Raw genomic sequence first — 43,689 nt, 5'->3', positions numbered from 1 at the left:
GGGGGGGGGGGGGGTTGTGGTGCGCTGACCAAGTCTTCACACAAGCCCCACCCCCCCCCGGCGGGCCCCCCCCCGCCACGCGGGGGGGGGGGGCGGCCCCGCCCCCCGGCCACCGACCGGATCGTCTTCGGCGTCACCGCCGTGCTCACCCTGGCCTTCGTGGTCTGGGGATCCGTCGCCACCGACAACCTCGAGAGCGTCTCGACCCGGCTGCTCAACGGCCTGATCCACAACGGCGGCTGGGCGTTCATGCTCGCCGCGAGCGGCTTCGTCGTGTTCGCCCTGTGGCTCGCCATCAGCCGCTACGGCAAGATCCACCTCGGTGCCGAGGGGGAGGAGCCCGAGTTCCGCACGGTCTCCTGGGTCGCGATGATGTTCAGCGCCGGCATGGGCATCGGCCTCATGTTCTACGGCGTCAGCGAGCCGCTCGCGCACTTCACGACGCCGCCGCCGGGCACCGATCCGGCCGACGCCGCTCAGGCCATGGAGACGGCCATGGCGACCACCCTCTTCCACTGGACCCTGCACCCGTGGGCGATCTACGCGGTCGTCGGACTCGCCATCGCCTACAGCACCTTCCGCCGCCGCAGACGGCAGACGATCTCCTCCGTCTTCGTGCCGCTGATCGGCGAGTCGCGGGCCAACGGCTCCTGGGGCCGGGTCATCGACATCCTCGCCATCTTCGCCACCCTGTTCGGCTCCGCGGCCTCGCTCGGTCTCGGCGCCCTGCAGATCGGCTCCGGCTTCGAGGTCCTGAACTGGATGGACAAGGTCTCCACCGGTCTCCTCGTGGCCATCATCGCCGTGCTCACCGTCGCGTTCGTCGCCTCCGCCATCTCCGGTGTGGAGAAGGGCATCCAGTGGCTGTCGAACATCAACATGGTGCTCGCGCTCATCCTGGCCGTCTTCGTGTTCATCGCCGGGCCGACCATCATCGTGCTCGACCTGATCCCGACCTCGCTCGGCGCCTACCTCGGTGACCTGCCCCAGCTCGTCGGCCGCACCGAGGCCTCCAGCGGCAAGGGAGTCGCCGACTGGCTCGGCAGCTGGACGGTCTTCTACTGGGCCTGGTGGATCTCCTGGACGCCCTTCGTCGGCATGTTCATCGCCCGCATCAGCCGCGGCCGCACCATCCGCCAGTTCGTCGGCGGCGTCATCCTGGTCCCGTCCACGGTCAGCCTGATCTGGTTCGCGATCTTCGGCGGCACCTCGATGAAGCTGAAGGAGCGCGGCGAGCTCGGCGGCGCGGACACCCCGGAGGCCCAGCTGTTCGGCGTGCTCCACGAGTACCCGATCGCCACCGCCACGAGCCTGCTCGTGATGATTCTCGTCGGGATCTTCTTCGTCTCCGGCGCGGACGCCGCCTCCATCGTCATGGGCACGCTGTCGCAGAAGGGAGCCCTCGAACCAGGGCGCTTCGTCGTCATCTTCTGGGGCGTGGTCACCGGCGCCGTCGCCGCGGTCATGCTGCTGATCGGCAACGGCTCGGGCAACGCCCTGACCGGCCTGCAGAACCTCACGATCCTCGTCGCGGCCCCGTTCACCCTCGTCATGATCGGCATGTGCGTGTCCCTCATGCGCGACCTGCGCCAGGACCCGCTCATCGTCCGCGGCGACATGGGCATCGAGGTCGTCGAGGCCGCCGTCGTCGCCGGACACGAGAAGTACGGCGGCGAGTTCGAGATCCGGATCGGCCCCGGCGACAGCCTGGAGACCGCCGGCGACCCCATCGGCAAGCACCTCCACCGCGAACCGGGCGCCGAGCCGGACCCGGAGGAGGAGGGCGACACCCCGCTCGCCAAGGACTGACCCGCCCCGCGGGAGGCGGCGGGGCCCGTCAGGCGTCCGGCCCGGCCGGGCCCTCGACGAGCTCCGCCGCCTCCCGCGCACAGCCCCACGCCACCGTCACCCCGGCGCCCCCGTGCCCGTAGTTGTGCACCAGGACCCGACCCTCGCCGGTGACCTCCCGCTCGATGCGCACCGCCGGACGCGCCGGGCGCAGCCCCACCCGGTGACCGAGCACCCGCGCCCCGGCGATCTCCGGCCGCACGGCCGCGCACCGCCGGACGATCGCCGCCGCGACCGCCGGGTCGGGCTCCAGCGACCAGTCGTCCTCCTGCGCGGTGCCGCCCAGGATCAGCCCGCCCGGCTGCGGGAAGAAGTACGTCGTCGTCGCCGCGCCCTCGTCCGCCGCCGTGTACCAGTGCCGCACCCCCGGATTGCGTACGACGACCAGCTGCCCGCGCACCGGCCGCACCGACGGATCGGGCACCAGCTCCCGTGCCCCGAGCCCCGTGCAGTTCACGACCACCGGGGCCGCCGCGAGCGCCTCGTCGAGCGACGCCACCGTGCGCGTCTCCAGCACGACGCCGGCCCGCTCCGCGACATCCCACAGCCAGCGCAGATGCACCGGCATGTCGAGCAGCGGCAGCCGCGCCGCCAGACCCCGCGCCGAGTCCCGCAGCCCCGCCACCTCCGAGGCCCAGCCGCCGAGATCGGCGAGGCGGGTGCGCGCGTGGACGCCCTCGACCATCCGCACGCCCGTCTCGTCCGGCCGCCGGGCCCACTCCTCGTACCGGCGCAGCGACCGCAGCGACCACGGCCCCACCCGCTCCACCGGATCGATCCGGTACGGCCACCACAGAGCGCCCGCCACCGCCGAGGTGGTGCGGTCCACCGGGTCCCTGGACCACAGCCGCACCCGCCGCCCGCGCTCCGCCAGCGTCAGCGCGGTGGACATCCCGATCACACCGCCGCCGACCACGATCACTTCGCCGCTCACGTGACTGTTCACGCCGGGACCGTAGCGGAATGTGCCCTGCCGTGCTCACATCAGGCGTCAGGTGGGAATACTCACTGCATGTCTGCCGAGTACGCGACCTTCGGCCTGGCACCGGCGATGCGCGCCGGTGGAGTCCTCGCCAACGGTGACTACCAAGTCCACCGGGACTTCGTGGACTTCATCGTCGACGGACGCCCGCTGCTGTTCCAGCTCTCCGACCTCGACGCGGTCTCCCCGCTGGCCGCCGACATCCCGCCCGCCATCTTCACCGGCCACGTCAGGAGCCTGCTCCTGGAGGCCGAGGCCCCGCTCGCCGGGGGCCGCTACGTCATCTACGGCTGCCCCGAGTGCGAGGGCCTCGAGTGCGGCGCCGTCACCGCCGCCATCGAACCGGCCGGAGACGGCACCGACGACGTCGTCTGGCGCGACTTCGCCTGGCAGACCGACGAACGCGCCGACCTGGAGCTCAACGGGTACCACGGCATAGGGCCGTTCCGCTTCCGCGGCGCCGAGTACCGCGCCGCGCTCGGCCGGCTGCTCGCCGACGCCGCCGAACCGGCCGCCCGCCGCCGTGTCCTGCTCATCGGCGCCCGCGTCGCCGTCCTCGCCAGACTCGCCGCCGCCCTGCGCACCATCGGCATCGGCGCCGAGATCGTCCACGACGCCTCCGGCGTGCCCGCAGAGGAACTGCGCACCTACGGCGCCGTCGCGTTCGGCCGCGCCGTGGGCGAGACCCAGCGCACGGCCGTCCGGCGCCAGTTCGAGCGGGCCGGTGTCGACATCGCGTACGTGGACGGACTCGCGCCGATCATCCCGCTGCTCGTCGCCCAGATCGAGGCCGCGCTCGACCGCAGCCCCGAGACGCGGCGCCGGCTCACCGGACTCGTCGCCGCCGACGGCGCCGCGGGACTCGAGGTCACCTCCACCTGCCGGGTCCGGCTCACCGCCTACCGCCTCGACCGCCTGTACCGCACCCACACCCGCGACGTCTTCGACGACGTGCTCGGCCCCGGCCGGCACCGCATCCCGCTCGACGCCCGGGCGACCAAGGGAGAGTCCTTCCTCGTGGCCCGCACCACCGGCAGCGTCCTGGTGGCACCGATGGCACGCTGATCCGCCCAGGTGGGACAGGCCTTAGGATCGGCGGCCTGATGACTGCCACTCTCGTAGCCAAGAACCTCGCCGCCGGCCACGGTGACCGCTCCCTGTTCACCGGGCTCGACCTCGTCGTCGCCCCCGGCGACGTGATCGGCCTCGTCGGCGCCAACGGCGCGGGCAAGTCCACCCTGCTGCGCCTCCTCGCGGGCCTCGGCACCCCGGAGGAGGGCGAGCTGCGGCTCTCCCCGCCCGGCGCGACCGTCGGCCACCTGCCGCAGGAGCCGGAGCGCCGCCCCGGCGAGACGATCCGGGAGTTCCTCGCCCGCCGCACCGGCGTCGCCGAGGCCCAGCGCGTCATGGACGAGGCCACCCAGGCCCTGGTCGACGGCGCGCCCGGAGCCGACGACGCCTACGCGACGAGCCTGGAGCGCTGGCTGGACCTCGGCGGCGCCGACCTCGACGAGCGCGCCGAGGAGGTCGCCGGGCAGCTCGGCCTGACCATCGGCCTCGACCAGGCCATGACCTCGCTCTCCGGCGGTCAGGCCGCCCGCGCGGGCCTCGCCTCGCTGCTGCTCTCCCGCTACGACGTCTTCCTCCTGGACGAGCCGACCAACGACCTCGACCTCGACGGCCTGGAGCGCCTGGAGAGCTTCGTCCGGGGCCTGCGCGCCGGCACCGTCGTCGTCAGCCACGACCGCGAGTTCCTCACCCGCACCGTCACCAAGGTCCTCGAACTCGACCTCGCCCAGCAGCAGATCAACCTCTACGGGGGCGGCTACGAGGCCTACCTGGAGGAGCGCGACGTCGCCCGCCGGCACGCCCGCGACGAGTACGAGGAGTACGCCGACAAGAAGGCCGCCCTGGAGGGCCGGGCCCAGATGCAGCGCTCCTGGATGGACAAGGGCGTCAAGAACGCGCGGCGCAAGGCGAGCGACAACGACAAGATCGGCCGCAAGTTCCGCAGCGAGTCCAGCGAGAAGCAGGCCGCCAAGGCCCGCCAGACGCAGCGCATGATCGAGCGCCTCGACGTCGTCGAAGAGCCCCGCAAGGAGTGGGAGCTGCGCATGGAGATCGCGGCCGCCCCGCGCTCCGGCGCCGTCGTCGCCTCCCTGCGCGACGCCGAACTGGCCCGCGGCGACTTCCGCCTCGGCCCGGTGACCCTCCAGATCGACTGGGCCGACCGCGTCGCGATCACCGGGGCCAACGGCGCGGGCAAGTCGACCCTCCTCGCCGCCCTCCTGGGCCGCGCCCCGCTCGACTCCGGCCACGCCGCGCTGGGCCCCGGCGTCGTCGTCGGCGAGGTCGACCAGGCCCGCGCCCTGTTCCACGGCCCCGAGACCCTGCTCGACGCGTTCTGCGCGGCCGTGCCCGACACGGCTCCGGCCGATGTGCGCACCCTGCTCGCCAAGTTCGGTCTGAAGGCGGACCACGTGCTGCGCCCCGCCGAGACCCTCTCACCCGGCGAACGCACCCGCGCCGCCCTCGCCCTCCTCCAGGGCCGGGGCGTCAACCTCCTGGTCCTGGACGAGCCCACCAACCATCTCGACCTGCCGGCCATCGAGCAGCTCGAATCCGCTCTGGACTCCTACGAGGGAACCCTGCTCCTGGTCACCCACGACCGGCGCATGCTCGACGCGGTGCACGTCGGACGCCGCCTCGAGGTGGCCGACGGCAAGGTGACCGAGCGGTAGCGCGGGCGCCTCAGCCCTTCCTGCCGAGCAGCGCGCAGACGAAGTTCTCCTGCACGGCCCGCAGCCGCTTCAGCAGCTCCGGCTTCGAGCGCTGGTTGATCTGCGTGTTCACGGAGAAGGTCAGCGACTTGCGCCCGTCCGGCGTGGCCGCGATCAGCTGCGTGTAGCCCGCGGTGTTCCCGGTGTGCCCAAGCACGACCCCGCACCGGGTCGTGTACCGGAAGAGAGCGAGCCCGGCGTCGTTGCGCCCCGGGCCCGCGGGTTCGGACGCCCCGCCGGGCACCCAGCGCCGCTGCTCCCGCACGACGCCGCGCCCGGGACCGTACAGCCGGCCCCCGGCGTACGAGCCGATGAAGCGGCTCATGTCGGCGGGGGTGGAGACGATGCCGCCCGAGGCCCACACCCCGGACATCCCGATCAGCTCGCTCACGTCCTCCGTCGGCTCGGGCGGGCTGACGTCGTACCCGTGCAGATACGGCTCGGGCATCCGGAAGCCCTGCGGCAGGCTGGTCCGGTGCAGCCCGAGCGGCCCGTACACGATCTCCGCGAGCAGCTGCTCGTACGGGACGTGAGTGACCGCCTCCGCCATCAGCGCCACGGCGATGTTGTCCGAGTTGGAGTACTGGTACCGGGAGCCCGGCCGGAAGCGCAGCGGCTCGTCGGCGGCGTAGTCGAGCAGCCGGCGGGAGTCGAAGTGGTGATGGGGGTCGGCGCGCAGGGTGTCCGCGAACGCCTGGGTCTGCGAGTAGTCGGGCAGGCCGCTGGTGTGGTTCAGCAACTGCCGCAGCGTCACCTTCCCCCAGGCCCGGGGCAGCGCGGGCAGCCGCTCGCGCAGGGTGTCGTCGAGCTTCAGCAGGCGGTGCTCGACGAGGTACAGGGCGACGGCCCCGCTGAACGCCTTGGCCGTGCTCGCGATCCGCATGGCGTCGCCGGACCGCGGCGCGCGCCCGGTGTCCAGGTCCGCGACCCCGGCCCGCACGACCCGGCGCCGGTGCCCGTCGCCGAGCACGGCGATGATCCCGGGCGGCCCGCCGGGAGCCCGCACCAGCTCCTCCAGCTGCTGCCGCAGCGGATCGTGCGGGTGCCTCTCGCCCCGTCCGACGGCCTCGGCGGCCCCCGGAGCGAGCAGGGCGAGACAGGCGGCGACGACGGTGACGGCTCTGAGGGAACTGCGAGGTCGAGGGTGACGGGGCATCGGCTCTCCTGGAGACGGCGTGCACGAGACGTGCCTCCCAGCGTCCCGGCCACCACCCCGAGAGGCAGCCCGCACTACTGCACCCGGCGCATCGACACACGCCCTGACGGGGGCGCGAGGCCGTACCGTCCAGCGGCTCCACCCCGGCGCGCAACAGGCCCCGCGAGGCGTGCGGGGCTGTACCGTTCAGCGGCTTCGCCGCGGGGCGTGACCGGGCCCGGCCCGTGATACCGGCGATGGGTTCCGGGGCGGGTTCGGACCTGTCAGGGGTGTGGGGCTCTGGCGCCGGGCGCGGCAGGTGTCCCGTCAGGGGCGCGGGGAACTGCGCGGTCGGCCACCGACCGGCCCGCAGCTCCCCACCGGGATCGACCCCGACGGCGCCTAGGCCAGCCCAGCCTTCCGCAGGGCGTCGGCCATCGCCGAGTTCGACGGTGCCGGGGCGCCCCCCTGACGGCCCTTGCCGCTGCCACCGGAGCCACGGCCCCCCTGCCCCTGTCGGGACGACTGCCGCGGCGGCCGACGGTCCCCGCCGCGCTCACCGCGCCCCGAGCCACCGTTCCCGCCCCCGCCGGAGGCCTTCTCGTCGTCGAGCCGCAGGGTCAACGAGATCCGCTTGCGCGGCACGTCGACGTCGAGCACCTTCACCTTCACGATGTCCCCGGGCTTCACGACATCGCGCGGGTCCTTCACGAACGTCCGCGAGAGCGCCGAGACGTGCGCGAGCCCGTCCTGGTGCACACCGATGTCGATGAACGCCCCGAACGCCGCCACGTTCGTGACGACACCCTCGAGCACCATCCCCGGCTCCAGGTCGGAGATCTTCTCGACGCCCTCCTTGAAGGTGGCCGTCTTGAAGGCGGGCCGCGGGTCGCGCCCCGGCTTCTCCAGCTCCTTCAGGATGTCCGTCACGGTCGGCAGACCGAACGTGTCGTCCACGAAGTCCGCCGCCCGCAGCGAGCGCAGCGTCCCCGTGTCGCCGATCAGCGAACCGACCGCGCCCCCGGTCGACTTGGCCATCCGCCGCACCACCGGGTACGCCTCCGGGTGCACGGACGACGCGTCCAGCGGGTCGTCCCCGCCCCGGATCCGCAGGAAGCCCGCACACTGCTCGTACGCCTTCGGGCCGAGCCGGGCGACGTCCTTGAGGCCCTTGCGGCTGGTGAACGGCCCGTTGGCGTCGCGGTGCGCCACGATGTTCTCCGAGAGGCCGGCACTGATGCCGGACACGCGGGCGAGGAGCGGGGCCGACGCCGTGTTGACGTCGACGCCCACACCGTTCACACAGTCCTCGACCACCGCGTCCAGCGAGCGCGACAGCTTCACCTCGCTGAGGTCGTGCTGGTACTGGCCGACACCGATCGACTTCGGGTCGATCTTCACGAGTTCGGCCAGCGGGTCCTGGAGCCGGCGCGCGATCGAGACCGCGCCGCGCAGCGACACGTCCATGTCGGGCAGCTCCTGCGAGGCGAACGCGGAGGCCGAGTACACCGAGGCGCCCGCCTCGCTCACCATCACCTTGGTGAGCTTCAACTCGGGGTGCCTGGTGATGAGTTCACCGGCGAGCTTGTCGGTCTCGCGGGACGCCGTCCCGTTGCCGATCGCGATCAGGTCGACCGCGTGCTCCTTCGACAGCTTCGCCAGCCTGGCGATCGCCTCGTCCCACCGGTTCGCCGGGACGTGCGGGTGGATGACGTCCGTCGCGACGACCTTGCCGGTCGCGTCGACGACGGCCACCTTGACGCCCGTACGGAAACCGGGGTCGAGGCCCAGCGTCGCGCGCGTGCCGGCGGGGGCGGCGAGCAGCAGGTCCCGCAGGTTCGCCGCGAAGACCTTGACGGCCTCGTCCTCGGCGGCCGTGCGCAGCCGCAGCCGCAGGTCGATCCCGAGGTGCACCAGGATGCGCGTGCGCCAGGCCCAACGGACCGTGTCCGCCAGCCACTTGTCGCCGGGCCGCCCCTGGTTGCGGATCCCGAAGCGGTCGGCGACGATCGGCTCGTACGAGGAGGGCGCCCCGTCGGCGGCCGGCTCCTCCGGCTCCAGGACGAGTTCGAGCACGTCCTCCTTCTCGCCGCGCAGCATCGCCAGGACGCGGTGCGAGGGAAGCTCCTTGAAGGGCTCCGCGAAGTCGAAGTAGTCGGCGAACTTGGCGCCCGCCTCCTCCTTGCCCGACTTCACCTTCGCCGCGAGCCGGCCCCGCGTCCACATGCGCTCGCGCAGTTCACCGATCAGGTCGGCGTCCTCGGAGAAGCGCTCGGTGAGGATCGCGCGGGCACCGTCCAGCGCGGCCTGCGGATCGGTGACACCCTTGTCGGCGTCGACGAACGCGGCCGCGGCGGCGAGCGGGTCCACCGACGGGTCGCCCAGCAGGCCCTCCGCCAGCGGCTCGAGCCCGGCCTCGCGGGCGATCTGCGCCTTGGTGCGGCGCTTCGGCTTGAACGGGAGGTAGATGTCCTCCAGGCGCGCCTTGGTGTCGGCGGCGCGGATCCGCGCCTCCAGCTCCTCGGTCAGCTTGCCCTGCTCGCGCACGGAGTCGAGCACGGCGGTGCGGCGCTCCTCCAGCTCGCGCAGGTACCGCAGCCGCTCCTCCAGGGTGCGCAGCTGGGCGTCGTCGAGGGACTCCGTCGCCTCCTTGCGGTAGCGGGCGATGAAGGGCACCGTCGAACCGCCGTCAAGGAGGTCGACGGCAGCCTTCACCTGCCGCTCCCGTACGCCGAGTTCCTCGGCAATCCTGCCTTCGATGGACCCAACAGTGGGTGTCGCCACGATCCCGTACCGCCTATGTCGACTGACGTTGCGCCGCAATTGTGGCAGGTGGCACCGTCAGCGGAGGATCAGGGCGCGGCCCGGCCGGGTCGCACCGGGTGTCAGGCGGACTTGCCGATGAGGTCGGCGGGGAACGCGCCGTTGCCCAGCGCCGTCCCGGTGAAGCCGGACGCCAGCTCGGTCAGCCGGGCGACGCCCTCGGCGCCGAGGTGCTCGTAGGGCGCGCGGTCGAGCTGGTCGGTGCGGGCCTCGAGGTCGGCGCGCAGCGCGGTGCCGGCCTCGGTGAGGGTGAGCTCCGGGTCGTCGGTCAGCAGACCCCGCGCGCGCAGCCGGCCGGCCGCCGCGTCGAAGTCGTCGCGGCTCCACCCGCGCGTGACGAGCAGCCACTTGGGGGCCATGCCCTTGCCGGTGGCGACGTGGCTCACGAGTGCTTCCAGCGGGTCGAGATCCGCGCCGAGCAGGACCGCCAGGTGCCCGTCGCCGCGGTGCTCGCGCAGCAGCGTCGTCGCGTGCCAGTACGCCAGGTGCGGCGCGTCCGGCACCGGCAGGTCGGCGTGCGCCGCGTACAGGGGGCGGGCGTGCCGGGTGCAGGCCTCGGTGGCGCGCAGGGCCAGCTCGGCGGCCTCGGCCATCTCCGGGGAGGCGAGCACGTCCGCGCCGAGCAGCCGGCGCAGGGTCGAGTCGACGGCCCGCTCGCGCGCGGCGAGGACGGTCTCCGGCGAGGCGACGCTCCACACCGCGGGCAGGTGCCGGGCCACGAGCTCGTGGTTGAAGTTGTAGAAGGCGGCGGTCACGGCGCCGGGGCCGACGGCTCCCATGGCGGCGGAGCGGGCCGCGAAGTAGGTGGCCCCGCGGTCGGTGACGCCCACCGCGGCGAGCTCCTCGGCGAGGTCGGGCGAGAAGTAGTGCGTCGAGTGGAAGGGGTTCAGCACGTTGTGACAGCGGCGGGCGGCCCGCAGGGTCTCTTCGGAAGTCATGCCCGTACGTTACTGACCGGTCGGTACGTGAGGCCAGTGCGGGGCACGGAAACGATGGCCGGAAAGGTGGGCTGCTCGTCATTGCGGCCATGAGGGCCGCCCCCGAAGAATGACACGCATGCCCCCACGCCCCCAGGCCCCGGCGACGCGCACCGTCCTGGTCACGCTCTACGACCAGGTCCAGAGCCTCGACGTCACCGGCCCAATCGAGGTCTTCACCGGCGCGGGGGCCGGGTACCGCGTGCGCACCGCGTCGCCCGACGGGGCGCCCGTGCGCACCTCCAGCGGTCTGACCCTCGTGCCCGACCTCGCGCTCGACGGTGCGCCCGTCCCGCACACCCTGCTCGTCCCCGGCGGCCACGGCACCCGGCACCCCGACCCGCGGCTCGTCGGCTGGCTGCGCGAGCACGCCCCGCGCGCGGAGCGGATCGTCTCGGTCTGCACGGGCGCCCTCCTGCTCGCCGAGGCGGGCCTGCTCGACGGCCGCCGGGCCACCACGCACTGGGCGTACTGCGCCCGGCTCGCCCGCGAGCACCCCGCGGTCGAGGTCGACCCGGACCCCATCTACGTACGCGACGGCAAGGTGGCGACCTCCGCGGGAGTCACCGCCGGCATCGATCTCGCGCTCGCCCTCGTCGAGGAGGACCACGGCCGGGACACGGCGCTCGCGATCGCCCGGGCGCTCGTGGTGTTCCTGCGCCGCCCCGGCAACCAGGCCCAGTTCAGCGCCCAGCTCGCCGCCCAGACGGCCCGCCGCGAACCGCTGCGCGAGGTCCAGCAATGGGTCACCGAGCACCCGGAGGCGGACCTGTCCGTGGACGCCCTGGCCGCCCGCGCCCGCCTCTCGCCGCGCCACTTCGCGCGCGCCTTCCGTGCCGAGACCGGCCTGACGCCGGGCCGCTACGTGGAACGCGTCCGCGTCGAGCACGCCCGGCGTCTGCTGGAGGAGACCGCCGACGGCGTCGAGGAGATCTCCCGGGCCAGCGGCTACGGCACGCCCGAGGCCATGCGCCGCGCCTTCCTCAGAACCCTCGGCACCCCGCCCGCGGAGTACCGCCTCCGCTTCCGCACGCGGCCCTGAACCGCACCACCCGAAGCGAACCGAACCGAACCGACCCACGACGTAAGGAACCCGATGCAGATCGCCATCGCCCTCTACGAGCGCTTCACCGCCCTGGACGCCGTCGGCCCGTACCAGACCCTCGGCGGCCTGCCCGGCGCCGACGTCGTGTTCGTCGCCGAGCGGACCGGCCCGGTGCGCGACGACTCGGGGCGGCTCGCGCTCGTCGCCGACAAGACCTTCGACGAGGTACCCACCCCGGACATCGTCGTGGTGCCCGGCGGCCCGGTCGCGAGCGACCAGACGGAGAACGAGGCGCTGCTCGGCTGGCTGCGCGCCGCCGACGCGCACACCACCTGGACCACGTCCGTGTGCACGGGCTCCCTCGCGCTCGCCGCCGCCGGACTGATCGAGGGCCGCGAGGCCACCTCGCACTGGCTTGCCCTGGAGGAACTGGACAAGCTCGGCGCCCGCTCCACGGGCCGCCGCGTCGTCTTCGACGGCAAGTACGTCACCGCCGCGGGCGTCTCCTCCGGCATCGACATGGGCCTCGCCCTCGTCGGCCGGATCGCCGGCGACGAGACCGCGCAGGCCGTCCAGCTCATGACCGAGTACGACCCGCAGCCGCCGTACGACGCCGGATCCCCCGAGAAGGCCCCGGCGGACCTCGTCGCGCGGTTCCGCAGCACGCGGGCCTGACCTCGGGTCTAGGAGTTCACCGTCCACCCGAAGCGGGGCGGACGCCGTTCCAGGAACGCGGCGACACCCTCGGCGGTGTCGTCGCTGCCCCGCGCCTGCTCCGCCCAGTAGGGCTCGCGGTCGGCGCGGCCCGCCGCGAACTCCTTCGCCGCGGCCTGCGTCAGCTGGGAGCGCGAAGCCAGCACGCGCGTGAACTCGACGACCCGTTTGTCGAGTTCCTCCGGAGACCAGACCTCGTCGACGAGCCCGGTCCGCAGCGCCCGCTCGGTGCCGATCAACTCGCCCGAGAACAGCAGGTACTTCGCGCCCGCCGGACCGACCAGATCCGCGAGCCGCCGCGTCGAGGACGCCGGATAGACGATCCCCAGCTTGGCCGGTGTGACCCCGAACAGCGCGCCCTCGGCCGCGAACCGCAGATCGCAGGCCGCCGCCAACTGGCAGCCGCCGCCCACGCAGTACCCGCGCACCACGGCGAGCGTCGGCTTGGGGAACGCCGCGAGCGCGTCCTCCGCCGCCATCGCGAGCCCGGGCGCCGCGCCCCGCCCCAGCGTGGAGATGTCGGCGCCCGCACAGAACGTGTCACCGGCGCCGGTGAGCACCAGCGCCCGCACCGCCGGGTCCGCGGACAGTTCCGCGAGCAGCGGCGGCAGCGCCGCCCACATCGCGTCGGTCATGGCGTTGCGCTTGGCCGGGTGATCGATGACGACGGTCGCGACACCGTCCGTGACCTCGTGCGTGAGCCGCTGTACGGCCGGGGGAACCATGGCCGGATGCTATCCCCAGGCCGCGAACGTACGATCGAGGAGGGGTGCCGGGAGGAGGCGCCGATGGCCCGGAGCGACCATCACGACCGCGACCGTCACGACCGTCCGCAGACGGCGGACCCGCCCGCGCGGGAGGCGGCGGGCGAACGCAGAAAGCTGCGCCGGGGTCTCGGCGCCATCGCCGTCCTGGGCGGCCTGCTCGTCCTCGCGGGCCTCGTCGGCCTCGCCTACACGGCCTTCGCCACGCTCACCTCGATGCTGCTCTTCGGCTGGCTGCTGCTCATCGGCGGCGTCGTCGGCCTGCTGCACGCGGTCCAGGCCCGGGGCACCAACTACTTCTGGCTCGGCTGTGTCGTCGCCGCCCTCGACCTGGCGGCCGGCGTCGTCGTGATCCGGCACCCGGAGGGCACGGCCCAGGCGCTCACCATGTTCGCCGCGCTGCTCTTCCTCACCGGCGGTGTCTTCCGCCTGGTCGGCGGTCTCGTCGTGCGGGGGCCGCAGTTCGGCTGGACCCTCGTGCAGGGCGCCTTCGGCATCGTGCTCGGCGTCCTGGTCCTCGGCAACTGGCCCGAGTCCAGCCGCTACGTCCTCGGCTGCTTCTTCTCGCTCGCGCTGCTCTTCGACGGTCTCGGCCTGCTGGCGACGGGTCTGGGCGGCCGGCGCATCGTCACCCTCGTACAACAAGCTGAAGAGCCTCCGAAAGGCGAACAACCGGTACAGGACCGGTCGCAGGCCTGACCGGGGCATTCGCCGACGGTCAAATTCCGTCGATAGTCGCCGACTTATGGTCAGTCGAGGGGTACGGACCAGGGGATTCCCACACTCGAAGGGTGGTGACAATCGAGCGCAAGGGCGGCGACCGGACGATGAGCGACCAGGGGCGGGACTCCCGTCCAGGGTCTCAGGACAGCGGGGCAGCTCCGCCCGGACCCGCCCTGGAGGCCCCGCTGCCCTACGAAGGGGTCTGGCGGTTCACCGCGCAGGCGGTCGACGCCTCGGTGCCGCAGGCCCGGCGCGCCGTGCGCGAACTCCTCGCCCGGCAGGGCGTGCCCGCCTCCGACGACCTGGTCCACGGACTCCTCGTGATCGTCTCCGAGCTCGTCACGAACGCCGTGCGGCACGCCGCCCTGCTCTCGCCGATGCTCGCCGTCGAGGTCGCCGTCGGCGCCGAGTGGGTACGGGTCTCCGTCGAGGACGACCACCCGTACCGGCCCACCGCCCTGGAGGCCACCAGCGGCCAGACCGGCGGCCGCGGTCTGCTCCTCGTGCGGGAGATCACCGCCGAGGCGGGCGGCGTCTGCGACGTGGAGCACACCGCGAGCGGGGGCAAGGTCATCTGGGCCGCCCTGCCCCTCCAGCCGCCCGCGCGGTACTGAGCGCGGCTACCAGCCGGCCGACGGGCCCGTCAGCTCGCGCACCGCGGGCCGGGCCGCGTCGAGCACGGTCATGAACCACGCCGAGAACGGGTCCCGCGCATGCCGCTCGGCCAGCTCGGCGGCGGTCACGAACGCGGTGGCCCCGACCTCCTCCGGATCCGGGGCGAGCGGCGCCTGCACCATGCCGACGAACAGGTGGTTGAACTCCTGCTCCACCAGGCCCGACTCCGGGTCCGGGTGGGTGTAGCGCACCGTGCCGGCCTCCGCCATCAGCGACGGCGAGACGCCAAGCTCCTCGAACGTGCGCCGGGCCGCCGCCGCGAACGGCGCCTCGCCCGGGTACGGGTGCCCGCAGCACGTGTTCGACCACACGCCGGGGGAGTGGTACTTGCCCAGCGCGCGCTGCTGCAGCAGCAGCCGGCCCTGCTCGTCGAAGAGGAACACGGAGAACGCGCGGTGCAACTGACCCGGCGGCTGATGAGCCGCGAGCTTCTCCGCGGTGCCGATCGTCCTGCCGTCCTCGTCCACGAGTTCCAGCAAGATCGCTTCTCCGGTGCCGTTCGACGAACTGTGCGCCGCGGTGGCAGGTGTGATCGGCATACCCATCCTTCGCTTCGGTCCTCGAACCCCAAGTCTGCCGTACGGGACGAATAGTGCCCGCACACACAGACCCCCGCATGTCCCGCCCGGCCGTGACGGCCGGACAGGACACCGCATTCGGCGCGGATCAGACGCCGAACGCGGCCGGGTAGGTGATCGTGCCCCGCGGAATCGGCGCGGAATCGTCGCCACCGCCGAGGACGAGCGCCATCAGCGCCTCGTCCGGCACCTCGAAGGACACCCGGACACCGAACCCCGAAGCGGGCGTGAACCCGAACCTCGGGTAGTAGTTCGGATGCCCGAGCACCACCACGAGCCGCTCACCCCGCGCGCGGGCCGCGTCGAGCACCGCCCGGACCACGGCCGCCCCGGCCCCCGAGCGCTGGTGCTCCGGCCGCACGGCCACCGGCGCCAGCGCGGCGGCCGGCGCCCCGCCCACCGTGCAGCGGGTGATCAGCGCGTAGGCGGCGACGGAACCGTCCGGCGCCTCGGCGACGTACGAGAGCCCGTCCAGCCAGGCCGACGCGTCGGCGCGCAGCGCGTCCACGAGATCGGCCTCGGCGCGGGTGGGGAACGCCGCCGCGTTGACGCCGTGCACGGCCGCCCGGTCCGCGGAGGTCTCCGGCCGGGTCGGCCACGCGTCCACAGGGCGCAGCGCGTAGCCGGTGTACCCGTACTCGGCGCCGTGCTCGCGCCGCATCGCCAGCTCCGCGCGCGTGCCCGCCAGCGCCTCGGCCATCCCGGGGCGGGACGCGTCGGCGGCCTCGGCCCGCGCGGCGAGCGGGCCGTAGTACTCGTCCCAGTCGGACTCCGGCTGGTGGTGGACGCCGAGCACCGCGTACCCGGCCGCCGTGCACGCCCGCAGGTTCTCCTCGGTCGTACGCAGCTTGTAGTGCTCCTCCCAGAAGGCGCGCGCCTCGGGGGAGGGGGCGTCGGTGGTCCACTCGCACTCGGTGAGCGCGAGCGTGCCGCCCGGCGCGAGCAGCGGCCGCCACCGCGCGAGAGCGGTGTCGAATCCGATGCTGTACGCCGAGCTCTCGGCCCAGATCAGATCGAACGAGCCCGCCGGGTACGGCAGGTCGCCCATGTCGGCGGCCACCGCGTGCACCCGGTCGTCGAGCCCGCGCGCCCGGGCGGCCGCCCGCAGCTCGTCGAGGAACGGCTCGTGCAGGTCCACAGCGGTCACCTCGCCGCCGGTCTCGGCGGCGAGCAGCAGCGCGGAGTGGCCCGGACCGCAGCCCAGGTCGAGGATGCGCGGCCGTGCGGGCAGCGGGCCCGCGAAGGAGAGCAGCCGCCGGGTGGTGGCATCGGAGCCGGGGCCCTGCCGGGGCAGTCCGTGGTGCAGGGCGAAGAAGGAGTCGCGAACGGCGTTCGCGGCCTGGTCGTCGGTCAAGACGGAAACCTTTGTGAAGGGGCCCGGCCGACGGCGCGCGAGAGCGCGGAAAGGGTCAGCCGGTGGCCCGGAGAGTGGGGATGCACCTGTCGCTGCGCACGGCAGCGCTCACCGCGACGACAGTCATCAACCCACCTCCTTCGAGAACGCCCGCCAAGCTACCACGCCCCCGGCGGGTCAGTGGCAGAGTTTCGCCTCGTGCTCGGCGTGCCCCGTGGGCTCCAGCTGGAACGTGCAGTGCTCCACGTCGAAGTGGTCGCCGAGGCAGCCCTGGAGCTCGTGCAGCATCTTCTCGTTCCCGATCGTGCTCAGCACGTCCTGGCTGACCACGACGTGCGCGGAGAGCACCGGCATCCCCGAGGTGATGGTCCAGGCGTGCAGGTCGTGCACGTCCTCGACGCCGGGCAGGGCGAGGATGTGGGCCCGCACCTCCGCCATGTCGACACCCTTCGGCGCCGACTCCAGGAGCACGTTCAGCGTCTCGCGCAGCAGCTTCACCGTACGCGGGACGATCATGAGGCCGATGACCAGCGAGGCGATCGGGTCCGCGGCCTGCCAGCCGGTGGTCAGGATGATCGTGGCCGAGATCAGCACGGCGAGCGAGCCCAGCGCGTCGGCTGCGACCTCCAGGAAGGCGCCCCGCACGTTCAGGCTCTCCTGCTGGCCCTTGACCAGCAGCGACAGCGAGATCATGTTCGCCACCAGGCCGATGAGGCCGAACACGATGGTCAGCCCGCCCGCGGTGTCGGCCGGCTCGACGAACCGCTGGACCGCCTCGACCAGGACGTAACCGCCGACGCCGAGCAGCAGCAGACAGTTGGCGAGGGCGGCCAGGATCTCCGCGCGGGCGTAGCCGAACGTGCGCTGCTCGGTCGCCGGGCGGTTGGCGAAGTGGATGGCGAGCAGGGCCATCGCGAGGCCGAGCGCGTCTGTCGCCATGTGGGCCGCGTCCGCGACGAGGGCCAGCGAGTCGGCCACGATCCCGCCGACGATCTCGACCACCATCACGGTGAGCGTGATCCCGAGGGCGATCCGCAGCCGCCCCCGGTGCGCGGCCGCGGCCGTCCCCGTCGTCGGTCCGTGCCCGTGGTCGTGGCTGTGCCCGGCACCCATCGAAACCGCCCTCCGCTCGGCTCGCCCCACACCGCCCCGGAACGGGCCGGCGACCCCAGTCAACTACGGGGAGGGGGTATCCGCAAACATGGCGGTGAACACCGTTGTCATGTGCCCTGACCTGCGAAAACGCTGAACGGTATGTGTGCAGGTCAGGGCGTCGCGGCGATCATCGCGCTCAGTGCGCGGCGGCCTCGGGATGCCGCAGGCACCAGCCGGCCCAGGCCGACTCGATCATGTCGCGGACCGACCGCGAGGCCGTCCAGCCGAGCTCCTTCTCCGCCAGTTCGGTGGCGCCGACCGCGCGCGGAGCGTCCCCGGGGCGGCGCGGCTCGACGATCGCGGGCGTCCCGATCCCGGTGACCTCCCCGATGACGTCGATCAGCTCGCGCACCGAGGCGCCGTGCCCCGTGCCGATGTTCACCGTGAGATCGCCGCTCACACCGGGGCGGGCCAGCCGGCGCGCCGCCGTCAGATGCGCCTCGGCGAGGTCGGCGACGTGCACGTAGTCCCGGATGCAGGTGCCGTCCGGCGTCGGGTAGTCGTCGCCGAAGATCCGCGGGGCCTCGCCCCGCGTGAGCCGGTCGAAGACCATCGGGATCACGTTGAAGACCCCGGTGTCCGCGAGAGCGGGCTCGGCCGCGCCCGCCACGTTGAAGTAGCGCAGGCACGTCGTCGCCATGCCGTGCGCGCGCCCCGACGCCCGCACCAGCCACTCGCCCGCGAGCTTCGTCTCGCCGTAGGGGTTCACCGGCGCGCACGGCGTCGACTCGGGAATGACGCCGGTGTCCGGATTGCCGTACACGGCGGCCGACGAGGAGAACACGAAGCGGCGCACGCCCGCGTCCGCGACCGTCTCCAGGAGCGTCGCAAGACCGCCCAGGTTGTCCCGGTAGTACAGCTCGGGCCGCTCCACCGACTCGCCGACCTGCTTGTGCGCGGCCAGGTGCACGACACCGCTCACCGCGTGCTCGTCGCACACCCGGCGCACCAGCTCCGCGTCCAGGGCCGAGCCCCGGACCAGCGCGACGTCCGCGGGCAGCCGCTCGGGCATCCCCGACGTGACGTTGTCCACGACGACCACGCGCTCGCCGGCGGCTGTCATCGCCCGCGCCACGTGTGCCCCGATGTATCCGGCTCCGCCGGTGATCAGCCATGTCATGACGCACCACCCTAAGCCGGTCGCGGACCGGCGGGAGTTTGTGGCCCGGGGCCTTGATCGACAATGATGACCGCGCGGCCCGGGGCCCGCCGTGCGACGGCGGTGCCCGCGCGGACCGCAGGGGACAGAGGCTTGTCGGGCCGTAAACGGGCGGTGAACGTCCGCTTCCCGTCATCCGATAGCCTCTGCCGACATGCCGCCCGGCCGACCCTGCTGTGCAGGGGTCCAGGGCGCCCCCCTGATCGTGCGCGAGACCGGTGCGCCCGTGCGCCGGCACCGAGGAGTGAGTTCGTCTGTCGACCGCCATCGTCACCGGTCAGCCGGTGCCCGGCTCGTCCCTGGAGGGCGATCTGCGGGCCCTCGGCTTCGACGTGCGGCTCGCCCCGGACCCCGCGGACGCCGCAGCGGCGCTCGCCGGCGTCCCGGGCGACCAGCGCGTCGCGGTCGTCGACGCGGGCTTCGTGGGCCATGTCCACGCCCTGCGCCTCGGCCTCACCGACCCGCGCTTCTCCGCCTCCGCCATCCCCGGCGCCGTCACCGCGCAGGCCGCGGCCCGCCCGGCGCTCGAACGGGCCGCGAAGGAGACGGGCATCACGCCCGACGCCCTCGCGCACGGCATCGAGGCCGACGGCACCGATGTGCACCGGCCCGAGCTCGGTGAGCTCGTCGCCGCCGTGCCCGCCGACCCGCAGGCCCGGGGCGAGGTCCGCCGGGCCGTCGACGCCGTCGACGACGAGGCGATCCGGCTGCGCACCGCGGTCAAGGCCCGGGACGGCTTCTTCACCACGTACTGCATCAGCCCGTACTCCCGTTACATCGCGCGCTGGTGCGCCCGCCGCGGCCTGACCCCGAACCAGGTCACCACCGCGTCGCTGCTCACCGCGCTGATCGCGGCGGGCTGCGCGGCCACGGGCACCCGGCCCGGCTTCGTCGCCGCGGGCGTCCTGCTCCTCTTCTCCTTCGTCCTGGACTGCACCGACGGGCAGCTCGCCCGCTACTCCCTGCAGTACTCGACGCTGGGCGCCTGGCTCGACGCCACGTTCGACCGCGCCAAGGAGTACGCCTACTACGCGGGCCTCGCGCTCGGCGCGGCCAACGCGACCGGCGACGACGTGTGGGCCCTCGCGCTCGGCGCCATGGTCCTGCAGACCTGCCGGCACGTCGTCGACTTCTCCTTCAACGAGGCGAACCACGACGCCACCGCCAACACCAGCCCCACCGCCGCCCTCTCCGACAAGCTCGACAGCGTCGGCTGGACGGTCTGGGTGCGCCGCATGATCGTGCTGCCGATCGGCGAGCGCTGGGCCCTCATCGCCCTCTTCACCGCGCTCACCACCCCGCGCATCACCTTCTACGTGCTCCTGGTCGGCTGCGCCCTCGCCGCCTGCTACACCACCGCGGGCCGCGTCCTGCGCTCGCTGACCCGCCGGGCCCGCCGCACGGACCGGGCCGCCGAGGCCCTCGCCGACCTCGCCGACTCCGGCCCCCTCGCCGAGACCGTCGCCCGGATCGGCCGGAGCGCGGCCGCGCCCGTCGTCGCCGCGCTCGGCGGCGTGGCGGTCGTCACGGTGAGCGCCCTCACGGACTTCGGCAGCGCCTGGCCGGCGGTCGCCGCGGCCGTGTACTGCGTCACGTCCGGACTCGCCGTCGCCCGCCCCCTCAAGGGCGCCCTCGACTGGCTCGTCCCCCCGATTTTCCGGGCCTCCGAGTACCTCACGATCCTGGTCCTCGCGGCCCGTGCGGACGTGAACGGGGCCTTGCCCGCGGCTTTCGGACTGGTGGCGGCGGTCGCCTACCATCACTACGACACGGTGTACCGCATCCGCGGCGGCACCGGCGCGCCGCCCCGGTGGCTGGTCCGAACGATCGGCGGGCACGAAGGCCGGACCCTGGTGGTCGCCGTGCTGGCCGCGCTGCTCACCGCCACAGATTTCACCGTCGCGCTCACGGCCTGCGCCGTGTTCGTGGCACTCGTGGTGCTCGCCGAGAGCATCCGCTTCTGGGTCGCCTCCGCCCGCCGCGGGGCACCCGCCGTTCACGATGAAGGAGAACCCGCATGATCGGCCTCGTCCTGGCCGCCGGCGCCGGCAGCCGGCTCCGCCCCTACACCGAGACGCTCCCCAAGGCGCTGGTGCCCGTCGTGGGCGAGGGGACCGAGAACGAGCTCTCCGTCCTCGACCTCACGCTCAAGAACTTCGCCGAGATCGGCCTGACGGAGGTCGGCATCATCGTCGGCTACCGCAAGGAGGTCGTCTACGAGCGCCAGGCGGCGCTGGAGGCGAAGTACGGCCTGAAGCTGACGCTCATCGAGAACGACGTCGCCGAGAAGTGGAACAACGCCTACTCCCTGTGGTGCGGCCGTGACGCCATCAAGCACTCGGTGATCCTCGCCAACGGCGACACCGTGCACCCGGTCTCCGTCGAGAAGACCCTGCTCGCCGCCCGCGGCGACGGCAAGAAGATCATCCTCGCGCTCGACACGGTCAAGAACCTGGGCGACGAGGAGATGAAGGTCGTCGTGGACCCCGCCAAGGGCGTCCAGAAGATCACGAAGCTGATGGAGCCGGCCGAGGCCACGGGCGAGTACATCGGCGTCACCCTCATCGAGGGCGAGGCGGCCGACGAGCTCGCCGACGCCCTCAAGGCCACGTACGAGCGTGACCCGCAGCTGTACTACGAGGACGGCTACCAGGAGCTCGTGAACCGCGGCTTCAAGGTCGACGTCGCTCCGATCGGCGACGTCCCGTGGGTCGAGATCGACAACCACGAGGACCTCGCCAAGGCCCGGGAGATCGCGTGCCAGTACTGACGAGGCTCATTCCCTCGCCGGTCGTCGTCGACATCCGGCCGGGGGCGCTCAACGACCTCGCCGGTGTCCTCGCCGACCAGAGGATCTCGTCGTCCACGGGGCGCCTGGCCATCGCGATCAGCGGTGGCTCGGGCGCCGCCCTGCGCACCCGGCTGGCCCCGTCGCTGCCCAACGCCGACTGGTTCGAGGTCGACGGCGGCACGCTCGACGACGCCATCCAGCTCGCCGACGACGTGAAGAAGGCCGGCCGCTACGACGCGATCGTCGGACTCGGCGGCGGCAAGATCATCGACTGCGGCAAGTTCGCCGCGGCCCGGGTCGGTCTGCCGCTGGTCGCCGTCGCGACGAACCTGTCGCACGACGGCCTGTGCTCGCCCGTCGCGACCCTCGACAACGATGCGGGCCGCGGCAGCTACGGCGTGCCCAACCCGATCGCCGTCGTGATCGACCTCGACATCATCCGTGAGGCCCCGGTCCGCTTCGTGCGCTCCGGCATCGGCGACGCCCTGTCCAACATCTCCGCGGTCGCGGACTGGGAGCTGGCCGCCCGGGAGCGCGGCGAGGACATAGACGGCCTCGCGGCCGCCATGGCCCGCCAGGCCGGTGAGGCCGTCCTGCGCCACCCCGGTGGCGTCGGCGACGACGGCTTCCTGCAGGTGCTCGCCGAGGGTCTGGTCCTGACCGGTATCGCCATGTCGATCTCGGGCGACTCGCGGCCGGCGTCCGGCGCCTGCCACGAGATCAACCACGCCTTCGACCTCCTCTACCCCAAGCGCGCCGCCAGCCACGGCGAGCAGTGCGGCCTCGGCGCGGCCTTCGCGATGCACCTGCGCGGTGCCCGCGAGGAGTCCGCGTACATGGCCGAGGTGCTGCGCCGCCACGGCCTGCCCGTGCTGCCGGAGGAGATCGGCTTCACCGTGGACGAGTTCGTCAAGGTCGTGGAGTTCGCTCCGCAGACCCGGCCGGGCCGCTACACGATCCTCGAACACCTCGACCTGTCCACCGACCAGATCAGGGACGCCTACGCCGACTATGCAAAAACCATCGGTAGCTGAACTGCGCCCGGTCGTTCACCCGGCCGGGGTGAAGGACCGGCGCAGCGGTGAGCACTGGATGGGCCGGCTCTACATGCGCGAGATCTCGCTGCGTGTGGACCGCCACCTGGTGAACACCAAGGTCACGCCCAACCAGCTGACCTACCTGATGACGGTGTGCGGTGTCCTCGCCGCCCCGGCGCTGCTCGTCCCGGGCGTCTGGGGCGCCGTGCTCGGCGTCGTCGCGGTCCAGCTGTACCTGCTGCTGGACTGCGTCGACGGCGAGATCGCCCGCTGGCGCAAGCAGTACTCGCTGGCCGGGGTCTGGATGGACCGGGTCGGCGCGTACCTGACCGACGCGGCCGTCCTGGTCGGCTTCGGACTGCGCGCCGCCGACCTGTGGGGGAGCGGCCGGATCGACTGGCTGTGGGCCTTCCTCGGCACGCTGGCCGCGCTCGGCGCCATCATGATCAAGGCCGAGACGGACCTCGTCGGCCTCGCCCGTGCGGCGAGCGGCAAGGAGCAGGTCAAGGAGTCCGCCTCCGAGATGCGCTCCTCCGGCATGGCGCTGGCCCGCAGGGCCGCCGCCGCGCTGAAGTTCCACCGGCTGATCCTGGGCATCGAGGCGTCGCTGCTCATCCTGGTCCTCGCGGTCGTGGACCAGATCCGGGGCGACCTGTTCTTCACGCGCCTCGGCGTGGCCGTCCTCGCGGGCATCGCCCTGCTGCAGACGCTGCTGCACCTCGTGTCCATCCTCGCCTCCAGCAGGCTCAAGTGAGCGCCGCCCCGGCGTCGCTCAAGGTCGGCGCGGTCGTCATCACCATGGGCAACCGCCCGGCCGAGCTGCGCGCCCTGCTCGACTCGGTCGCCAAGCAGGAGGGCGACCCGGTCCAGGTCGTCGTCGTCGGCAACGGCTCCCCGGTCCCGGACGTCCCCGAGGGCGTACGGACCGTCGAGCTGCCCGAGAACCTGGGCATCCCCGGCGGCCGCAACGTCGGCATCGAGGCCTTCGGCCCGTCCGGCTCCGACGTCGACGTGCTGCTGTTCCTCGACGACGACGGCCTGCTGCCGCTGACCGACACCGCCCAGCTGTGCCGGGAGGCGTTCGCCGCCGACCCCGAGCTCGGCATCATCAGCTTCCGCATCGCGGACCCGGAGACCGGCGAGACCCAGCGCCGGCACGTGCCGCGGCTGCGGGCCGCCGACCCGATGCGCTCCTCGCGCGTGACGACCTTCCTCGGCGGGGCCAACGCCCTGCGGACCCGGGTCGTCGCCGAGGTCGGCGGACTGCCGGACGAGTTCTTCTACGCCCACGAGGAGACCGACCTCGCCTGGCGTGCCCTCGACGCGGGGTGGCTGATCGACTACCGCGCCGACATGGTGCTGCACCACCCGACCACGGCCCCGTCCCGGCACGCGGTCTACCACCGCATGGTGGCCCGCAACCGGGTCTGGCTCGCCCGCCGCAACCTGCCCGCGCCCCTGGTCCCCGTGTACCTCGGGGTGTGGCTGCTGCTCACGCTGGCCCGGCGTCCCTCCGGTCCCGCGCTGAAGGCCTGGCTCAGCGGCTTCAAGGAGGGCTGGACGTCGCCCTGCGGCCCCCGGCGCCCCATGAAGTGGCGTACGGTGTGGCGCCTGACCCGACTGGGACGACCTCCTGTCATCTGACAAGCTCGAGTCTGAGAGCATCGGGCCGAACCCGGTCCCTGGCTCCCGCCCATGCCCCACCAGGCTGCGCTTTTGAAGACGAAAGTTTCCCCTTGTGAGTGAGACAACGCATGACGGCGGTGTCGCGGTGAGCGCGGCCCCGTCGCCCGACGACGGGCTCTCCCCTGCCGAGCTCGCCGCCAAGTACGGCTTGTCCGTGAGCGGGGCCCGCCCCGGTCTGAACGAGTACGTACGGCAGCTGTGGGGCCGGCGGCACTTCATCCTCGCCTTCTCGCAGGCGAAGCTGACCGCCCAGTACAGCCAGGCCAAGCTCGGCCAGGTCTGGCAGGTGGCGACCCCGCTGCTGAACGCCGCGGTCTACTTCTTCATCTTCGGACTGCTGCTCGGTGCCCGTAAGGGCATCCCGCACGACATCTACGTGCCCTTCCTGGTCACCGGCGTCTTCGTCTTCACCTTCACGCAGAGCTCGGTGATGGCGGGCGTGCGGGCGATCTCCGGCAACCTGGGCCTCGTGCGGGCGCTGCACTTCCCGCGGGCCTCGCTGCCGATCTCGTTCGCGCTCCAGCAGCTCCAGCAGCTGCTGTTCTCGATGATCGTGCTGGTGCTGATCATGCTGGGCTTCGGCATCCTCCCGGGCCTGTCCTGGCTCCTGGTGGTGCCCGCGCTGGCCCTCCAGTTCGTGTTCAACACCGGCCTCGCGCTGATCTTCGCGCGGGCGGGCGCCAAGACGCCGGACCTGGCGCAGCTGATGCCGTTCGTGATGCGTACCTGGATGTACGCGTCCGGCGTCATGTTCAGCATCCCGGCGATGCTCGAAGGCAAGAAGGGCGTCCCGTCCTGGGTCGGCGACGTCCTGCAGTGGAACCCGGCCTCCATCTACATGGACCTGATCCGCTACGCGTTCATGCGGGCGGACGGCTACGGGTCCGCGTACCTGCCCCCGCACGTGTGGGCGTTCGCGGCCGGCTGGGCGGTCCTCTTCGGTGTCGTGGGCTTCGTCTACTTCTGGAAGGCAGAGGAGCGGTACGGCCGTGGCTGATCTCGACAAGACGCAGGACGCCCGCGTCCCCACGGTGATCGCGGACGAGCTGCACATCGTCTACCGCGTCAACGGCGCGAAGACCGGCAAGGGCAGCGCCACCGCGGCGCTCAGCCGCATCCTGAAGCGGGGCGAGGAGCGGGGCGTGCGCAAGGTGCACGCCGTGCGCGGCGTCTCCTTCACCGCCTACCGCGGCGAGGCGATCGGCCTGATCGGCTCGAACGGCTCGGGCAAGTCGACCCTGCTGCGCGCCATCGCGGGTCTCCTGCCGGCCGAGAAGGGCAAGGTCTACACGGACGGCCAGCCCTCGCTGCTCGGCGTGAACGCGGCCCTGATGAACGACCTCACAGGCGAGCGGAACGTGATCCTCGGCGGTCTCGCGATGGGCATGTCCCGCGAGCAGATCAAGGCGCGCTACCAGGAGATCGTCGACTTCTCGGGCATCAACGAGAAGGGCGACTTCATCACCCTGCCGATGCGGACCTACTCGTCCGGCATGGCGGCGCGCCTGCGCTTCTCCATCGCGGCGGCCAAGGACCACGACGTCCTGATGATCGACGAGGCGCTGGCCACGGGCGACCGCAAGTTCCAGAAGCGCTCCGAGGCCCGCATCCGCGAGCTGCGCAAGGAGGCCGGCACGGTCTTCCTGGTGAGCCACAACAACAAGTCGATCCGCGACACCTGCGACCGCGTCCTGTGGCTGGAGCGCGGCGAGCTGCGGATGGACGGACCGACGGACGAGGTGCTCAAGGAGTACGAGAAGTTCACCGGTAAGTGAAGCTTCTCAACCCTGTCGCCGTCGCACGCGTCATCACAGGCCCCACCGGTGTTCACCCGGTGGGGCCTGCGATATGTCTGTAGTTGCCAACTATGTGGCGATCAAGGTCAAGGCCGGGTCAACTTCCCTGCCCCGGAGGAATCTTGGCCACGATCGGTGTGTTGTTGTGATGCGCGGAATGCCCCGTCGTGGCACGTCGCGTTGTACAACGTAAGCTGTACCGGTGCCGATTCGCGGCAAGTGGGGCGATAATACGCGGCACCCCGGACCGGAGGGGGAGAGCTCGCCGTGCGGGAGGCCGGGCGGCGTGTCCGAAATAGGATGTATTGGGTCCGCAGTGTAGAACGGGAGATGTGACGGCAATGGCTACGGAAACTGTCCAGCTCCACGAGGCTCTCGCCGTCCTCGCGGAAGCGGGCCGCACCCGGTGACCGCATCCCCCCGCGTGCGCCCGGAAGCCGTGCAGGCCCCGCAGGACGCGACGCTCGCCAAGGCCGCCGACGAGAACTTTCCGGTGGCCCCCTTCTTCCTGCCCCGCGCCTGGCGCGACGACCTGATGGCCGTCTACGGCTTCGCGCGCCTCGTCGACGACATCGGCGACGGCGACCTCGACCCCGGCGGCGCCGACGCCCGCCACCTCGGCGTGCCACCCGAAAAGGCGCACGACCCGCTGGTGATGCTGGACGCCTTCGAGGCCGACCTCGCGCGCGTCTTCGACGGGACCCCGCACCACCCCCTGCTGCGCGCCCTGCAGCCCACCGTCCGGCGCCGCTCCCTCACCCCCGAGCCCTTCCTCGGCCTCGTGCGGGCCAACCGCCAGGACCAGCTCGTCAGCCGCTACGAGACCTGGGACGAGCTGCTCGCCTACTGCGAGCTGTCCGCGAACCCCGTGGGCCGGCTCGTGCTCGCCATCACCGGCACCGCGACCCCCGAGCGCATCCGCAGGTCCGACGCCGTCTGCACCGGGCTGCAGATCGTCGAGCACCTGCAGGACGTCGCCGAGGACCTCGGCCGCGACCGGATCTACCTGCCGGCCGAGGACATGCGCCGGTTCCACGTCCAGGAGGCGGATCTCGCGGCGCCGAGCGCCGGCGCATCGGTGCGCGCCCTGGTCGCGTACGAGGCGGAACGCGCCCGTGAGCTGCTGAATGAAGGCACCCCCCTGGTGGGTAGCGTCCCCGGCAGGCTGAAGCTGCTGCTGGCCGGGTTCGTGGCCGGGGGGAAGGCGGCGGTGCACGCGATCACCGACGCTTCGTACGACGTCCTGCCCGGACCGCCCAGGCCCAATCGACTCCGTCTGCTGCGCGAGGCGGGAGCGACTCTGCGAGGAGAGGGGTGAGCAAGGCCGTGGAGTCTGACCAGCAGATGTCGGCACCGGTGCTCGCCGCATACAGCTACTGCGAGACCGTCACGGGCCGGCAGGCCCGCAACTTCGCCTACGGCATCCGACTGCTGCCGACCGCGAAGCGCCGCGCCATGTCCGCCGTGTACGCGTTCTCGCGCCGCGTCGACGACATCGGCGACGGCACGCTGGCGCCCGAGGTGAAGGCGCAGCGGCTCGACGAGACCCGGGCCCTGCTCGCCCGGATCCGCGACGGCGAGGTCGCCGAGGACGACACCGACCCGGTGGCCGTCGCGCTCGCGCACGCCGCGCACCGCTTCCCGATCCCGCTCGGCGGGCTCGACGAGCTGATCGACGGCGTCGTCATGGACCTGAACGGCCAGACGTACGAGACCTGGGACGACCTCAAGGTCTACTGCCGCTGCGTCGCCGGGGCGATCGGCCGGGTTTCCCTCGGCGTGTTCGGCACCGAACCGGGGGCGCGCGGAGCCGAGCGGGCGCCCGAGTACGCCGACACGCTCGGTCTCGCGCTCCAGCTCACCAACATCCTCCGGGACGTGCGCGAGGACGCCGCCGACGGGCGCACCTACCTGCCCGCCGACGACCTCGCCAAGTTCGGCTGCTCCGCCGGGTTCGACGGGCCCACCCCGCCGCCCGGCTCGGACTTCGCGGGCCTCGTCCACTTCGAGGTGCGGCGCGCCCGCGCCCTGTTCGCCGAGGGCTACCGGCTGCTGCCCATGCTCGACCGCCGCTCCGGCGCCTGCGTCGCCGCGATGGCCGGCATCTACCGGCGGCTGCTCGACCGCATCGAGCGCGACCCCGAGGGCGTCCTGCGCGGCCGCGTCTCGCTGCCCGGCCGCGAGAAGGCCTACGTCGCCGTGCGCGGCCTGTCCGGACTCGACGCGAGAACCGTCTCGCGCGCCGCCCTGCGGGGGCGCGCCTGATGAGCACTCCGCGACCCGGCACCCGGCCGGCCCCCGGCGCCCCGCGCAAGCGGCGCGCAACCCTCCACCGCGGCCCGGCGTCCCAGCAGGCGACGGTCCGCCGCGCGGACACCGCACCCGCCGCGGCCGTCGAGGGGGAGGGCGCATGAGTGAGACCCACAGGCGCAGCGCGGTCGTCGTCGGCGGCGGACTCGCCGGAGTCACCGCCGCGCTCGCCCTCGCCGACGGCGGCATGGACGTCACGCTCCTCGAAGGGCGCCCCCGGCTCGGCGGGCTCGCCTTCTCCTTCAAGCGCGGCGACCTCACCGTCGACAACGGCCAGCACGTGTACCTGCGCTGCTGCACCGCGTACCGCTGGTTCCTCGACCGCATCGACGCCACCGCGCTCGCGCCGCTCCAGGACCGGCTCGACGTCCCCGTGCTCGACGCCGACCGGAACCGGCTCGGCCGGCTGCGCCGCTCCGGGCTGCCCGTGCCGCTGCACCTCGCGAAGAGCCTCGCCACGTACCCGCACCTGTCCCTGGCCGAGCGGGCCAAGGTCGGCCGTGCCGCGCTCGCCCTCAAGGCCCTCGACCCGCTGGACCCGGCGCTCGACACCCAGGACTTCGGCTCCTGGCTCGCCGCGCACGGCCAGTCGCCGCGCGCCGTCGAGGCGCTCTGGGACCTCGTCGGCGTAGCGACCCTGAACGCGGTGGCGGGCCAGTCCTCGCTCGGCCTCGCCGCGATGGTCTTCAAGACCGGTCTGCTGTCGGAGAACGGCGCCGCAGACATCGGCTGGGCGCGCGTGCCCCTCGGCGAACTCCACGACACCCTGGCCCGCAAGGCGCTGGACGCCGCCGGTGTGCGCATCGCCCTGCGCACCCGTGTCAGCTCCGTCTCCCGCACGCAGGACGGGCGGTGGGCGGTCGCGGTGCCCGAAGGCCCGGACGCCTCGGGCGAGGTCCTCGACGCCGACACCGTCGTGCTCGCCGTGCCCCAGCGCGAAGCCCACGACCTGCTGCCCGACGGCGCACTGGACGCCCCCGAGCGACTGCTCGGCATCGGCACCGCGCCGATCCTCAACCTGCACGTCGTCTACGGCCGCAAGGTGCTCAAGCAGCCCTTCTTCACGGCGCTCGGCTCGCCCGTGCAGTGGGTCTTCGACCGTACCGAGGCCTCCGGGCTCACCGAGGGTCAGTATCTGGCGATCTCGCAGTCCGCCGCCCAGGACGAGATCGACGAACCCGTCGCCGTGCTGCGCGAGCGCTACCTGCCCGAGCTGGAGCGGCTGCTGCCCGCCGCCCGCGGCGCCAAGATCCACGACTTCTTCGTGACCCGGGAGCGGACCGCCACCTTCGCGCCGGCCCCCGGCGTCGGCGCGCTGCGGCCGTCGGCCCGCACCAAGGCCCCCGGCCTCTACCTGGCCGGCGCGTGGACCGCCACCGGGTGGCCCGCGACCATGGAAGGCGCGGTGCGCAGCGGTGTCAGCGCCGCCGACGCGGCCCTCGCCGCCCTCGACCGCCCCCGCGGCCATCTGTTCCGGGAGGCGGCGTGAGCATCGAACTTCCCACGGCGCAAGCGCCGACACCTGTACAACAAGGAGAGACTGTGCCACCTGTGCCCTCGGCCGAAGCGGCTGCCGACGCGGTGGACGTGACCGCGCTTCTGGAGCGCGGCCGAACGCTGGCCACGCCGGTGCTCAAGGCGGCCGTCGAGCGCCTCGCCCCGCCCATGGACACCGTCGCCGCCTACCACTTCGGGTGGATCGACGCCGCGGGCAACCCGTCCGACGGGGACGGCGGCAAGGCCGTGCGCCCCGCACTCGCCGTGCTGTCGGCACAGGCCGCCGGAGCCGCCCCCGAGGTCGGCGTCCCCGGCGCCGTCGCCGTGGAGCTGGTCCACAACTTCTCGCTGCTGCACGACGACCTGATGGACGGCGACGAGCAGCGCCGCCACCGGGACACCGTGTGGAAGGTGCACGGCCCGGCCCAGGCGATCCTCGTCGGCGACGCCCTGTTCGCGCTGGCCAACGAGGTGCTCCTCGAGCTGGAGACCGTCGACGCGGGCCGCGCCACGCGCCGCCTCACCACCGCCTCCCGCGCCCTGATCGACGGTCAGGCGCAGGACATCAGCTACGAGCACCGCGAGCGCGTCACCGTCGAGGAGTGCCTGGAGATGGAGGGCAACAAGACGGGCGCCCTGCTCGCCTGCGCCTCCTCCATCGGCGCGGTCCTCGGCGGCGCCGACGACGCCACCGCCGACGCCCTGGAGAAGTACGGCTACCACCTGGGCCTCGCCTTCCAGGCCGTCGACGACCTGCTCGGCATCTGGGGCGACCCCGAGTCGACCGGCAAGCAGACCTGGAGCGACCTGCGCCAGCGCAAGAAGTCGCTGCCCGTCGTGGCCGCGCTCGGCGCCGGCGGCCCGGCCTCCGAGCGGCTCGGCGAGATCCTCGCCGCCGACGCCAAGAACGTCGACTTCGACACCTTCACCGAGGAGGACTTCGCCGCCCGCGCCGCCCTCATCGAGGAGGCCGGCGGACGCGAGTGGACCGCCGAGGAGGCCCGGCGCCAGCACGCCGTCGCCCTCGAAGCCCTGGACACGGTCCAGATGCCCGCCTCGGTGCGCGCGCAGTTCGCCGCGCTCGCCGACTTCGTCGTCGTACGGAAGAGATGATCGCCATCGGCTCCATATAGCTCGCAGTCGCCGGCCGGTGTTCCACCGGGGCATCGGCCGACGGTTACCCAGCATTCAGCTCCACTGCGTGAAGGGATAGCCATGACAGCGACGACCGACGGAAGCACCGGAGCACCCGCTCCCGAGGCGACCGCGGCCACCACCGCCCCCGCGGGGGCGACGCCCGACGCGGCAGGGGCACGGGCCGCCGCCGGACGAGCCATACAGCGTGCCACCGAGTTCCTGCTCGCCCGGCAGGACGAGCGGGGCTGGTGGAAGGGCGACCTCGACACCAACGTGACGATGGACGCCGAGGACCTGCTGCTCCGCCAGTTCCTCGGCATCCGCGACCGGGCCGTCACCGACGCCGCCGCCCTCTTCATCCGCGGCGAGCAGCGCGAGGACGGCGCCTGGGCCACCTTCTACGGCGGCCCAGGCGACCTCTCCGCCACCGTCGAGGCCTACGTCGCCCTGCGCCTGGCCGGCGACGAGCCGGACGCCCCCCACATGGCCAGAGCGTCCGCGTGGGTCCGCGAGCGCGGCGGCATCGCGGCCAGCCGCGTCTTCACCCGCATCTGGCTGGCCCTGTTCGGCTGGTGGAAGTGGGACGACCTGCCCGAACTCCCGCCCGAGCTCATCTACTTCCCGAAGTGGATGCCGCTCAACATCTACGACTTCGGCTGCTGGGCCCGGCAGACCATCGTGCCGCTCACCATCGTGTCCGCGAAGCGTCCGGTGCGGCCCGCGCCCTTCCCGCTCGACGAGCTGCACACCGACCCCCGCAACCCGAACCCCCGCAGGCCCCTGGCGCCCGTGGCCAGTTGGGACGGCGCCTTCCAGCGTCTTGACCAGCTCATGCACGGTTACCGGAAGGTGGCCCTCAAGCCGCTGCGCAAGGCCGCGATGAACACGGCGGCCCGCTGGATCATCGAGCGGCAGGAGAACGACGGCTGCTGGGGCGGCATCCAGCCCCCGGCCGTCTACTCCGTCATCGCCCTGCACCTGCTCGGCTACGACCTCGACCACCCCGTCCTCAGGGCCGGCCTGGAGTCCCTGGACCGGTTCGCGGTGTGGCGCGAGGACGGGGCCCGGATGATCGAGGCCTGCCAGTCGCCCGTGTGGGACACCTGCCTGGCGACCATCGCGCTCGCCGACGCGGGACTGCCCGCCGACCATCCGGCGCTCGTCAAGGCCGCCGGCTGGATGCTCGACGAACAGATCGACCGGCCCGGAGACTGGTCGGTGCGAAGGCCCCGACTGGAGCCCGGCGGCTGGGCGTTCGAGTTCCACAACGACAACTACCCCGACATCGACGACACCGCCGAGGTCGTCCTCGCCCTGCGCCGGGTGAACCACCCCGACCGGCCGCGCCTGGAGAAGGCGATCGAGCGCGGCGTGCGCTGGAACCTGGGCATGCAGTCGAAGAACGGCGCGTGGGGCGCCTTCGACGTCGACAACACCAGCCCGTTCCCCAACCGGCTGCCGTTCTGCGACTTCGGCGAGGTCATCGACCCGCCGTCCGCCGACGTCACCGCGCACGTCGTCGAGATGCTCGCCGTCGAAGGCCGCACCCGGGACCCGCGCACCCGCCGCGGCATCCAGTGGCTCCTCGCCGAACAGGAGGCGAACGGCGCCTGGTTCGGCCGCTGGGGCGTCAACTACGTCTACGGCACCGGGTCCGTCGTGCCCGCCCTCGTCGCCGCGGGTCTGCCGAAGACGCACCCCGCGATCCGCCGCGCGGTCGCCTGGCTGGAGTCGGTGCAGAACGAGGACGGCGGCTGGGGCGAGGACCTGCGTTCGTACCGTTACGAGGACTGGAAGGGCCACGGCGTCTCCACCGCCTCGCAGACCGGCTGGGCGCTCCTCGCGCTCCTCGCGGCCGGTGAGCGGGACTCCAAGGCCGCCGAGCGCGGCGTCGCGTTCCTCGCCGACACCCAGACGGAGGACGGCACCTGGGACGAGCCGTACTTCACCGGCACCGGCTTCCCCTGGGACTTCTCCATCAACTACCACCTGTACCGGCAGGTCTTCCCGCTGACCGCGCTGGGCCGGTACGTCAACGGGGAACCGTTCACGGACCGCGCCGCGGCCCCGGCCGAGGGGAGCTGATGACCGAGGACCCGGCGGCCGCACGCCCGCCGGACACCGTGCCGCTGCTCATCGCCTGCGCGCTGGGCATCGAGCACCTCGCCCTGCGCACCGGCGGCGCCCGGATCCCGGCCACGGTCCTGCGCACCGGCATGGGCCCCCGGGCCGCCGAACGCGCCACCGGCAGGGCGCTCGCGGGCCCGGACCTGCGCGAGGCCGCCGTGCTCGCCACCGGGTTCTGCGCGGGGCTCGCCCCCGGCATGCACCCCGGCGACCTCGTCGTCGCCGAGGAGACCCGGGACCCGTACGGCAGCACGGCCTGTGTGGGTACCGAGCTGCTGGTGAAAGAGCTGGTCAGGGCCGTGCCCGGGCGGACCGTGCACACGGGGCCGCTGATCGGCTCCGACCATGTGGTGCGCGGCCCCGAGCGCGGAGACCTGCTGGCCACCGGCGCGATCGCCGTCGACATGGAGTCCGCGGCCACGCTGCGCACGGCGGCCGCGACCGGGCCCGCGGAGGGCCGCCCGGTTGCGGCCGTCCGGGTGGTCGTGGACTCTCCAGAACATGAACTCGTCCGGATCGGCACGCTTCGCGGTGGACTATCGGCTTTCCGTGTCCTTCGTGCCGTTCTTCCCGCTTTTTTCGAATGGCACCGTTCTTTGTTGCTCCCCCGGAGGTGAGCCAGATGGCCATGCCGCTCCGTCAGTCCATCAAGGTTGCGACGTATCTCGCTGAACAGAAGATCCGCAAGCGGGACAAGTTCCCGCTCATCGTCGAGCTGGAACCCCTCTTCGCGTGCAACCTCAAGTGCGAGGGCTGCGGCAAGATCCAGCACCCGGCCGGTGTGCTCAAGCAGCGCATGCCGGTGGCGCAGGCCGTCGGCGCGGTCCTGGAGTCCGGTGCCCCGATGGTCTCCATCGCCGGTGGCGAACCCCTGATGCACCCTCAGATCGACGAGATCGTGCGCCAGTTGGTGGCCAAGAAGAAGTACGTCTTCCTGTGCACCAACGCGATGCTGCTGCGCAAGAAGATCGACAAGTTCACGCCCTCGCCCTACTTCGCGTTCGCCGTGCACATCGACGGGCTCCGGGAGCGCCACGACGAGTCCGTGGCCAAGGAGGGTGTCTTCGACGAGGCCGTCGAGGCGATCAAGGAGGCCAAGCGGCGCGGCTTCCGGGTCACCACGAACTCGACCTTCTTCAACACGGACACCCCGCAGACCATCATCGAGGTGCTCAACTTCCTCAACGACGACCTCAAGGTCGACGAGATGATGATCTCGCCCGCCTACGCCTACGAGAAGGCTCCCGACCAGGAGCACTTCCTCGGCGTCGCGCAGACCCGCGAACTGTTCAAGAAGGCCTTCGCGGGCGGCAACCGGCGCCGCTGGCGGCTCAACCACTCGCCCCTGTTCCTCGACTTCCTCGAGGGCAAGGTCGACTTCCCGTGCACCGCGTGGGCGATCCCGAACTACTCCCTGTTCGGCTGGCAGAAGCCCTGCTACCTGATGAGCGACGGCTACGTGCCCACGTACCGCGAGCTCATCGAGAAGACCGACTGGGACGCGTACGGACGCGGCAAGGACCCGCGCTGCGCCAACTGCATGGCGCACTGCGGCTACGAGCCGACCGCGGTCCTCGCGACGATGGGCTCGCTGAAGGAGTCCCTGCGCGCGATGACCGAGACCGTCGCCGGGAACCGTGGGTGACGGCGCCGTGAGCACCGGAGAGCCCGTCTCACTGGGCCTCCCCGAGGTACCGGCCCGACCGGTCGCCGAGCGGCGCGTGAGCCGCCGGATCCAGGTCGGGTCGGTGGCCGTGGGAGGCGGCGCACCCGTGTCCGTGCAGTCGATGACGACGACCCGGACCTCGGACGTCGGGGCCACGCTGCAGCAGATCGCCGAACTGACCGCCGCCGGCTGTCAGATCGTGCGCGTCGCGTGCCCCACTCAGGACGACGCGGACGCGCTCGCGACCATCGCGCGCAAGTCGCAGATCCCCGTGATCGCGGACATCCACTTCCAGCCGAAGTACGTGTTCGCCGCGATCGACGCCGGATGTGCGGCGGTCCGCGTCAACCCCGGCAACATCAAGAAGTTCGACGACCAGGTCAAGCAGATCGCACGCGCCGCCTCGGAGGCCGGCACGCCGATCCGGATCGGCGTGAACGCGGGCTCTTTGGACCGCCGCCTGCTCCAGAAGTACGGCAGGGCGACGCCCGAGGCGCTCGTCGAGTCGGCGCTGTGCGAGGCGTCCCTGTTCGAGGAGCACGGCTTCCGCGACCTGAAGATCTCGGTGAAGCACAACGACCCGGTCGTCATGGTCAACGCCTACCGGCAGCTGGCGGCCTCCTGCGACTACCCGCTCCACCTCGGCGTGACCGAGGCGGGACCGGCGTTCCAGGGCACCATCAAGTCGGCCGTCGCGTTCGGAGCGCTGCTGAGCGAGGGCATCGGCGACACCATCCGGGTCTCGCTGAGCGCGCCGCCGGTCGAGGAGATCAAGGTCGGCAGCCAGATCCTGGAGTCGCTCGGGCTGCGCCCGCGCCGCCTGGAGATCGTCTCCTGCCCCTCCTGCGGCCGCGCCCAGGTCGACGTGTACAAGCTCGCCGACGAGGTGACCGCCGGGCTCGACGGCATGGAGGTCCCCCTGCGGGTGGCCGTCATGGGCTGCGTCGTGAACGGGCCGGGCGAGGCCCGCGAGGCGGACCTGGGAGTCGCGTCCGGCAACGGCAAGGGACAGATCTTCGTCAAGGGCGAGGTCGTCCGGACGGTCCCCGAGTCGAAGATCGTCGAGACGCTCATCGACGAGGCGATGAAGATCGCCGAACAGATGGAGAAGGACGGCGTCGCGTCGGGCCCGCCCGACGTCACCGTGAGCTGAGGTCTTGAGTACGGACGGGAAGGGGGCTCGAGCGTGACGATTCTGGAGAACATCAGGGGACCGCGCGACCTGAAGGCGCTGAGCGAGGAGGAACTCGACGAACTGGCCGCAGAGATCAGGGAGTTCCTGATCCACGCGGTCGCGAGAACCGGCGGGCATCTGGGACCCAACCTGGGCGTGGTGGAGCTCACCGTCGCCCTGCACCGGGTCTTCGAGTCGCCCGTCGACAAACTCGTGTGGGACACCGGACACCAGAGTTACGTCCACAAGATCCTGACGGGCCGCAAGGACTTCTCCAAGCTGCGCGGCAAGGGCGGCCTGTCCGGCTACCCGTCCCGCGAGGAGTCCGAGCACGACATCGTCGAGAACTCGCACGCCTCGACCGCGCTCGGCTGGGCCGACGGCCTGGCCAAGGCGCGGCAGGTCCAGGGCGAGCACGGGCACGTCGTCGCCGTCATCGGTGACGGCGCGCTGACCGGCGGCATGGCCTGGGAGGCGCTGAACAACATCGCCGCCGCCAAGGACCGCCCGCTGATCATCGTCGTCAACGACAACGAGCGCTCCTACGCGCCCACCATCGGCGGCCTCGCCAACCACCTCGCGACCCTGCGGACCACCGACTCGTACGAGAAGGTCCTCGCCTGGGGCAAGGACGTGCTGCTGCGCACGCCCGTCGTCGGGCACACCGTGTACGAGTCGCTGCACGGCGCGAAGAAGGGCTTCAAGGACGCGTTCGCGCCGCAGGGCATGTTCGAGGACCTGGGCCTGAAGTACGTGGGGCCGATCGACGGGCACGACGTGGGCGCCGTCGAGTCCGCGCTGCGCCGCGCGAAGCGTTTCCACGGGCCGGTCCTCGTGCACTGCCTCACGGAGAAGGGCCGCGGCTACGAGCCGGCGCTCGCCGACGAGGCCGACCGCTTCCACACCGTCGGCGTCATGGACCCGCTGACCTGCGAACCGCTCGCCCCCTCCAACGGCCCGTCCTGGACCTCGGTGTTCGGCGACGAGATCGCCCGGATCGGCAAGGAGCGCGAGGACGTCGTCGCGATCACCGCGGCGATGCTGCACCCCGTCGGCCTGACCAAGTTCGCCGAGCAGTTCCCCGACCGGGTCTGGGACGTGGGCATCGCCGAGCAGCACGCCGCCGTCTCGGCCGCCGGGCTCGCCACGGGAGGGCTGCACCCCGTCGTCGCCGTCTACGCGACGTTCCTCAACCGGGCCTTCGACCAGGTCCTCATGGACGTGGCCCTGCACAAGTGCGGGGTGACGTTCGTGCTCGACCGGGCCGGTGTCACCGGTGTGGACGGCCCCTCGCACAACGGCATGTGGGACATGTCGATGCTCCAGGTCGTGCCCGGCCTCCGGATCGCCGCGCCGCGCGACGCCGACCAGCTGCGCGCCCAGCTGCGCGAGGCGGTCGCCGTGGACGACGCGCCGACCGTGCTGCGCTTCCCGAAGGAGTCGGTGGGCCCGTCGGTGCCGGCCGTCGACCGGATCGGCGGCCTCGACGTCCTGAGCCGGGACACGGAGGCGCGCGTGCTGCTCGTCTCCGTGGGCGTCATGGCGCCGGTCTGCCTCCAGACGGCGGACCTCCTCCGGGCGCGCGGCGTCGGCTGCACGGTCGTGGACCCGCGCTGGGTCAAGCCCGTCGATCCCGACCTCGCCCCGCTGGCGGCGGAGCACGACCTGGTCGCCGTCGTGGAGGACAACAGCCGCAGCGCGGGCGTCGGCGCGGCGATCGCGCTCGCGCTCGGGGACGCCGAGGTCGACGTGCCCGTACGGCGGTTCGGGATCCCCGAGCAGTTCCTGGCCCACGCCAAACGCGGCGAGGTGCTGGCCGACATCGGTCTGACCCCCGTCGAGATCGCGGGCCGGATCGGTACGAGTCTCGGCCTCAAGGCCGGCAAGGAGAACGACGCATGAGCAAGGAGTTCGACCTCGGCACGCTGCTCGCCGAGCGCGGCGCCGAACGGTACGAGCTGCACGCCAGGTACCTCAACCACCAGCTGCCGAAGATGCTCCACACCATCGGCTTCGACAAGGTCTACGAGCGGGCCGAGGGAGCGCACTTCTGGGACGCCGAGGGCCACGACTACCTGGACATGCTCGCCGGGTTCGGCGTCATGGGCCTCGGCCGCCACCACCCCGTGGTGCGCAAGGCGCTGCACGACGTGCTCGACGCCTCGCTCGCCGACCTCACCCGGTTCGACTGCCAGCCGCTGCCGGGGCTGCTGGCCGAGAAGCTGATCGCGCACAGCCCGCACCTGGACCGGGTGTTCTTCGGCAACAGCGGCACCGAGGCCGTCGAGACCGCCCTGAAGTTCGCCCGGTACGCGACCGGCAAGCCGCGCGTCCTGTACTGCGCGCACGCCTTCCACGGCCTGACGACGGGCTCCCTCTCGGTCAACGGGGAGGACGGCTTCCGCGACGGCTTCGCCCCGCTGCTGCCCGACACCGCCGTCCCGCTCGGCGATCTCGACGCCCTGGCCCGGGAGTTGAAGCAGGGGGACGTCGCCGCCCTCATCGTCGAGCCGATCCAGGGCAAGGGCGTGCACGAGGCGCCGCCCGGCTATCTGCGCGCCGCCCAGGAACTGCTGCACAAGCACAAGGCGCTGCTCATCGCCGACGAGGTGCAGACCGGCCTCGGCCGCACCGGCGACTTCTACGCGTACCAGCACGAGGACGGGGTCGAGCCGGACCTGGTGTGCGTCGCGAAGGCGCTGTCGGGCGGCTATGTGCCGGTCGGCGCGACGCTGGGCAAGGACTGGATCTTCAAGAAGGTCTACTCGTCCATGGACCGGGTCCTCGTCCACTCGGCGAGCTTCGGCTCCAACGCGCAGGCGATGGCCGCCGGGCTCGCCGTCCTGTCCGTCATGGAGGACGACCAGATCGTCGCGAACGCCCGCGCCATGGGCGGCCTGCTGTCCTCCCGGCTGGCCGCGCTGACCGACCGCTACGAGCTGCTCAGCGACGTGCGCGGGCGCGGCCTGATGATCGGCATCGAGTTCGGCCGGCCCAAGTCCCTGAAGCTGCGCAGCCGCTGGACCATGCTGCAGGCCGCCCGCAAGGGCCTGTTCGCGCAGATGGTCGTGGTGCCGCTGCTCCAGAAGCACCGGATCCTCACCCAGGTCTCCGGGGACCATCTGGAGGTCATCAAGCTGATCCCGCCGTTGGTCGTCGACGAGGCGGACGTCGAGCGGTTCGTCGAGGCGTTCACCGCCGTCATGGACGACGCGCACAGCGGGGGCGGGCTGATGTGGGACTTCAGCAAGACCCTGATCAAGCAGGCGGTGGCCAATCGGTGACCGGAGGCGGGTGACCGGGAGCAGGGACCGGCAGGGAGCGACGGGCGGCCGGTGACCGGAAACCGCGGGAAATTTTGCCTCTGAGGCAAGCAATTTGCCGGAGAGGCAGGCTTCTGGCTGAATCGTCAGCATGAGCCCTGCCTCCCCGGAGGGTACTCCGGAACCGCCGGAGCTGCCCGCCGTCGCACCCCAGTTGCGTGCCCTGCGCCGCCGCGCCTCCCTCACCCTGGAGGCCGCCGCCGGCTCCGCCGGTCTGTCCCCGGCCCATCTGTCCCGCCTGGAGACCGGGCAGCGCCAGCCCTCGCTGCCGATGCTGCTCGGACTCGCCCGGATCTACGGCACCACGGTCTCCGAGCTGCTCGGTGAGACCCCGGCCGACCGCGACGCCGTCGTCCGGTCCGCCGCCATGGAGCCCACCGAGGCCGGCGGCTGGACCTACTTCCAGGCCGGTTCCCCCGGCCGCGCCATGCAGTCGCTGCGCGTCCACGTCCCGTACGGGACCCAGGGCGACATCGTGCGGGTGCACCCGGGGGAGGAGTGGCTGTACGTCCTGGAGGGGCGGCTCAAGCTGCGCCTCGGCGACACCTCGTACCGCCTGGAGCCGGGCGACAGTGCCCACTTCGACTCGCTCACCCCGCACCGCATCGCCGCGGCGGACCGGTCCGGGGCTGAGCTGCTCTTCGTCCACACCCTGCTGCAGAGTCCGACCGCCGCCCTGTGCCTCGGCCCGGCGTCGGCTCCGATCCGAGAGGTCTGAGAGGCCCGACATGAGTGACGCGACCGAGCCCACCGACGCCCCCAAGCCCGCCGCCCGCAACATCGAGGACAAGATGCCGCGCGGCATCCTGGTGCGCGTCCTCCTCTACGTCTTCGCGGGGCACGCCTTCGCCGGGTTCATCTACCTGCTCTTCACCCTGGGCGCGAACCGGTAGCCGCAGCCGTCAGACGAGCAGGCGCTCGCGCAGCCGGTCCCGGTCGGCCGCGGTGAGCCCGAGACCCTCCGCGAAGTAGCGCTCCGTGCCGCCCCAGTGCTGCTCGATGGTCTCGAAGGCGGCGCGCAGGTACTCGGCGCGCGCGTCGAACAGCGGGCTGAGCAGCTCCATGACCTCGGGGGAGTAGGCGTCCGGGGACGTGGAGCTGCGGTGCACCTTGTAGCGGCGGTGCTTCGCGTTCGACTCCAGGTAGTCCGCCTCGATGGCCTCGCGCTCGACGCCGACCGCGAGCAGTGTCACGGCGATCGACAGACCGGCCCGGTCCTTGCCCGCCGCACAGTGCATCAGCGCGGGCACGCTGTCCTCGGCGACGGCGCGCAGCACCCGGCCGTGCTCGGCCGTGCGGTCCGTGATGATCGACCGGTACGAGTTGATCATGCGGTCCGCGGCGCGGCCCCCGGAGAGGAGCGACCGGAGCTGGTCCATGTCGCCGTCGCGGACCATCTTCCAGAACTCGGAGCCGTCCGCCGGGTCGGACAGCGGCAGGTTCACATTGCGCACGCCGGGCAGCGCGACGTCCGCGCCCTCCAGCTTCTGGTCCGCCGCGTTGCGGAAGTCGAAGATCGTGTGCAGGCCGAGCCCGGAGAGGAACGCCGCGTCCTCGGCCGTGGCGTGGGCGAGGTGTCCGCTGCGGAAAAGCACGCCGGGGCGCACGCGCCGGCCGTCCACGGTGGGGAGGCCGCCCACGTCGCGGAAGTTGCGCACTCCGGTCAGCTCGGGCTCGGTGGACGGGGCGTGCTGCGTCACGGGTGCTCCTCCCGGTCGGGTCACCGGCGCTGCTCGCCGGCGGGCGCGCTCCCGACGATACGACATGGATTTAGAGGGCAACCATGTGTCCGTTTTGGCCTATACGTCATTAACTGTCCGCAGATTTGCGGACGTTGTCGCCCGTCGCGTGAGCAGCGTCATATCCGTGACGGTCCGTGGCGGATCTTCCGGACGGCTTTCCCGGGAATTCCTTAGGGTAAGGCGCCGGTAAAGCGGGCGGGATAGACGCAGGGTGACGCAGGAAAGGCGTGAACGATCAAGAAAAGGCAGGTCAGAGGGAATTCGGAACTTGTCGCTTCGTTTCCTGCTGCCCTACGGTCACGTCTCATTCCGGTCGGAACGCCTAGTCCTGCCGCCGCCCGGATTCCTCACTACGACCCGTGACGGCAGGAGCGGGGGACCCACAGGCAAGAACGCCGCCCGGGAATTCCCCACAGCGGCTCGGGGTGAAGTCGTGTCCCTGTCAGGAATGGCAAGGGTGCGGCCGGACATCTCCCGTCCGAACCCGACAGCTCACCTCGCAGGCGACGGAGAGGAATCTCGTCATGCCCGCACAGGGTAAGCACCGCCGCCCGAAGTCCTTCCGTCTCGGCCGCGCCGCCGCCGTCGCCACCGTCGGTGGTGCCGCGCTCGCGCTGCCGCTGATCGGCGCCACCGGTGCGCAGGCCGCCACCGCCCAGACCTACACGGTCAAGGCCGGCGACACGCTCTCCAAGATCGCCAAGGCGGAGAACGTCGAGGGCGGCTGGAAGAAGCTCTACGCGGACAACAAGTCCGTGATCGGCTCCGACGCCGGCCTGATCAAGCCCGGCGAGAAGCTCACCCTCGGCGGCGCCGCGAAGACCACGGCCACCCAGGCGAGCACCTCCACCGCCGCCTACGTGAAGCCGGTCGACGCCACCGAGGGCACGCCGTACCACCAGAACGGCAGCATGTGGTCCAGCGGCTACCACACCGGCACCGACTTCGTCGTGCCCACCGGCACCCCGATCAAGGCCATCGCCGCGGGCACCGTCGTCTCCGCCGGCAACGGCGGCGCGTACGGCAACCAGGTCGTCATCCAGCACGCCGACGGCCACTACTCGCAGTACGCCCACCTGTCGCAGCTCGGCGTCTCGGCCGGCCAGGCCGTCTCCGCCGGCACGCAGATCGGCCTCTCCGGCGCGACCGGCAACGTGACCGGCCCGCACCTGCACTTCGAGATCCGCACCACCCCGAACTACGGCTCGGACGTCGACCCGGTCGCGTACCTGCGCGCGCACGGCGTCTCCATCTGACCCACGCGCATGATCCACACTCGGCGCCCGGATATTCCCCGGGCGCCGAGTGCTGTATCTCACCACTCGTCAACCCCTGGCTACGGTCGCGTAGGTCACAGGTCAGGGTGAAGGATGTGTGGTCGTGGCAAACGAATCGAGATCACTCAGCGGCGGCACGATTCGGTCCTATGCGGCGGTGGGGGACAGCTTCACCGAAGGCGTCGGGGACCCCGGGCCCGACGGCAGCTTCGTGGGCTGGGCCGACCGGCTCGCCGTCCTCCTCGACGACCGGGTCCCCGAGGACACGTTCCAGTACGCGAACCTGGCCGTGCGCGGCAAGCTCATCGACCAGATCGTCGAGCACCAGCTCCCCAAGGCCCTGGAGCTCGCCCCCGACCTGGTGAGCCTGGTCGCCGGCGGCAACGACATCATCCGTCCCGGCACCGACCCGGACGACGTGGCCGAGCGCTTCGAGAAGGCCGTGGCCCGGCTTTCCGAGGCCGCCGGGACCGTCCTCGTCGCCACCGGCTTCGACACCCGCGACGTGGCCGTCCTCAAGCATCTGCGCGGCAAGATCGCCACGTACAACATGCACGTGCGCGCCATCGCCGACCGGTACGGCTGCCCGGTGCTCGACCTGTGGTCCCTGCGCTCCGTGCAGGACCGCCGGGCCTGGGACGACGACCGGCTGCACCTCTCGCCCGAGGGGCACACCCGCGTCGCCCTGCGCGCCGGGCAGGTCCTCGGCGTGGACGTGCCCGCCGACCCCGAGCAGGCCTGGCCCCCGCTGCCGCCCCGCGGCACCTTCGAGGTGCGGCGCGACGACATCCACTGGGCCCGCGAGTTCCTCGTGCCCTGGATCGGCCGCCGTCTGCGCGGCGAGTCCTCCGGCGATCGCGTCGAGGCCAAGGGCATCCTCGACCCGCACGCCATCAAGGCCCACCTGGAGTCGGCTTCCTGACCCTGCGAGGTCCCGGACCTCTGCCGGCCGGGTCAGCGCGCCCGGCGTCGCGCCGCGACGGCGAGCAGCACGACGGGTGCCATGGCGACCAGCCGGCAGAGGTCCGAGACGAACCACGGTGCGCCGAGGGCTCGGGGGAGCCAGAGCAGGAAGAAAGCCCAGCCGAGCATGAACGGCAGGAGGACGCGGTACAGGCCGTGCCTGACGCGGGCCTCGGGCGGCCCGTCGGGTTGAGTGCGCAGCCCGACCGCTGCCGTGATCAGGAAGGCGGCGCCCGCGCCGCTGATTGCCCACTCCGCCCAGCCCCAGTTCAATGCTCCCCCTGACGTGAGCCGTGACGGCCCCCTGGGCCCGCCTCGGGTCGCCGTTTCGTGAGCGGTGGGGGGCCGGGGGGGGGGGGGGGCCCGTGAGGGCGGGGGCGGCCCGGGGCCCAGCCCCCCGGGCCCCCGCCCGAGCCCGGGCCCGGGCGCGGGCCCCCCCCCCCGCGCACCC

At 72.3% G+C, this 43,689-nt stretch carries 40 protein-coding genes and 1 riboswitch; of the genes, 29 read left to right on the top strand and 11 right to left on the bottom strand.

The window, feature by feature from the left end; all coding sequences use genetic code 11:
- Positions 1–120 precede the first annotated feature (120 nt).
- Complete coding sequence (locus ACFW9D_RS13430; RefSeq protein ID WP_384621289.1) at positions 121–1,809, top strand: BCCT family transporter; 1,689 nt, start codon at positions 121–123, stop codon at positions 1,807–1,809.
- Between the two features lie 28 nt (positions 1,810–1,837).
- Here ACFW9D_RS13430 and ACFW9D_RS13425 read toward each other — a convergent pair whose 3' ends face one another.
- On the bottom strand, positions 1,838–2,794 hold the full coding sequence (locus ACFW9D_RS13425) for an NAD(P)/FAD-dependent oxidoreductase (RefSeq protein WP_384621270.1): 957 nt from the start codon (positions 2,792–2,794) through the stop codon (positions 1,838–1,840).
- 66 nt (positions 2,795–2,860) lie between these two features.
- Here ACFW9D_RS13425 and ACFW9D_RS13420 point away from each other — a divergent pair, with 66 nt between their 5' ends.
- Together ACFW9D_RS13420 and ACFW9D_RS13415 are read left to right on the top strand one after the other, a co-directional pair.
- Positions 2,861–3,895 (top strand): oxidoreductase, encoded by a 1,035-nt coding sequence (locus ACFW9D_RS13420; protein WP_384621268.1) that lies wholly within the window; start codon positions 2,861–2,863, stop codon positions 3,893–3,895.
- 38 nt (positions 3,896–3,933) lie between these two features.
- Positions 3,934–5,571 carry an ABC-F family ATP-binding cassette domain-containing protein gene (locus ACFW9D_RS13415; protein ID WP_188335873.1) on the top strand — a complete coding sequence of 546 codons (1,638 nt, stop codon included), beginning with the start codon at positions 3,934–3,936 and terminating at the stop codon, positions 5,569–5,571.
- A gap of 10 nt (positions 5,572–5,581) precedes the next feature.
- Here the strand turns inward: ACFW9D_RS13415 and ACFW9D_RS13410 are convergent, their stop codons facing one another.
- The 3 genes from ACFW9D_RS13410 to ACFW9D_RS13400 form a co-directional block, all read right to left on the bottom strand.
- On the bottom strand, positions 5,582–6,766 hold the full coding sequence (locus tag ACFW9D_RS13410; RefSeq protein ID WP_384621265.1) for a serine hydrolase domain-containing protein: 1,185 nt from the start codon (positions 6,764–6,766) through the stop codon (positions 5,582–5,584).
- A 381-nt stretch (positions 6,767–7,147) separates the two neighbouring features.
- On the bottom strand, positions 7,148–9,529 hold the full coding sequence (locus tag ACFW9D_RS13405; protein WP_384621262.1) for a Tex family protein: 2,382 nt from the start codon (positions 9,527–9,529) through the stop codon (positions 7,148–7,150).
- Positions 9,530–9,630: 101 nt separating this feature from the next.
- On the bottom strand, positions 9,631–10,506 hold the full coding sequence (locus ACFW9D_RS13400) for a hypothetical protein (protein WP_384621260.1): 876 nt from the start codon (positions 10,504–10,506) through the stop codon (positions 9,631–9,633).
- A 109-nt stretch (positions 10,507–10,615) separates the two neighbouring features.
- Here ACFW9D_RS13400 and ACFW9D_RS13395 point away from each other — a divergent pair, with 109 nt between their 5' ends.
- Together ACFW9D_RS13395 and ACFW9D_RS13390 are read left to right on the top strand one after the other, a co-directional pair.
- Positions 10,616–11,587, top strand: coding sequence for a GlxA family transcriptional regulator (locus ACFW9D_RS13395; protein WP_384621258.1), 972 nt, complete (start codon positions 10,616–10,618; stop codon positions 11,585–11,587).
- A 54-nt stretch (positions 11,588–11,641) separates the two neighbouring features.
- On the top strand, positions 11,642–12,265 hold the full coding sequence (locus ACFW9D_RS13390) for a DJ-1/PfpI family protein (RefSeq protein WP_384621256.1): 624 nt from the start codon (positions 11,642–11,644) through the stop codon (positions 12,263–12,265).
- Positions 12,266–12,273: 8 nt separating this feature from the next.
- Here the strand turns inward: ACFW9D_RS13390 and ACFW9D_RS13385 are convergent, their stop codons facing one another.
- Positions 12,274–13,029 carry an enoyl-CoA hydratase/isomerase family protein gene (locus ACFW9D_RS13385; protein WP_384621253.1) on the bottom strand — a complete coding sequence of 252 codons (756 nt, stop codon included), beginning with the start codon at positions 13,027–13,029 and terminating at the stop codon, positions 12,274–12,276.
- A gap of 63 nt (positions 13,030–13,092) precedes the next feature.
- Between ACFW9D_RS13385 and ACFW9D_RS13380 the strand changes: the two genes are divergently transcribed.
- Entirely contained in the window at positions 13,093–13,767 is a 675-nt protein-coding gene (locus ACFW9D_RS13380; protein WP_188335866.1) for an HdeD family acid-resistance protein, read from the top strand.
- 128 nt (positions 13,768–13,895) lie between these two features.
- The gene (locus ACFW9D_RS13375; protein WP_384621286.1) at positions 13,896–14,405 is read left to right on the top strand and encodes an ATP-binding protein; all 510 of its coding nucleotides are present in this window, start codon (positions 13,896–13,898) and stop codon (positions 14,403–14,405) included.
- A gap of 6 nt (positions 14,406–14,411) precedes the next feature.
- Here the strand turns inward: ACFW9D_RS13375 and idi are convergent, their stop codons facing one another.
- The 4 genes from idi to galE all read right to left on the bottom strand — a co-directional run bounded on the left by idi (position 14,412) and on the right by galE (position 18,673).
- Positions 14,412–15,005, bottom strand: coding sequence for an isopentenyl-diphosphate Delta-isomerase (idi, locus tag ACFW9D_RS13370; RefSeq protein WP_384621250.1), 594 nt, complete (start codon positions 15,003–15,005; stop codon positions 14,412–14,414).
- Positions 15,006–15,132: 127 nt separating this feature from the next.
- Positions 15,133–16,398 (bottom strand): GNAT family N-acetyltransferase, encoded by a 1,266-nt coding sequence (locus ACFW9D_RS13365; RefSeq protein WP_384621248.1) that lies wholly within the window; start codon positions 16,396–16,398, stop codon positions 15,133–15,135.
- A gap of 177 nt (positions 16,399–16,575) precedes the next feature.
- Positions 16,576–17,511 (bottom strand): cation diffusion facilitator family transporter, encoded by a 936-nt coding sequence (locus tag ACFW9D_RS13360; protein WP_188335862.1) that lies wholly within the window; start codon positions 17,509–17,511, stop codon positions 16,576–16,578.
- 178 nt (positions 17,512–17,689) lie between these two features.
- Positions 17,690–18,673 (bottom strand): UDP-glucose 4-epimerase GalE, encoded by a 984-nt coding sequence (gene galE, locus ACFW9D_RS13355; RefSeq protein ID WP_384621244.1) that lies wholly within the window; start codon positions 18,671–18,673, stop codon positions 17,690–17,692.
- A gap of 293 nt (positions 18,674–18,966) precedes the next feature.
- Between galE and ACFW9D_RS13350 the strand changes: the two genes are divergently transcribed.
- The 20 genes from ACFW9D_RS13350 to ACFW9D_RS13255 all read left to right on the top strand — a co-directional run bounded on the left by ACFW9D_RS13350 (position 18,967) and on the right by ACFW9D_RS13255 (position 40,149).
- Positions 18,967–20,733 carry a DUF5941 domain-containing protein gene (locus tag ACFW9D_RS13350; protein WP_384621283.1) on the top strand — a complete coding sequence of 589 codons (1,767 nt, stop codon included), beginning with the start codon at positions 18,967–18,969 and terminating at the stop codon, positions 20,731–20,733.
- The gene (locus tag ACFW9D_RS13345) at positions 20,730–21,482 is read left to right on the top strand and encodes a sugar phosphate nucleotidyltransferase (protein ID WP_384621241.1); all 753 of its coding nucleotides are present in this window, start codon (positions 20,730–20,732) and stop codon (positions 21,480–21,482) included. Before ACFW9D_RS13350 ends, ACFW9D_RS13345 begins: the two co-directional genes overlap by 4 nt.
- Positions 21,470–22,537: an iron-containing alcohol dehydrogenase family protein gene (locus ACFW9D_RS13340; protein ID WP_188335859.1), complete on the top strand. Its 1,068-nt coding sequence runs from the start codon at positions 21,470–21,472 to the stop codon at positions 22,535–22,537. The genes ACFW9D_RS13345 and ACFW9D_RS13340 overlap by 13 nt, the downstream gene beginning before the upstream one ends.
- Positions 22,515–23,294 (top strand): CDP-alcohol phosphatidyltransferase family protein, encoded by a 780-nt coding sequence (locus tag ACFW9D_RS13335; protein ID WP_188335858.1) that lies wholly within the window; start codon positions 22,515–22,517, stop codon positions 23,292–23,294. The genes ACFW9D_RS13340 and ACFW9D_RS13335 overlap by 23 nt, the downstream gene beginning before the upstream one ends.
- A gap of 44 nt (positions 23,295–23,338) precedes the next feature.
- Positions 23,339–24,184 (top strand): glycosyltransferase family 2 protein, encoded by an 846-nt coding sequence (locus ACFW9D_RS13330; protein WP_384621281.1) that lies wholly within the window; start codon positions 23,339–23,341, stop codon positions 24,182–24,184.
- A 94-nt stretch (positions 24,185–24,278) separates the two neighbouring features.
- The gene (locus ACFW9D_RS13325) at positions 24,279–25,223 is read left to right on the top strand and encodes an ABC transporter permease (RefSeq protein ID WP_188335857.1); all 945 of its coding nucleotides are present in this window, start codon (positions 24,279–24,281) and stop codon (positions 25,221–25,223) included.
- Positions 25,216–26,001 carry an ABC transporter ATP-binding protein gene (locus ACFW9D_RS13320; protein WP_188335856.1) on the top strand — a complete coding sequence of 262 codons (786 nt, stop codon included), beginning with the start codon at positions 25,216–25,218 and terminating at the stop codon, positions 25,999–26,001. Before ACFW9D_RS13325 ends, ACFW9D_RS13320 begins: the two co-directional genes overlap by 8 nt.
- A gap of 427 nt (positions 26,002–26,428) precedes the next feature.
- Positions 26,429–27,340, top strand: a complete 912-nt coding sequence (gene hpnC, locus ACFW9D_RS13315; protein ID WP_384621237.1) for a squalene synthase HpnC — start codon at positions 26,429–26,431, stop codon at positions 27,338–27,340.
- Complete coding sequence (gene hpnD / locus ACFW9D_RS13310; RefSeq protein WP_384621234.1) at positions 27,337–28,287, top strand: presqualene diphosphate synthase HpnD; 951 nt, start codon at positions 27,337–27,339, stop codon at positions 28,285–28,287. The genes hpnC and hpnD overlap by 4 nt, the downstream gene beginning before the upstream one ends.
- On the top strand, positions 28,287–28,436 hold the full coding sequence (locus ACFW9D_RS13305) for a hypothetical protein (protein WP_384621231.1): 150 nt from the start codon (positions 28,287–28,289) through the stop codon (positions 28,434–28,436). The genes hpnD and ACFW9D_RS13305 overlap by 1 nt, the downstream gene beginning before the upstream one ends.
- A complete protein-coding gene (gene hpnE / locus ACFW9D_RS13300; RefSeq protein WP_384621228.1) occupies positions 28,433–29,821 on the top strand; it encodes a hydroxysqualene dehydroxylase HpnE in 1,389 nt (462 codons plus the stop codon). Before ACFW9D_RS13305 ends, hpnE begins: the two co-directional genes overlap by 4 nt.
- A gap of 53 nt (positions 29,822–29,874) precedes the next feature.
- Positions 29,875–30,942 carry a polyprenyl synthetase family protein gene (locus ACFW9D_RS13295; protein WP_384621226.1) on the top strand — a complete coding sequence of 356 codons (1,068 nt, stop codon included), beginning with the start codon at positions 29,875–29,877 and terminating at the stop codon, positions 30,940–30,942.
- A gap of 102 nt (positions 30,943–31,044) precedes the next feature.
- A complete protein-coding gene (gene shc, locus ACFW9D_RS13290) occupies positions 31,045–33,051 on the top strand; it encodes a squalene--hopene cyclase (RefSeq protein ID WP_384621223.1) in 2,007 nt (668 codons plus the stop codon).
- Positions 33,051–33,710 (top strand): 1-hydroxy-2-methyl-2-butenyl 4-diphosphate reductase, encoded by a 660-nt coding sequence (locus ACFW9D_RS13285; RefSeq protein ID WP_384621220.1) that lies wholly within the window; start codon positions 33,051–33,053, stop codon positions 33,708–33,710. Before shc ends, ACFW9D_RS13285 begins: the two co-directional genes overlap by 1 nt.
- A gap of 5 nt (positions 33,711–33,715) precedes the next feature.
- A complete protein-coding gene (gene hpnH, locus ACFW9D_RS13280) occupies positions 33,716–34,738 on the top strand; it encodes an adenosyl-hopene transferase HpnH (protein WP_188335851.1) in 1,023 nt (340 codons plus the stop codon).
- 7 nt (positions 34,739–34,745) lie between these two features.
- The gene (gene ispG, locus ACFW9D_RS13275) at positions 34,746–35,912 is read left to right on the top strand and encodes a flavodoxin-dependent (E)-4-hydroxy-3-methylbut-2-enyl-diphosphate synthase (protein WP_384621216.1); all 1,167 of its coding nucleotides are present in this window, start codon (positions 34,746–34,748) and stop codon (positions 35,910–35,912) included.
- A gap of 33 nt (positions 35,913–35,945) precedes the next feature.
- Positions 35,946–37,835 (top strand): 1-deoxy-D-xylulose-5-phosphate synthase, encoded by a 1,890-nt coding sequence (dxs, locus tag ACFW9D_RS13270; RefSeq protein WP_384621213.1) that lies wholly within the window; start codon positions 35,946–35,948, stop codon positions 37,833–37,835.
- On the top strand, positions 37,832–39,217 hold the full coding sequence (locus tag ACFW9D_RS13265; protein ID WP_384621210.1) for an aspartate aminotransferase family protein: 1,386 nt from the start codon (positions 37,832–37,834) through the stop codon (positions 39,215–39,217). The genes dxs and ACFW9D_RS13265 overlap by 4 nt, the downstream gene beginning before the upstream one ends.
- A gap of 130 nt (positions 39,218–39,347) precedes the next feature.
- A complete protein-coding gene (locus ACFW9D_RS13260; protein WP_188335847.1) occupies positions 39,348–39,974 on the top strand; it encodes a helix-turn-helix domain-containing protein in 627 nt (208 codons plus the stop codon).
- A 10-nt stretch (positions 39,975–39,984) separates the two neighbouring features.
- Positions 39,985–40,149: a DUF6126 family protein gene (locus tag ACFW9D_RS13255; RefSeq protein ID WP_188335846.1), complete on the top strand. Its 165-nt coding sequence runs from the start codon at positions 39,985–39,987 to the stop codon at positions 40,147–40,149.
- A gap of 9 nt (positions 40,150–40,158) precedes the next feature.
- On the opposite strand, the gene ACFW9D_RS13250 is transcribed toward ACFW9D_RS13255, so the two are convergent.
- Complete coding sequence (locus ACFW9D_RS13250) at positions 40,159–40,956, bottom strand: tyrosine-protein phosphatase (RefSeq protein ID WP_384621207.1); 798 nt, start codon at positions 40,954–40,956, stop codon at positions 40,159–40,161.
- A 380-nt stretch (positions 40,957–41,336) separates the two neighbouring features.
- Positions 41,337–41,517: riboswitch (cyclic di-AMP (ydaO/yuaA leader) on the top strand.
- 5 nt (positions 41,518–41,522) lie between these two features.
- Here ACFW9D_RS13250 and ACFW9D_RS13245 point away from each other — a divergent pair.
- A complete protein-coding gene (locus ACFW9D_RS13245; RefSeq protein WP_188335844.1) occupies positions 41,523–42,254 on the top strand; it encodes a LysM peptidoglycan-binding domain-containing M23 family metallopeptidase in 732 nt (243 codons plus the stop codon).
- 124 nt (positions 42,255–42,378) lie between these two features.
- Positions 42,379–43,197 (top strand): SGNH/GDSL hydrolase family protein, encoded by an 819-nt coding sequence (locus tag ACFW9D_RS13240; RefSeq protein ID WP_188335843.1) that lies wholly within the window; start codon positions 42,379–42,381, stop codon positions 43,195–43,197.
- A gap of 32 nt (positions 43,198–43,229) precedes the next feature.
- Here ACFW9D_RS13240 and ACFW9D_RS13235 read toward each other — a convergent pair whose 3' ends face one another.
- Positions 43,230–43,511 (bottom strand): hypothetical protein, encoded by a 282-nt coding sequence (locus tag ACFW9D_RS13235; protein ID WP_384621203.1) that lies wholly within the window; start codon positions 43,509–43,511, stop codon positions 43,230–43,232.
- Positions 43,512–43,689 lie beyond the last annotated feature (178 nt).

Source organism: Streptomyces sp. NPDC059524, assembly GCF_042749255.1.
GTDB lineage: Bacteria > Actinomycetota > Actinomycetes > Streptomycetales > Streptomycetaceae > Streptomyces > Streptomyces xanthii.
The sequence above is the reverse complement of the archived record's forward strand: the minus strand, read 5'-3'. Positions and strand labels throughout refer to the sequence as shown.

Excerpts from the sequence above, each read along its gene's own strand:
- ACFW9D_RS13395 (WP_384621258.1), top strand. The coding sequence starts at position 10,616 with ATGACACGCATGCCCCCACGCCCCCAGGCCCCGGCGACGCGCACCGTC.
- ACFW9D_RS13345 (WP_384621241.1), top strand. The coding sequence starts at position 20,730 with ATGATCGGCCTCGTCCTGGCCGCCGGCGCCGGCAGCCGGCTCCGCCCC.
- ACFW9D_RS13265 (WP_384621210.1), top strand. The coding sequence starts at position 37,832 with ATGAGCAAGGAGTTCGACCTCGGCACGCTGCTCGCCGAGCGCGGCGCC.
- ACFW9D_RS13390 (WP_384621256.1), top strand. The coding sequence starts at position 11,642 with ATGCAGATCGCCATCGCCCTCTACGAGCGCTTCACCGCCCTGGACGCC.
- ACFW9D_RS13330 (WP_384621281.1), top strand. The coding sequence starts at position 23,339 with ATGGGCAACCGCCCGGCCGAGCTGCGCGCCCTGCTCGACTCGGTCGCC.
- ACFW9D_RS13255 (WP_188335846.1), top strand. The coding sequence starts at position 39,985 with ATGAGTGACGCGACCGAGCCCACCGACGCCCCCAAGCCCGCCGCCCGC.
- ACFW9D_RS13335 (WP_188335858.1), top strand. The coding sequence starts at position 22,515 with ATGCAAAAACCATCGGTAGCTGAACTGCGCCCGGTCGTTCACCCGGCC.
- ACFW9D_RS13260 (WP_188335847.1), top strand. The coding sequence starts at position 39,348 with ATGAGCCCTGCCTCCCCGGAGGGTACTCCGGAACCGCCGGAGCTGCCC.
- shc (WP_384621223.1), top strand. The coding sequence starts at position 31,045 with ATGACAGCGACGACCGACGGAAGCACCGGAGCACCCGCTCCCGAGGCG.
- hpnH (WP_188335851.1), top strand. The coding sequence starts at position 33,716 with ATGGCCATGCCGCTCCGTCAGTCCATCAAGGTTGCGACGTATCTCGCT.
- ACFW9D_RS13285 (WP_384621220.1), top strand. The coding sequence starts at position 33,051 with ATGACCGAGGACCCGGCGGCCGCACGCCCGCCGGACACCGTGCCGCTG.
- ACFW9D_RS13400 (WP_384621260.1), bottom strand. The coding sequence starts at position 10,506 with ATGACTTCCGAAGAGACCCTGCGGGCCGCCCGCCGCTGTCACAACGTG.
- ACFW9D_RS13380 (WP_188335866.1), top strand. The coding sequence starts at position 13,093 with ATGGCCCGGAGCGACCATCACGACCGCGACCGTCACGACCGTCCGCAG.
- ACFW9D_RS13305 (WP_384621231.1), top strand. The coding sequence starts at position 28,287 with ATGAGCACTCCGCGACCCGGCACCCGGCCGGCCCCCGGCGCCCCGCGC.
- ACFW9D_RS13360 (WP_188335862.1), bottom strand. The coding sequence starts at position 17,511 with ATGGGTGCCGGGCACAGCCACGACCACGGGCACGGACCGACGACGGGG.
- ACFW9D_RS13245 (WP_188335844.1), top strand. The coding sequence starts at position 41,523 with ATGCCCGCACAGGGTAAGCACCGCCGCCCGAAGTCCTTCCGTCTCGGC.
- ACFW9D_RS13410 (WP_384621265.1), bottom strand. The coding sequence starts at position 6,766 with ATGCCCCGTCACCCTCGACCTCGCAGTTCCCTCAGAGCCGTCACCGTC.
- ACFW9D_RS13375 (WP_384621286.1), top strand. The coding sequence starts at position 13,896 with ATGAGCGACCAGGGGCGGGACTCCCGTCCAGGGTCTCAGGACAGCGGG.
- ACFW9D_RS13420 (WP_384621268.1), top strand. The coding sequence starts at position 2,861 with ATGTCTGCCGAGTACGCGACCTTCGGCCTGGCACCGGCGATGCGCGCC.
- ACFW9D_RS13415 (WP_188335873.1), top strand. The coding sequence starts at position 3,934 with ATGACTGCCACTCTCGTAGCCAAGAACCTCGCCGCCGGCCACGGTGAC.
- ACFW9D_RS13385 (WP_384621253.1), bottom strand. The coding sequence starts at position 13,029 with ATGGTTCCCCCGGCCGTACAGCGGCTCACGCACGAGGTCACGGACGGT.
- hpnE (WP_384621228.1), top strand. The coding sequence starts at position 28,433 with ATGAGTGAGACCCACAGGCGCAGCGCGGTCGTCGTCGGCGGCGGACTC.
- galE (WP_384621244.1), bottom strand. The coding sequence starts at position 18,673 with ATGACATGGCTGATCACCGGCGGAGCCGGATACATCGGGGCACACGTG.
- idi (WP_384621250.1), bottom strand. The coding sequence starts at position 15,005 with ATGCCGATCACACCTGCCACCGCGGCGCACAGTTCGTCGAACGGCACC.